General features: G+C 30.5%; 49 protein-coding genes and 1 other annotated feature (1 of these 50 running past the window's edge). Of the genes, 40 read left to right on the top strand and 9 right to left on the bottom strand.

All coding sequences use genetic code 11. The features are described 5' to 3' along the window. From L1S49_RS05020 to L1S49_RS05000, 5 genes are all read left to right on the top strand, one after another. Nucleotides 1-1,709, top strand: the 3' portion of a protein-coding gene (locus tag L1S49_RS05020; RefSeq protein ID WP_238902818.1) for a beta-glucoside-specific PTS transporter subunit IIABC. The gene continues 124 nt to the left of window position 1, outside the view; only the last 1,709 of its 1,833 coding nucleotides appear in the window; the start codon falls outside the window, past its left edge; its stop codon occupies nt 1,707-1,709. A gap of 13 nt (nt 1,710-1,722) precedes the next feature. Next, nucleotides 1,723-3,165, top strand: coding sequence for a family 1 glycosylhydrolase (locus tag L1S49_RS05015; RefSeq protein ID WP_238902817.1), 1,443 nt, complete (start codon nt 1,723-1,725; stop codon nt 3,163-3,165). A gap of 299 nt (nt 3,166-3,464) precedes the next feature. Then, nucleotides 3,465-4,295 (top strand): MerR family transcriptional regulator, encoded by an 831-nt coding sequence (locus tag L1S49_RS05010; protein WP_238902816.1) that lies wholly within the window; start codon nt 3,465-3,467, stop codon nt 4,293-4,295. A gap of 67 nt (nt 4,296-4,362) precedes the next feature. Beyond that, the gene (locus tag L1S49_RS05005; RefSeq protein ID WP_238902815.1) at nt 4,363-6,270 is read left to right on the top strand and encodes an NAD(P)/FAD-dependent oxidoreductase; all 1,908 of its coding nucleotides are present in this window, start codon (nt 4,363-4,365) and stop codon (nt 6,268-6,270) included. 519 nt (nt 6,271-6,789) lie between these two features. Next, nucleotides 6,790-7,275: an N-acetyltransferase gene (locus tag L1S49_RS05000; protein ID WP_238902814.1), complete on the top strand. Its 486-nt coding sequence runs from the start codon at nt 6,790-6,792 to the stop codon at nt 7,273-7,275. Between the two features lie 128 nt (nt 7,276-7,403). Here the strand turns inward: L1S49_RS05000 and L1S49_RS04995 are convergent, their stop codons facing one another. Next, entirely contained in the window at nt 7,404-8,156 is a 753-nt protein-coding gene (locus L1S49_RS04995; RefSeq protein ID WP_238902813.1) for an SDR family oxidoreductase, read from the bottom strand. Nucleotides 8,157-8,462: 306 nt separating this feature from the next. Between L1S49_RS04995 and L1S49_RS04990 the strand changes: the two genes are divergently transcribed. The 10 genes from L1S49_RS04990 to L1S49_RS04945 all read left to right on the top strand — a co-directional run bounded on the left by L1S49_RS04990 (nt 8,463) and on the right by L1S49_RS04945 (nt 21,218). After that, nucleotides 8,463-9,272, top strand: a complete 810-nt coding sequence (locus tag L1S49_RS04990; RefSeq protein WP_238902812.1) for a MerR family transcriptional regulator — start codon at nt 8,463-8,465, stop codon at nt 9,270-9,272. A 397-nt stretch (nt 9,273-9,669) separates the two neighbouring features. After that, nucleotides 9,670-12,315 (top strand): PRD domain-containing protein, encoded by a 2,646-nt coding sequence (locus L1S49_RS04985; protein ID WP_238902811.1) that lies wholly within the window; start codon nt 9,670-9,672, stop codon nt 12,313-12,315. A gap of 12 nt (nt 12,316-12,327) precedes the next feature. Beyond that, the gene (locus L1S49_RS04980; protein WP_238902810.1) at nt 12,328-12,645 is read left to right on the top strand and encodes a PTS lactose/cellobiose transporter subunit IIA; all 318 of its coding nucleotides are present in this window, start codon (nt 12,328-12,330) and stop codon (nt 12,643-12,645) included. Further along, a complete protein-coding gene (locus tag L1S49_RS04975; RefSeq protein WP_238902809.1) occupies nt 12,626-12,955 on the top strand; it encodes a PTS sugar transporter subunit IIB in 330 nt (109 codons plus the stop codon). The genes L1S49_RS04980 and L1S49_RS04975 overlap by 20 nt, the downstream gene beginning before the upstream one ends. A 2-nt stretch (nt 12,956-12,957) precedes the next feature. After that, nucleotides 12,958-14,298 (top strand): PTS transporter subunit EIIC, encoded by a 1,341-nt coding sequence (locus tag L1S49_RS04970; RefSeq protein ID WP_238902808.1) that lies wholly within the window; start codon nt 12,958-12,960, stop codon nt 14,296-14,298. A gap of 7 nt (nt 14,299-14,305) precedes the next feature. Further along, a complete protein-coding gene (locus L1S49_RS04965; RefSeq protein WP_238902807.1) occupies nt 14,306-15,760 on the top strand; it encodes a 6-phospho-beta-glucosidase in 1,455 nt (484 codons plus the stop codon). A gap of 184 nt (nt 15,761-15,944) precedes the next feature. After that, nucleotides 15,945-16,760, top strand: a complete 816-nt coding sequence (locus tag L1S49_RS04960) for a MurR/RpiR family transcriptional regulator (protein WP_238902806.1) — start codon at nt 15,945-15,947, stop codon at nt 16,758-16,760. A gap of 151 nt (nt 16,761-16,911) precedes the next feature. Further along, nucleotides 16,912-18,762, top strand: a complete 1,851-nt coding sequence (locus L1S49_RS04955) for a beta-glucoside-specific PTS transporter subunit IIABC (protein ID WP_238902805.1) — start codon at nt 16,912-16,914, stop codon at nt 18,760-18,762. Between the two features lie 60 nt (nt 18,763-18,822). Further along, nucleotides 18,823-20,295: a glycoside hydrolase family 1 protein gene (locus L1S49_RS04950; RefSeq protein ID WP_238902804.1), complete on the top strand. Its 1,473-nt coding sequence runs from the start codon at nt 18,823-18,825 to the stop codon at nt 20,293-20,295. Nucleotides 20,296-20,372: 77 nt separating this feature from the next. After that, complete coding sequence (locus L1S49_RS04945) at nt 20,373-21,218, top strand: EamA family transporter (protein ID WP_238902803.1); 846 nt, start codon at nt 20,373-20,375, stop codon at nt 21,216-21,218. Between the two features lie 56 nt (nt 21,219-21,274). On the opposite strand, the gene L1S49_RS04940 is transcribed toward L1S49_RS04945, so the two are convergent. After that, nucleotides 21,275-22,483, bottom strand: a complete 1,209-nt coding sequence (locus L1S49_RS04940; RefSeq protein ID WP_238902802.1) for a helix-turn-helix domain-containing protein — start codon at nt 22,481-22,483, stop codon at nt 21,275-21,277. 182 nt (nt 22,484-22,665) lie between these two features. Between L1S49_RS04940 and L1S49_RS04935 the strand changes: the two genes are divergently transcribed. Both L1S49_RS04935 and L1S49_RS04930 read left to right on the top strand, forming a co-directional pair. Further along, nucleotides 22,666-24,579, top strand: coding sequence for an FAD-dependent oxidoreductase (locus L1S49_RS04935; RefSeq protein ID WP_238902801.1), 1,914 nt, complete (start codon nt 22,666-22,668; stop codon nt 24,577-24,579). Between the two features lie 131 nt (nt 24,580-24,710). Then, nucleotides 24,711-25,595 carry an ROK family protein gene (locus L1S49_RS04930; protein ID WP_238902800.1) on the top strand — a complete coding sequence of 295 codons (885 nt, stop codon included), beginning with the start codon at nt 24,711-24,713 and terminating at the stop codon, nt 25,593-25,595. A 416-nt stretch (nt 25,596-26,011) separates the two neighbouring features. On the opposite strand, the gene L1S49_RS04925 is transcribed toward L1S49_RS04930, so the two are convergent. Then, entirely contained in the window at nt 26,012-26,758 is a 747-nt protein-coding gene (locus tag L1S49_RS04925) for an EFR1 family ferrodoxin (RefSeq protein ID WP_238902799.1), read from the bottom strand. Nucleotides 26,759-26,914: 156 nt separating this feature from the next. On the opposite strand from L1S49_RS04925, the gene L1S49_RS04920 reads away from it, so the two are divergent. Continuing rightward, the gene (locus tag L1S49_RS04920; protein ID WP_238902798.1) at nt 26,915-27,457 is read left to right on the top strand and encodes a TetR/AcrR family transcriptional regulator; all 543 of its coding nucleotides are present in this window, start codon (nt 26,915-26,917) and stop codon (nt 27,455-27,457) included. A 111-nt stretch (nt 27,458-27,568) separates the two neighbouring features. Beyond that, entirely contained in the window at nt 27,569-28,990 is a 1,422-nt protein-coding gene (locus tag L1S49_RS04915) for a glycoside hydrolase family 1 protein (RefSeq protein WP_238902797.1), read from the top strand. A gap of 46 nt (nt 28,991-29,036) precedes the next feature. Here the strand turns inward: L1S49_RS04915 and L1S49_RS04910 are convergent, their stop codons facing one another. Beyond that, the gene (locus tag L1S49_RS04910; protein WP_238902796.1) at nt 29,037-30,035 is read right to left on the bottom strand and encodes a choloylglycine hydrolase family protein; all 999 of its coding nucleotides are present in this window, start codon (nt 30,033-30,035) and stop codon (nt 29,037-29,039) included. 203 nt (nt 30,036-30,238) lie between these two features. On the opposite strand from L1S49_RS04910, the gene L1S49_RS04905 reads away from it, so the two are divergent. The 13 genes from L1S49_RS04905 to L1S49_RS04845 all read left to right on the top strand — a co-directional run bounded on the left by L1S49_RS04905 (nt 30,239) and on the right by L1S49_RS04845 (nt 41,756). Continuing rightward, entirely contained in the window at nt 30,239-31,684 is a 1,446-nt protein-coding gene (locus L1S49_RS04905; protein ID WP_238902795.1) for a glycoside hydrolase family 1 protein, read from the top strand. Nucleotides 31,685-31,871: 187 nt separating this feature from the next. Beyond that, nucleotides 31,872-32,957, top strand: a complete 1,086-nt coding sequence (gene aguA, locus L1S49_RS04900; protein WP_238902794.1) for an agmatine deiminase — start codon at nt 31,872-31,874, stop codon at nt 32,955-32,957. A 13-nt stretch (nt 32,958-32,970) separates the two neighbouring features. Then, nucleotides 32,971-33,840, top strand: a complete 870-nt coding sequence (gene aguB / locus L1S49_RS04895; protein ID WP_238902793.1) for an N-carbamoylputrescine amidase — start codon at nt 32,971-32,973, stop codon at nt 33,838-33,840. A gap of 225 nt (nt 33,841-34,065) precedes the next feature. Next, nucleotides 34,066-34,704, top strand: a complete 639-nt coding sequence (locus L1S49_RS04890; protein WP_238902792.1) for a ketohydroxyglutarate aldolase — start codon at nt 34,066-34,068, stop codon at nt 34,702-34,704. Between the two features lie 212 nt (nt 34,705-34,916). After that, nucleotides 34,917-35,399, top strand: a complete 483-nt coding sequence (locus tag L1S49_RS04885; protein WP_073022266.1) for a PTS sugar transporter subunit IIB — start codon at nt 34,917-34,919, stop codon at nt 35,397-35,399. Nucleotides 35,400-35,422: 23 nt separating this feature from the next. Next, nucleotides 35,423-36,169, top strand: coding sequence for a PTS sugar transporter subunit IIC (locus L1S49_RS04880; protein ID WP_073022267.1), 747 nt, complete (start codon nt 35,423-35,425; stop codon nt 36,167-36,169). Continuing rightward, nucleotides 36,166-37,014 (top strand): PTS system mannose/fructose/sorbose family transporter subunit IID, encoded by an 849-nt coding sequence (locus tag L1S49_RS04875; RefSeq protein WP_238902791.1) that lies wholly within the window; start codon nt 36,166-36,168, stop codon nt 37,012-37,014. Before L1S49_RS04880 ends, L1S49_RS04875 begins: the two co-directional genes overlap by 4 nt. A gap of 95 nt (nt 37,015-37,109) precedes the next feature. Beyond that, nucleotides 37,110-38,039 carry a phosphoglycerate dehydrogenase gene (locus tag L1S49_RS04870; protein WP_238902790.1) on the top strand — a complete coding sequence of 310 codons (930 nt, stop codon included), beginning with the start codon at nt 37,110-37,112 and terminating at the stop codon, nt 38,037-38,039. An 11-nt stretch (nt 38,040-38,050) separates the two neighbouring features. After that, nucleotides 38,051-38,656, top strand: coding sequence for an SIS domain-containing protein (locus L1S49_RS04865; RefSeq protein WP_238902789.1), 606 nt, complete (start codon nt 38,051-38,053; stop codon nt 38,654-38,656). Nucleotides 38,657-38,664: 8 nt separating this feature from the next. Then, on the top strand, nt 38,665-39,069 hold the full coding sequence (locus L1S49_RS04860; RefSeq protein ID WP_238902788.1) for a PTS mannose transporter subunit IIAB: 405 nt from the start codon (nt 38,665-38,667) through the stop codon (nt 39,067-39,069). Between the two features lie 49 nt (nt 39,070-39,118). Next, nucleotides 39,119-40,003, top strand: a complete 885-nt coding sequence (dapA, locus tag L1S49_RS04855) for a 4-hydroxy-tetrahydrodipicolinate synthase (protein ID WP_238902787.1) — start codon at nt 39,119-39,121, stop codon at nt 40,001-40,003. Nucleotides 40,004-40,200: 197 nt separating this feature from the next. Next, nucleotides 40,201-41,283 (top strand): helix-turn-helix domain-containing protein, encoded by a 1,083-nt coding sequence (locus tag L1S49_RS04850; protein ID WP_073022272.1) that lies wholly within the window; start codon nt 40,201-40,203, stop codon nt 41,281-41,283. Beyond that, complete coding sequence (locus L1S49_RS04845) at nt 41,280-41,756, top strand: PTS sugar transporter subunit IIB (protein WP_073022273.1); 477 nt, start codon at nt 41,280-41,282, stop codon at nt 41,754-41,756. Before L1S49_RS04850 ends, L1S49_RS04845 begins: the two co-directional genes overlap by 4 nt. Nucleotides 41,757-41,793: 37 nt before the next feature. On the opposite strand, the gene gatB is transcribed toward L1S49_RS04845, so the two are convergent. The 4 genes from gatB to aspS are packed head-to-tail and all read right to left on the bottom strand — an operon-like array spanning nt 41,794 to nt 46,337. Continuing rightward, nucleotides 41,794-43,251, bottom strand: a complete 1,458-nt coding sequence (gatB, locus tag L1S49_RS04840) for an Asp-tRNA(Asn)/Glu-tRNA(Gln) amidotransferase subunit GatB (RefSeq protein ID WP_238902786.1) — start codon at nt 43,249-43,251, stop codon at nt 41,794-41,796. Nucleotides 43,252-43,269: 18 nt separating this feature from the next. Continuing rightward, the gene (gene gatA, locus L1S49_RS04835; RefSeq protein ID WP_238902785.1) at nt 43,270-44,733 is read right to left on the bottom strand and encodes an Asp-tRNA(Asn)/Glu-tRNA(Gln) amidotransferase subunit GatA; all 1,464 of its coding nucleotides are present in this window, start codon (nt 44,731-44,733) and stop codon (nt 43,270-43,272) included. A 13-nt stretch (nt 44,734-44,746) separates the two neighbouring features. Continuing rightward, a complete protein-coding gene (gene gatC, locus L1S49_RS04830; RefSeq protein ID WP_021803238.1) occupies nt 44,747-45,034 on the bottom strand; it encodes an Asp-tRNA(Asn)/Glu-tRNA(Gln) amidotransferase subunit GatC in 288 nt (95 codons plus the stop codon). A 13-nt stretch (nt 45,035-45,047) separates the two neighbouring features. Continuing rightward, complete coding sequence (gene aspS, locus L1S49_RS04825) at nt 45,048-46,337, bottom strand: aspartate--tRNA(Asn) ligase (protein WP_238902784.1); 1,290 nt, start codon at nt 46,335-46,337, stop codon at nt 45,048-45,050. A gap of 173 nt (nt 46,338-46,510) precedes the next feature. Further along, nucleotides 46,511-46,755, bottom strand: a binding site (T-box leader). A 155-nt stretch (nt 46,756-46,910) separates the two neighbouring features. On the opposite strand from aspS, the gene L1S49_RS04820 reads away from it, so the two are divergent. The 6 genes from L1S49_RS04820 (at nt 46,911) to L1S49_RS04795 (ending at nt 52,693) form a co-directional block, all read left to right on the top strand. After that, nucleotides 46,911-47,558 (top strand): HAD family phosphatase, encoded by a 648-nt coding sequence (locus tag L1S49_RS04820; protein ID WP_238902783.1) that lies wholly within the window; start codon nt 46,911-46,913, stop codon nt 47,556-47,558. 152 nt (nt 47,559-47,710) lie between these two features. Next, on the top strand, nt 47,711-47,974 hold the full coding sequence (locus L1S49_RS04815) for a late competence development ComFB family protein (protein WP_073022278.1): 264 nt from the start codon (nt 47,711-47,713) through the stop codon (nt 47,972-47,974). Between the two features lie 33 nt (nt 47,975-48,007). After that, nucleotides 48,008-48,424, top strand: coding sequence for a thioesterase family protein (locus L1S49_RS04810; protein WP_238902782.1), 417 nt, complete (start codon nt 48,008-48,010; stop codon nt 48,422-48,424). A 154-nt stretch (nt 48,425-48,578) separates the two neighbouring features. Continuing rightward, on the top strand, nt 48,579-49,373 hold the full coding sequence (locus tag L1S49_RS04805) for a nitroreductase family protein (protein ID WP_238902781.1): 795 nt from the start codon (nt 48,579-48,581) through the stop codon (nt 49,371-49,373). Between the two features lie 147 nt (nt 49,374-49,520). Continuing rightward, the gene (locus L1S49_RS04800) at nt 49,521-51,992 is read left to right on the top strand and encodes an ABC transporter permease (RefSeq protein ID WP_238902780.1); all 2,472 of its coding nucleotides are present in this window, start codon (nt 49,521-49,523) and stop codon (nt 51,990-51,992) included. An 11-nt stretch (nt 51,993-52,003) separates the two neighbouring features. Beyond that, entirely contained in the window at nt 52,004-52,693 is a 690-nt protein-coding gene (locus L1S49_RS04795; RefSeq protein WP_181602551.1) for an ABC transporter ATP-binding protein, read from the top strand. 201 nt (nt 52,694-52,894) lie between these two features. Here L1S49_RS04795 and L1S49_RS04790 read toward each other — a convergent pair whose 3' ends face one another. Beyond that, nucleotides 52,895-53,911 carry an oxidoreductase gene (locus L1S49_RS04790; RefSeq protein ID WP_238902779.1) on the bottom strand — a complete coding sequence of 339 codons (1,017 nt, stop codon included), beginning with the start codon at nt 53,909-53,911 and terminating at the stop codon, nt 52,895-52,897. A gap of 176 nt (nt 53,912-54,087) precedes the next feature. Between L1S49_RS04790 and recQ the strand changes: the two genes are divergently transcribed. Both recQ and dusA read left to right on the top strand, forming a co-directional pair. Continuing rightward, the gene (gene recQ, locus L1S49_RS04785) at nt 54,088-56,499 is read left to right on the top strand and encodes a DNA helicase RecQ (RefSeq protein ID WP_238902778.1); all 2,412 of its coding nucleotides are present in this window, start codon (nt 54,088-54,090) and stop codon (nt 56,497-56,499) included. 16 nt (nt 56,500-56,515) lie between these two features. Then, nucleotides 56,516-57,556, top strand: a complete 1,041-nt coding sequence (gene dusA, locus L1S49_RS04780; protein WP_238902777.1) for a tRNA dihydrouridine(20/20a) synthase DusA — start codon at nt 56,516-56,518, stop codon at nt 57,554-57,556. Nucleotides 57,557-57,671 lie beyond the last annotated feature (115 nt).

Here is a 57,671-nt window from a genome sequence, read left to right as displayed (position 1 = left end):
AAGATGATGTATTGAAGAATATGGACGGTGTTGTTACAGTTATGAAATCTACTGGACAATATCAAGTAGTTATTGGAAATCATGTTCCAGAAGTATTTAAGGAAGTTTGCAAAGTTGCTAATATAGATGTTAATGCTGATAATAAAGAAAAGAAAAAGATGACTTTAAAAGAAAAATTCTTTGATATTCTTAGTGGCATTTTTGTTCCCCTAAGCAGTGTTTTAGTTGCATCTGGTATGATTAAAGGTATATTAGCAATACTATCAACTTCAGGAATATTGACAGCGGATAACGGATTATATATATTATTAAATGCTGTTGGAGATGCTATGTTCTTTTTCATCCCTATAATGGTTGGTTATACAACTGCAAAAAAATTGGGGTTAAGTATCTTTTTAGGGTTAACAATTGGTGCATTTCTTTGTTATCCAAAGATAAATGGCGCAGACTTAGTTATTTTTGGAATGGCTTTTAAAGCAACCTATACTTCAACTGTTTTACCAGCAATAGTGTTAGTTGCATTGGCTGCTCCACTAGAAAGATTCTTTAATAAAGTAGTTCCAACTGTGATTAAAAATTTCGTAACACCGATGTTAGTCTTATTAATCACACTTCCTCTTGGATATATGGTTATAGGGCCTGCAGCAAATTATCTTGCAACACTACTTTCAAGTACATTAATATCTATATATGGCATTAGTCCTATTGTCTCAGGTTTAGTAATCGGAAGTCTATATCAAGTTATGGTTATATTCGGAATTCATTCAATATTTATAGTTACCATTTACATGAATGTTCTAGGTGGTGTACCAGATCCAAGTTATGCTGCTTTAGGAGTTGCTAGTTTCGCACAAACTGGTGTTGTAATGGCAATTTGGTTAAAGACTAAAAATAAGAAATTAAAAGAAATTGCTTTACCAGCTTGGATTTCAGGGCTGTTTGGAGTAACTGAACCAGCTATTTATGGGGTTACTTTACCAAGAATTAAGCATTTTATTGTTTCTTGCGTAGCAGCTGGAATTGCAGGAGGGGTAGTTGGAGTCCTAGGATTAAAAATATATACAATTCCAGGAATGGGTATTTTCAAGATACCTGGATATATAAATCCAGAAGATTCAATAAACTCATTAATTTTGGCAATAGCTGTTTCGGTTTTAGCACTTGTATTAGGATTTATAGGTTCTATTGTATTATTTAAAGACGATGAACAAAACGATAAGGATAATACAAAAGAGGTAGACAGTAAACAAATAAAAAAAGAAACTCTATTATCACCTATGAAAGGTAATGTAATTCCTTTATCAGATATTGAAGATGATGCTTTTTCTCAAGGTTTATTAGGTAATGGAGTTGCTATTGAACCTACTGAAGGTAAAGTAGTTGCTCCTTGTAATGGAACAATAATGACTCTATTTCCAACAAAACACGCAATTGGAATAGTTTCTGATAATGGTTGCGAAGTATTAATTCATATAGGAGTAGATACAGTTAAACTTGAAGGAAAATACTTTGAATCTTATGTAAAACAAGGTGATAAAGTTAAAGCTGGAGATTTACTTGTTACATTTGAATTGGATAAAATTCACTCAGAAGGATATTCAACAAAGACTCCAGTTATTGTAACAAATTCAAAAGATTATTTAGATGTAGTATCAGTTACAGATAAAAAAGTTAATGCAAAAGATGAACTTTTATCATTATTAATTTAAGGAGCGTGTTTGTATGGGAAAGTTTCCAAAAAATTTTATGTGGGGTGGAGCGACGTCTTCTAAACAAGGGGAAGGTGCTTGGAATATTGATGGAAAAGGACCAACTCTTTTTGACCATGTAACGGCAGGAAGTCACACTAAGGCTAGAAAGTTTACAAGAAATATTGAGCAAAATGAATACTATCCTAATCATGATGGTGTAGATATGTATCATAGATATAAAGAAGATATTTCTTTATTAGCAGAAATGGGATTCAAAATTTATCGTATGTCCATTAGTTGGGCTAGAATTTTCCCAAATGGCGATGATAAAGAACCTAATAGAGCAGGAGTAGAATTTTATCGTAATGTATTTAAAGAATGTAGAAAATACAATATAGAACCTCTTGTAACTATTTATCATAATGATATACCACTTAATTTAGTAGAAAAATATGAAGGGTGGAGTAATCGTAAATTAGTTGATTTTTATGTTAATTACTGTGATGTCATTTTTAGTGAATATAAGGGTTTAGTAAAGTATTGGTTAACATTTAATGAAATTAATTTTATGACTCAGCCTGTTGGACTTTATTTTGCTGGTGCTGTAAAGGAAGAGTTTGAAATTAACTTTTCAACAATGAAATTTGATGATATTTCAAAAAATTATCAAGCGTTACATCACCAACTAATAGCAAGTGCAAAAGCTGTTTCGTTAGCACATAAAATAGATTCTAATAATAAAGTTGGATGTATGCTTGGTGGAATGGTATATTATCCAAGAACATGTTCACCTGATGATATTATTTATGCTCAGAAAAAGATGCAAATAGATAATTATTTATGTGGAGATGTACAGGTTTTTGGTCAATATCCATATTTCTCAAAGAGGTATTTTAAAGAGAATAACATAAAAATAGAAGTGGAACCTGAAGATGAAGAAACTTTAATTATGGGAAAAGTTGATTTCTATTCATTTTCATATTATGCAACTTATTGTGCAAGTGAAAATCCAGAATATCAGTTAACTGGAGGAAATATGAGTATGGGACTTAAAAATCCATACTTAGAAACAAGTGACTGGGGATGGACGATTGATGCTAAAGGGTTAAGATATTTCTTAAATGAAGTTTATGATCGATATCATATACCAATTATGGTTGTTGAAAATGGACTAGGTGCAGATGATAAAGTTGAAGAAGATGGAAGTATTCATGATGTATATAGAGTGGAATATTTAAGAAAACACATTGAACAAATGGGAGAAGCTATTGAAGATGGTGTGGATTTAATTGCATATACTATGTGGTCATGTATAGATGTTGTTAGTGCATCAACAGGTGAAATGAAGAAAAGATATGGTTTCATATATGTTGATAGAGATAGTGAAGGTAGTGGTTCTTTAGAACGTAAAAGAAAAGATTCATTTTATTGGTATAAGAAGGTTATTACTAGCAATGGTGAAGATTTAGAATAGTAGTCTGTTAAAAAGATGAAGAAGTTTGAATAAATATATCTGCTGGAACGATAGATAGATCAAGTCCAGCAGGTATTCTTCTACAAATATTAATTCATTATGGTTAAAGAAATCTTAAAAGACACTTAGTATATTAATTGCTAAGTGTCTTTTAAGATTTTGCAATATAAAGAAAACACCATATTCAAAAACGTGATTGTATATATGAAAAGTGTGATATTATACAGATGTATAAGTTAGAAAGATTAACATAGTATCATTAAAAACTCTTTAGTAACTTTAGGGTTTAGGAGGTAAATATGAGTTTAAAGATTGGAGAAGTATCAAAATTATTGGATTTACCAGTAGAAACTATTCGTTTTTACGAACAGCAAAATATTGTTAGGCCTTCAAGAATAAAAGATAGTAAATATCGTCATTACGAACCATGGGACATCTTTTACTTGGCAGAATGTATGAAATATAGAAGTATGGGTTTCTCTGTTAAGGAAATTTCACGCTTGATGTATGAGGAAAATCTTAATTTTTTAATAAAAAGGATTGAATCTAAGGAATTAAATTTAACACAAGAAATTCAATATAATACTATGAAGATAGAATATCTTGAAAACTATAGAAGGAAATTAGAAACTGTTGCGCTTAATCAAGGAAACTTTTGGTTCTGCAAGCAGCCAGAACGTAAATATATGGTCTGTACTGAGCGTAATGGAAGTCAATATCTTGATTTTGATTATAGAAACACTCTATATGCTGCTTGGATGAAAAAATACCCGTTTATAGATTCGGCTTTACATATTCCATTGGAACATTTATCAAATTTTCACACCATCGACCATGATTTTTGGTCATTTATAGTGGATGCTAGATATGTTCCTGCTCTTGGGCTGCCAATAGATGACTCTGTTAAGACTATTCCACCACAGTTATGCGTGAGCACCATTATTAATGCAGGGGAAAAGGATGAACTCTCTCTTAAGATGATTGAACCTGCTATAGAGTATGTTAATAAATCCGATTTTAGTATTAGTGGTGATATTGTGGGAAGTATATTGGTGCGTGTTCATGAAAATAGCAAGCTGTGTCGTTATATTGAAATTATGATTCCTGTAGAAAAACGTTTGATAAAGTAATTGACTCTGTAGTTACTTCAGGGTGTAAAATTAATTTGTTAAATAAATAACAGGAGGATTATGAAAAATGTCGAAAAAACTTTTTACACCTATGAAGATTAATAATTGTGAGATTCCAAACAGATTGGTTGTTACTGCAATGGTAACAAACTATTGTAATGAAGATGGTACAGCAACAGAAAGGTATATTAAATACCATGAAGAAAAAGCTAAGGGGGGCTGGGGCTTAATCATTGCTGAAGACTATGCAATCAATGAAAATGGCAAAGGATACACAAATATTCCTGGATTGTATAATGATGAACAAATTCCAGGACATAAAAAGTTAGTAGATACAGTTCATAAATATGACAGTAAAATTTTCTGCCAAGTGTATCACCCAGGACGTCAAAGTAATCATTTTGTTAATGGCGGTAAACAGCCAGTTGCACCATCACCGATTCCTTGTGCGTTTTTAAAAGAAATTCCTCATGAATTAAGTGTTGATGAAATTCATGAACTTGTATCTCAATTTGGAGATTGTGCTTTAAGAGCTAAGAAAGTTGGGTTTGACGGTGTTGAAGTTCATCTTGCACATGGATATTTACTAATGGAATTTTTATCACCACATCTAAACAAGAGAGTAGATGAGTATGGTGGATGCTTTAAAAACAGAACTCGTATCGTTAGAGAAGTTTATGAAGATGTAAGAAGCAAGGTTGGTGCTGATTTCCCAGTGACTTGTCGTATATCATCTAGAGACGGATATATGGGTGGAAGAGAGTTAATGGATACTTTAGAGTTGGCTCAATTTTTAGAAGATTTAGGATTTGATGCATTAAATGTGTCTTCCGGTATGTATGGAAGTCATAATAATTTAGATATTGATAGTTTGCAGCATGGATTTGTAGTACCATATGCTGAAAAAATTAAGGAAGTTGTAAATATTCCTGTTATAGTTGCAAATAGAATTACAGATGCTGAAGCAGCAGAAGTCATTATAAAGACTGGAAAAGCTGATTTTGTTGGTATGGGTAGAACTTCACTTGCGGATCCTCACTTACCTAATAAAGCAAAAAATGGAAAACAAGAAACTATACGTCACTGCATTAACTGCAACTTAGGATGTTATGGCGGTATTTTGGGAGAACTTGGACATGTTACATGTTTAGTAAACCCTTCTGTTGGTAGAGAATATGAATTTGACTATAACAAAGTTGAGAATCCTAAGAAAGTATATATTGCAGGTGGCGGACCAGGTGGTATGCAGGCAGCAATTACTGCAACTAAAAAGGGCCATGATGTTACATTATTTGAAGCTAAAGATTGTCTAGGTGGACAATTTTTATCAGCAGCATACCCACCAGGAAAAGGAGAGTTAACTACATTCACAAGCTGGTTAATTCAAGAAATGAAAACATTAAACGTTAAGATAAAATTAAATACACCACTTACTAAGGAAATAGTAGAGAAAGACAAGCCTGATACAGTTATTTTTGCTGCAGGTGGTAATCCTATAGTTCCTCCAATTAAAGGTTCAAATAAACCACATGTGGTAGTAGCTGAAGATGTATTACTTGGTAAAGTAGATACAGGAAATAAAGTTATCGTTATTGGTGGTGGAGAAGTTGGTGTTGAAACTGCTACTTTCATTGCAATGAAAGAAAATGGATCTGTATCTATAGTAGAAATGTTACCAAATATTCATGAAAGCTTGCGTTTAAAGAAATTATTAAATGAATATGATGTTGAAGTTAATGTAAATACAAAATTAGCTGAAATTGCAGACAATCATATTATTGTTGAACAAGGTCCATTCAAGAAAGCAATTGAAGCAGATACAGTAGTATTATCCTTAGGATATAGACCAAACAATACTTCATTAGAAGAAATAAAAGAAGTGTGTAATGATGTTAGAGTTATCGGTGGAGCAGTAAAGACTGGAAATGCTTTAGGAGCTACAAGAGATGCATTTGAAGTTGTAATGAGCTTGTAATCATACAAACTCTATCTTTATAAGTGAGCTGTTAAGATCAGTTAATTAGAAATTTGAAATAATACATATATTACAATTGCTTCAAATTCTACTGATCATCTATTTATTACCCCTTTGAGTACCTTAAATGTTAAAGAATTAGCATTTGGAGGTGCTCTTTTTATAGCAAAGCAATTTTGAGTATTAAAAGATAAAGAGGAAAATAATAATTTAAAGTTAATGTAGTTCTTATGAGATAAGAAATAGTAAAAACCAAAATCACTGTAATTACAACTGATAGAAGAGATCTTTCGTTAAGAAAGGATATGAAATGCAAGATGTAGCCATGTTCTAATGAGCAACTTGAAAAAATAGTTTGAACTTATTAAGTTAACGAAAAAGAATTTTCGAGAAATAGCTCATTAATTCCATAATAATTATAAAATGTTATAAAAATATAGTATAAATCCAAATTATAGTATAATATTAAATGATAAATTATATTTGATTTATCATTTAACTTAAGAATAGAGGTGTTTTATGGAAATAAAAATTGTAAAAGGAAGCATGAATTATATAGATGATTGTGAGAAGGCTTTGATAAATTCTGAACTTGGAAGAAGATATTTTTCAAAAGAAGGAAGTGCTCGAAAGGCATTAGAAGAAGGATTTTCTAAAGAAGAAATATACATAGCTATCGATGATAATAACAGTTGCAAGGGATTTATATGGTATATTTTGAATGGAATCTTTCACTCATTCCCCTTCCTACATATTCTTGCAGTAAGTGAAGAAAGTCGTGGACATGGAATAGGAAAAAAACTACTAAAGTTTTTTGAGGACATGTGCTTTGAAGACTATAAAAAAGTATTTTTATTAGTTGCGGACTTCACTCCAGAGGCTAAAGCATTATATGAGAGAATTGGATATATTGAAATTGCATCTATACAAAATCTATATAAAGAGGGTATCACTCAAGATTTAATGATGAAATTAAGAGATGAGAAAAATAGTAGTATAATATAATAGAATTTTTTTAATTTGTAGAAATTATTTTAGATGGTATATTGTTTATTTTAAAATTACCATAGGATAAAAGTTCCTCTGGTAATTTTAAAATAATTAGAGTTTTAGTTAATTATAGAATAAATGATTTATTTTCCAGCAACAAATCCACTATCAATTGGGATAATTGTACCATTAATAAATTCAGAATCATCTTCAAATAAAAATGATACAACCCTAGCAATTTCATGTGGTTGACCTAAACGACCTATTGGATTTGATAGGCACCATAATGCATATTCTTCTGGCTTATGTTCCTTAATTGGAAGAACAAGTTCTGTTTCAATTGTACCTGGAGCAATAGCATTTATAGTAATATTATCTTTAGCATAGTCCAAAGCAGCTGCTTTTGTTAAACCACATACAGCATGTTTGCAAGCTGTATAAAGAGCCATTCCTTTTGAAGCTACAAGACCTGAACCTGAGGCTGTATTTACTATACGTCCAAAACCATTTTCTTTCATCATATTAATTTCATGAATCATACATAACATATATGCTTTAATATTAATTCCTAAAAGTTTATCTATTTCATCTTCATTGACTTCGCCAAATGGCTTTGATAAAATACCAAATCCAGCATTATTCATTGCATAATCTAAACGACCATAAGTTTCTTTGATAAAATTAAAAGATTCAGCAATTTCTTTAGAGTCAAATAAATTACACTTTATATATATAGCATCACCACCTAATTCCTTACAATGTTCAATTACTGAGTTAGCCTTGTCATCTTGAATGTCTAATATGACAATTGTTAATCCTTTCTTTGCTAATTCAAAAACAATAGATTTTCCAATACCACTTAATCCACCTGTAACTAATGCGATTTTTCCTTTCATTTTCACGTAACCTCCTTTTACTTTATAGGAGAATGATAAACTTCGTTGTAACAACGAAGTCAAGAATAATTTTTAATTAAATTGAATAAGGAACAATGATATAATGATTTATGAGAAAGTAGTTATTAGTAATTAATGTGATATTTGAAATTAATTTTAGAATATAGGCGGTTTAAAAATATATTGATATATATAATTTCCTAGTTTTCTTATAGAGGTTGTTATAGATTTTTACATAGAACTAATCATGATGAAGATAAAAAATAATATAACTTTGAATTTAGAGTTAAGCAAGGAAGGATTAATATGAAATACACAGCAAAAAGTCTATGCGAGTTTTTAAATACTAACAGGGAAACATTAAGACATTATGAAAAGATGGGGTTAATACATCCTGAAATAGATATGAAAAATCACTATCGTTATTATAATGACTTGGATGTAGAAACAATTGCTGAATGTAGAAAATACCGTTCTCTAGATTTTTCTATTAAAGAAATTAAGAAAATAAAGAATGTTGATAAATTATCATCATATACGTCCATCATTGAAGAAAAGCAAAAATATTATGAGAAACAGTCCATTTATTATAAAAAACTGGCTATAAAGAATAAAGCTAATTTAGAAATGCTTCATTCAATTAATAATATTAAAAATCAATTTAAAATTGAAGAAATGGATGATATATATTTATCACTTGCTTTTGATAATATTAATGATTTCGATGAAAATAAAAACAAGTATGCTAATTTTGCAAGTATGCTATTGAATGATTTTGCATTTGCTGATTTTTCTATTTTAATCAATATGAAAGATTTTATTTTAAAGAAAAAGAATTATATAGGAGGAACATCATTTACTTATGATTGGGTTAAATTTTTAAATATTTCAGTAGATAATATGATGCATATTAAGAAGGAAAAAACAATAACTACTATTATTACTATTAATGAAGATTTAACATTTAACTATGAAGAGTTTAATGATATTTTAGAATACATAGAAAATAAAAATATAAAAATAAATGGTGATATTTTTATAACTCAAATAGCAAAAATTACTCATATAAATAGTAAAACTAGATACTTTAAGGTATGGGTACCTATATTAGAATAGTAATATAAAAGAATAGTAATATATATAAAGACTTAGTTTATATAATCTTATACTATGTCTTTTTTGTTGTAAATAAATACAATTTGATAAATTGAGGTAAATTAATGTATTATGATATTTAATAATATTTTATATAAAAATATAAAAAATACTAGATGTGTATAAAAAAGTACATACATATAGTGATAAAAATCATAATTTGATATACACAAACAATAAAAACAACATAAAAATGGGTATACACAGCTTTATTGTTTTCAAAAGTTCATTTTTATAAAACTTGTGTATTAAAAACAAGTGGAAAATGAGAAAATAGCTGGTTTGACTAAAACCTTGAAATGTTTAATATTATAGTTGTAAACGATAAAGCATGTACCTTAAATCAAGGGGGAAAAAGATGAAAACTTCTAAAGAAGTAATTTACGATTTGATGAAAGAACATTATTTGTCATTAAAAGAAGGTGAAGATAGCGGGTTAGAGACATCCTATATAGCTAACAAGATAGGAATGAATCGTTCCAATGTAAGTGCTATATTAAATCAATTAGTTAATGAAGAAAAGGTCACAAAAAAAGGAAGAAGACCAGTACTTTATTACATTACTTCACCAGACTCTTTTAATACTGAAAAATCTATTTTCAAAAATTTAATTGGTTTTGATGGAAGTTTGAAAAATGTAGTTCAACTTGCTAAGGCATCCATACTTTATCCAAACAATAGCTTGAATACATTAATCATAGGAGAGGCTGGTACAGGTAAAAGTTATTTAGCAGAACTTATGTATCAGTTTGCCAAGGAAAAGGAAGTATTAGACAAAGATGCACCCTTCATTAAAGTGAACTGCAGACACTATATTGAAGACATGCAGCAACTAGAACATGAACTTTACGGAAAATCAGATGATAAATTTATCAACTATTTTGATAAAGCGGCGTACGGAGTTTTATTTATTGATAATGTAGATATGATGGAAGGTAGAATTAGAAATCGTCTTAATCATTTCCTTGAAAACGGAGAATTTATCTATGATGACAATTCAGTTATTATGAAACAAAAAAATACATTGTTAATTTTGGCATGTAATAGTGAAGTAAATCCTCACATTTTGGAAGGTATTGCTTCTAAGATACCGATGAAAATTGAGTTGCCCTCTTTGAGCATGAGACCACTAGAAGAAAGATTTAACTTAATTAATCATTTTTTCACAATAGAATCCATTGAGTGTGACAAAAATTTAAAAATAAACTCCGAACTAATTACTTGCCTATTGTTATACGAGTGCACAGGAAATATAAAACAGTTAAGAAAAGATATTAAAATAGGTTGTGCTAATGCTTTTGTTAGGAATTACGGAAGTAGTGATAAGATAATAAGTTTATATTTAAGTGACTTTGAAAACTATGTTAGAAAAGGTTTTTTAAGCTATAAGAAATATCGTTTTGAAATAGAAGAAATTATTCCAAGTGACTACTCTTATATATTAAAAAAGGATTCTACAGAAATAGAAAAAAGTAGTGATAAGACAGAAAAAAACTCTATGTATGACTTTATCAACAATCAATTTAATGAATTAAAAGATAGAGGGATTGAAAAAGAAGATATAAATCTTATCATAAGTTCTCATCTGAAAAATGAGTTTGAAAAATATAATAGAAGTTTATCAAGTAAGGTAGTAAATACAGAGCAATTATCGAAGTTAGTTTCTCCTAAAATTATAAATCTTGTTTCAAGTTTTTTAGACAATTGTAAAAAGAAGTTTTCTGTAAACTATCCAACATCTATTTTATATGGATTATGTCTTCATATTAATTCTCTACAAAATAGAAATAAATCTGGTCAGCGTTTAAAAAATGAACAGATTATGGAGATTATTGAAAACTATCATGAAGAATATAGCAGTTGTTTAAAATTTGCAAGTGAGCTAGAAGAGAAACTTGATATGAAAATACCAATAGATGAGGTTGTATTATTTACTATGTTCATTATAGATGTTGGTGAAGATGAGATAAGTAAAAAACCTAATGTTTTATATATACTTCATGGAAATGGAACTGCTACTTCTATATGTAATGTTGTTAATACTTTAGTTGATGCTAAAAACACATATGGATATGATCTTTCTTTAGACAGAAATCCTTTGGAAGTTTATGAAGAATTAAAGTCATATATCCAAAAGATTGATAATGGAAAAGGCATAATTGTTATATACGATATGGGGTCTATAAAAACTCTATTAGAAACTATAATACAAGAGACTAACATAGAGATTAGAATGATTTGTATGCCAATAACCTTATTAGGACTAGATGCTTCAAGAAAATGTATGGTAGATGGTGATATTGATAATATATACCACGGTTTGATGAAAGAAGTTAATGAAATGTTTAGTAAAAAACAATGTGAGGAAGTAATCATCACTCTATGCAATACTGGTGAGGGTGGAGCCCTTCAATTGAAGGAATACATTGAAAAATATTCAAAACTAGATTTTGATGTAATTCCACTAGCAATTAGTAATAAGAAAGTTCTATTAAATGAAGTTAAAAAGATTAAAGAGCTTAAGAATATACATGCGTTTGTAGGTACTTATGATCCAAAATTATTTGGAATTCCATTTATATCTATAAGTGATGTTCTTAATGTTGATACTTCAAAGATAGATAAAATATTAGATTTTTCAATAGGAAATAGTTCTGAAATAGACTATCAACCAATTTATGAATATTTAGGTGAACAGTTAGAACATATATCAGTAAATAAAATAAAAAAAATAGTTCCTGAAGTGATAGAAGATATTAAGAGAATAGAAAAATTAAGTATTGACCAAGAATTAGGATTGTTCGTGCATATTGCTTGCTTAATTAACCGTCTTCTAGCAAATGAAAGGATAGCTGAAAATATTCATACTCATCGTTATGTTATGAAGTATGAGATGGAGTTTAAGGAGCTTCTTAAAATTTTTAAGAAGATTGAGAAGCGCTTTAAAGTGTTAATAAGTGATGATGAGATTGCACATGTACTTGCAATAATTAAGAAACTTTAAGGAGGAATAAAAATGGCAAAATTTGATACAGAAATGATAGCAATGAATATTATTGCAAACTCTGGAGAGGCTAGAAGTTTAGCATTTAGAGCTTTAGATGAAGCTAAAAAAGGCAATTATGATGAAGCAGAAATATTAATGAAATCTTCAAAAGACTCAGCATTAGAAGCACATAAAGTTCAAACAGAATTATTAGTTAGTGAAGCGGATGGAGAGAAGGCAGATATAAATGTTTTACTTATTCATTCACAAGATCACCTAATGACTAGTATTTTAGCACAAGAATTAATCAAAGAAATTATTATTTTACATGAAGAAAGTAGGAGGTAGTGATATGAAAATAATGTTAGTATGTGCCGCAGGAATATCTACCGGTATATTGATGAATAAAATGAAAAAATGGGCTGAGAAAAATGGAGAAGATTTAGAAGTTAAAGCTTATGGTGTTGGCGAGTATGACAATTACTATAAAGATTATGACTGTATTCTTGTTGGACCACAAATGTCTTATAAAACAAATGAAATTATGCAAATGGTAGGTAATATGCCAGTTGGTCAAATCAATCCTATGGATTATGCAATTGGAAACGTTGATAATATTATTAAGAGTGTCAAATTACTTATTCAGAAAGGAGAATAAAAATGGAAAAGTTAATGAGATTTGTTCAGAAAAAGCTAACGCCAGTTGCTAATTTTTTAGCAAGTGAAAGACATTTTTCTTCAATGCAAAATGGTATAATGGCAAGTTTATCAGTGATTTTAGTTTCAGCGGTATTTATGGTAATTGCTAATCCGCCAGTAACTGCTGATTTAATCAATAAAGGTGGATTTTGGTCATTATTTTCTGGATGGTATAATTTCGCACAAACATATAAAACAACAATACTGATTCCATTTAACATGACAATGGGGTTAATATCTCTTGTAACCACATTTGCTATTGCTTACAATTTAGCAAAGAGTTATAAAATGTCTGGTTTAAATGCAGGGATAGTTTCTATGAGCTTATTTTTAATGGTAGTAGCACCTTCAACTTACTACACTTTAGAAGGCGGGGCTAAAATATCAGCTCTTAGTACAACATATCTTGGTGCACAAGGAATGTTTACATCTATATTAGTTGCTATGATATCTGTTGAAATAACTCATTTTTGTATAAAACACAAGGTTACTATTAAACTGCCAGATTCAGTTCCACCATCTTTAGTAGAGACATTTGCTACAATTATTCCATTATTAATAAACATTATTGTTTTCTTTGGTAGTAATTTATTAATTAGCACAATTAATCCTGCACTATCTTTACCTTCGGCAATTGAAAAATTACTTGCAGCACCTGTATCAGCAGTTAATTCAGTTCCAGGAGCTTTATTAGTAAGTGCATTTATTCTTATATTATGGTGCTGTGGGGTTCATGGAATGATGGTAGTAATGCCAATTACAACTCCTATTACAATGGCTGCTTTTGCTGAGAATGCATCATTATTTGCAGCTGGTCAAGCACCTATATTTTTCCCAATATTTATAACACAAGCAATTACTTTGCTAGGTGGAACAGGAAATACATTAGGATTTATTATTCTATGTTTTAGAGCTAAATCTGAACAACTAAAAGCATTTGGTAAAGCTACTATTGTTCCAGGAATATTTAGAATTTCCGAACCTGTATTATTTGGAGCACCAGTTGTTTTTAATCCGATTTTAATGATTCCATTTGTTTTTGGAGGATTAATTGTAGGTGTTTTATATTGGATCGGCTGCACTTTAGGATTAATCACACCTTTCTATATTATGGTAAGCGGTACCTTCCCAATTTTCGTTAATAGTTTTATAAAGTGTCTTGACTTTAGAATAGTATTGTTTGAAATTATAATGATTCCTTTATTAATGTTGATTTGGTACCCATTCTTCAAAATTTATGATAATCAATTATTAGAAAAAGAACAGAAAAGTAAGCTTGAAGAACAGAATATTGGAGTGTGATTAAAGGATGGATAACATAAAAAACTACAAATTTCCTGATAACTTTTTGTGGGGAGGAGCAATTTCAGCAAATCAAGTTGAAGGCGCATATAATGAAGGGGGTAGAGGATTAGGGCATATTGATTTAATACCTCAAGGCAAAGAAAGATTTTCTATAATGATGGGTAATCTTGATAGTTTAGAGCCTAAAAAGAATTTATATTATCCTTCATGGAAAGGTATAGATTTTTATCATCATTATAAAGAAGATATAGCTCTACTAGGGGAGATGGGCTTTAAAACTTTTAGAATGTCTATTTCGTGGAGTAGAATATTTCCAGAAGGTGATGAAGAAACACCAAATGAAGAAGGTTTACTTTTTTATGAAAACATGTTTAGAGAATGTCATAAACATGGTATAGTGCCCTTGGTGACTATTACCCACTATGATATCCCAGTAGGATTAATAAAAAAATATGATGGCTGGGAGAATAGAAAAACAATTGAGTTTTTCAAGAAATATGCGACTACTTTATTTACTAGATATAAGAACTTAGTAACATATTGGTTAACTTTTAATGAAATCAATGCCATTGAAGCATTGCCATATAATTCGGCGGGTGTTATTTTAAAAAAAGATAAAAATAAAATTTCACAGATTTATAATGCTATTCATAATGAATTAGTTGCTAGTGCTTGGGTAACTAAGATAGCTCATGAAATAAATCCTAAAAACAAAGTTGGATGTATGCTTGCTGCAGGAGTAACTTATCCATATACTTGTTCACCAGAGGATGTTTGGCAGGCAATGTCAACTGATAGAAATAAGTATTTTTTTAGTGATGTGTTATCTAGAGGATATTATCCAAATTATAAGTTAAAGGAACTGGAAAAAAATGGATTCAATGTTCCCTTTAAAGAGGATGATAAGGAAATTTTATTAAATAATACTGTTGATTTCATTTCCTTCTCATACTACTCTTCGCATTTAATTTGTACGAATCCTAAAATAGTGAAAGAGAAAGCAGAAGTAGAAGGTAATCTATTTCCTACATTAAGAAATCCATATTTAAAGGAGAAGGAAAGCGCTTGGAAATGGCAAATCGATGCATTGGGTTTAAGAACAACTTTGAATCAATTTTATGATCGTTATCAAAAACCATTGTTTATTGCAGAAAATGGAGTAGGTGGTATAGATGCTCTAGAAGATGGAGAAGTTCATGATGAGTATCATATCCATTATTTAAGGGAACATATTAAATCAATAAAAGATGCTATAGCACTAGATGGTGTTGAAGTTTTAGGTTATACTCCATGGGGATGTATAGATTTAGTTTCAGCATCTACAGGACAGATGAAAAAACGATATGGATTTATTTATGTAGATTTAGATGATGAAGGAAAAGGAACAATGAAACGCTACAAAAAAGACAGTTTTTACTGGTATAAGGATGTAATTGCATCTAATGGAGAAAAACTGTAAAAACTAACTATAGTAGCAAATTATTAAAAATTATATTAAATATTAAAATCCAGTAGATACTAAATAGAAATTCTACTGGATTTTTTATTATGATAAATTAATATTTCTTTTAAAGTAAAGAATGATAATATATAATAGGTAAAAAAATAGATACGTTTTTTATACTAGGAGGGAAAATATTAGTATGGGTGAGTTACTAAATAGATTATTAATAATTTTGAATAACGGAAAAGAGAATTCAACATATTATCATGTGGCAAGTGTTCTATTGTCTAATTTTAGTTCATTAAGAAATATGACAATATCGGAAGTTGCAGACCTATGTTTTGTTTCAACATCTACGATTTCTAAGTTTGCTAGATATATAGGGTTTGATGACTTTCTGGAGATGAAATTAGCATCTTCTTATAAAAGTAATAAAGATACTAATGATTTAAATTATAAGGATAATATTTTAAGTTATTTGGATGAGCATACTGAAGAGGAGTATATAGACTTAATTATAGATGATTTAAGGTTAGCAAAGTCTAGTATTGATATGTCTAAGATAGATGAGTTAGTTGGGGATTTAATAAAATATGATAAAGTGGCAGCTTTTGGGCTTTTATATTCGGAATCAGCCGCTATGGATTTTCAGATGAAGCTTGCGTATAATGAAAAATACATCACTACACACATAAGTGATGTGCAGCAAACTGAGTTTATTAAAAATGCTGATAAAGATACTTTAATAATCATCTTTACTAACTCAGGAAATTATATAAAAAAGCATCAGTTAATAACAACTGGGGACATAGATAAAAATGTGTTTAGAAAAACTAAGGCAAAAATTGTTGCTATTACAGCTAATAAAGAGATGGAGGGGCATCCTTATGTTGATTTATGCATAACATTTAAGCATGCATCTAAGATACAGACCCATTCAATACTATTTCAATTAATTACTGACTATATTGTTTTTAGATATGCAAAGAGAATAAATAACAAGAAAAAAGTGTAGGTAAACTTTTTAGTATACCACACTTTTTTATTTTTGTGTTGGATTTTCTAGAAATCGAAAAAGTAAGTTGGATAATTTCGTAGTGCTATAATCATATTACATCGATGTAAACGGTATTTAAAGTTATTATTTATTCTAGGAGGATAAAAATATGGCAAAGAAAAATTATGAAAAGCTTGCTAAAGAAGTAGTTACTAAAGTTGGTGGTGTTGATAACATTAATAGCTTATTTCATTGTGTAACAAGATTAAGATTTAAGTTAAAGGATGCATCGAAAGCAGATAAGGAAGCAATTAAAAAGATACCAGGGGTAATGACAGTAGTTGAAGGAAATGGTCAATTCCAAGTTGTTATTGGAACTGATGTTGAAGATGCTTTTAACACAGTATTGAGATTATATCCTCAAATCAAAAATGAATCTAGTTCAAATGATGTAGAGGAAAAACCTTCAGGGAATGTATTAACTCGTATGTTTAATACAATGTCAGCCATTTTTAATCCAATAATATTAGCTCTTGCTGGAGCAGGTATGATTAAAGCTCTTCTTGTTGTTTTAACAACTTATGGATTTATGGATAATACAGGTGGGACTTATAAGATTTTAAGTGCTGGGGGTAACAGCGTATTTTACTTTTTACCATTCTTTTTAGCATACAGTTCAGCAAAGACTTTTAAAGTAAATCCATTTATTTCACTTGCTATAGTTGGTTCACTAATGGAACCTAACTTCACTGGACTTATGAAAGCAAACGGTGATATGACAAGTTTTTCTGGTATTCCAGTCGTACTAATGGGGTATTCAGGATCAGTTATACCTGCAATATTAACTATTTGGGTATATTCATATGTAGAGAGAATTTTAAAGAAATTTATTCCTAAGAGTATTGAGATTTTTGCTTTAGCTTTAGTTGCTATATTAATAATGGTACCACTTGCAGTAATAGTAATTGGACCAATAGGCGTTACACTAGGAAACGGAATGGGATTCGTAATCAATACTTTAAGTGATAAGAGTGGATTGCTAGCAGGCTTAGTTATAGGAGCAGGATGGACATTCTTAGTTATGACTGGTATTCACTGGGGAGTTGTTCCTATAATGGTAAATAACATTGCAAATCTTGGATATGATGTTATTAGACCAATGATTGCAGCAGCTACTTTTGCAAGTGCAGGTGTTGCTTTAGGTGTACTTCTTCGTTCCCAAAATAAAGAAACAAGAGCTCTTGCAGCATCATCTATGGTTCCAGCATTATTAGGTGGAGTTACAGAACCTATTGTATATGGTTTAGGGGTAAGATTTAGAAAACCATTAATTTCAATGGTAGTTGCCGGTGGAATAGCTGGTGGATTTATGGGAATGTTAAAAACTAAAGCAATTGTATATGTATTCCCTGCATTAACTACATTACCAGCTTTTTTCGGAGATACTTTTAAGTTCTATTTAATGGGTATAACTATGGCATTTGTAATCTCAGCAGCAATTACTTATATTCTAGGAATTGACGAAGGTAAAGCAGAAGCAAAGTCTGGGGATACAGATAAAAACAATTTAGAAATAGCATCATGTGTTGAAGGTGAAATGATTAATATAGAAGATTCTAAAGACCCAGTATTTTCAGGAAAAGCAATGTGGGAAGGGATTGCATTTATACCTCAAAGTGGAATTATAACCTCACCAATAGATGGAACTATAGAAGTAGCTTTTCCTACTGGACATGCTGTAGGTATTAAATCAAGTAATGGTGTAGAAATACTAATACACGTTGGTATAAATACGGTTGAATTAAATGGACAATATTTTGAAATGCTTGTTAATCAAGGTGATACAGTAAAAAAAGGTCAACAATTAATTAAGTTCGAGCTAGATGCCATAATCAAAAAAGGATATGATACAACAACTATGATGGTGGTAACTAATAGTGCAGAGTTTAGTTCAATAAATATAGATGAATATAGACATGTAAGTAGCAGCGATAGAGTTATGAGTGTAACAAGAGGTTAGAAGTAAAAAAATATAGTTAAATTTATAGTTTAAATTAATTAAGATATGGAGGAATTTTTTATGACTAAAAAGACATTATTTCCAGAAGGATTTTTATGGGGAGGCGCAATTGCTGCAAATCAAGCAGAAGGAGCTTGGAATGTTGATGGAAAAGGGATGTCAGTAGCTGATGTTGCTATGTATAAGCCTGATATTGATATTAAGGACTATGTTAAACAATGGCATATAGGATCAGAGGATATAGAAAACGCTATGAAAGCTGAGGATGATCTTTATTATCCTAAACGTAGAGGTATTGATTTCTATAATAAATATAAAGAAGATATAGCATTATTTAAAGAAATGGGATTTAAAACTCTACGTGTATCTATAGGATGGGCTAGAATATTCCCTAATGGTACTGAAGAAGAACCAAATGAAAAAGGACTACAGTTTTATGAAGATCTTTTTAAGGAATTAAGAGCAAATGATATTGAGCCATTAGTCACTTTATCTCATTATGAAATGCCGTTATACTTAGTAAATAATTATGATGGGTGGGTATCTCGTGAGTTAGTTGATATGTTTGTGAAGTATGCTAAAGTATGTTTTAATCGTTATAAAGATTTAGTTAAATACTGGCTAACATTTAATGAAATAGATAGTGTATTCCGTCATGCATTTACAACAGTAGGTGTTGTGGAAGACAAATATTCTAGCAAGAAAGAGGCAGAACAAGCGATTCATCAAGCACTTCATCATCAGTTTGTGGCAGCAGCTTTAGCTACTAAATATTGTCATGAAATAATACCGAATTCACAAGTTGGATGTATGGTTACAAAGACATTAACTTATGCAGAAACATGTAATCCAGATGATGTTATATTAGCTCAGAGAGATAACAGAAATAATTTTGTTTATACAGATGTACAGGTTTTAGGAGAGTATCCAAGACATCTACTACATTATTTAAAGAAAAATAATATAGAAGTAAAAATGCTTGAAGGAGATAAAGAAATCTTAAAACAATATACATCAGATTTTATTTCATTCAGTTATTACATGTCAATGGTACAAAGTATAAATGCAGATCAACGTGAAAAAGTAGGTGGAAACCTAGTTACAGGAGTTAAAAATCCATATCTTCCTATAAGTGAGTGGGGATGGCAAGTAGATCCAAAGGGATTACGTATTTCATTAATTGATTTATATGATCGTTATCGTAAGCCATTATGGATTGTTGAAAATGGAATTGGTTCTTATGATAAGGTTGAAGATGATGGTTCTATCAATGATGATTACCGTATTGAATACTTTAGAAATCATTTTGAGCAAATTGGACTTGCTATTGATGAGGGGGTAGAATGTATGGGATATACCTCATGGGCGTGTATTGATATTGTAAGTGCATCAACATCTCAAATGAGTAAGCGTTATGGCTTCATTTATGTAGATGCAGATGATTTAGGAAATGGAACCTATAAAAGAAGTAAAAAGAAAAGCTTTGATTGGTACAAGAAAGTTATTAGCACTAATGGGGCTGACTTAGAGTAGTTTTAATAGTCATGGTCATTAATTTTAATGATCATGACTTAATTATATATAATTTATAAATAGGGGGATTTTTATATATGAACGGAATGATATTGATTTTATGTTTAATTTGGGGCTTTAATTTTGTAGTTATGAAATCAGCAAATGGTGCATTTCCGCCAGTTTTATTTGCGGGATTTAGATTTTTTGTTGGTGCAGCTGTGCTTTTTTTTGTTGTATATTTAAAAAAGATTCCTTTACCAACTAAAAAGAATTTAAAGTGGTTTATTTTATGTGGGATACTACAGACAACATATTTTAATTTAGCGATACAGATATCTTTAAATCATATTAGTGCTGGGATTGTATCAGTTCTTACATATAGTATGCCATTATTTTTTTGTATACTAGCACACTTTTTTATTCCAGAAGAACAGCTAACTATTAGAAAGTTGATAGGAATTATTGTAGGTATTATAGGATTATTTTTTGCACTAAACATCACTCAATTGGATGGGAGTGTATGGGCACTAGTTCTTGCATTAACATCTGCAATTGCTTGGGCAATATCTAATATCATAATTAAAAAGAAACTACAAGATTGTGATAAGATTCAATTCACTGCTTGGCAAATGGCAATAGGAGCAGCTGCATTATTTTTATATTCTTTTTGCTTTGAAAATGGACAATCACAGTGGAGTGTAATGTCAATAGGATACATATTATTTTCAGGAATTATAGCATCTGCATTAGCTTTTGTACTATGGTGTGATATTTTAACTAAAGTTAAAGCAAGTAAAGCATCTATATCTTTATTATTAGTACCTATAGTTGGAATTATATCTAGTTATTTATTTTTACATGAGAGTTTAAAAATATCTACGTTAATAGGAGTTTTATTTGTACTTTTAGGAATTTGGATTGTTAATAGTGGTAAGGATTAGAACGCTTGGATTCATAGATAAAAAATAAGCAATGGATATTATATATTATCCACTGCTTATTTTTTATTTGTTCTATGTTCTGAATTTCTATATGTTTGAGGTGTTACTCCTAGTTTCTTTTTGAAAGCATTTTGAAAATGACTTTGACTTGAAAAACATAACAAACTACTAATTTCACTTATACTTTTATTTGAATATTTTAATAAGTTTTCACTTTCTTCAAGTTTGCAGCTTTGAATATACTTACCTAAGGTCATTCCAAACTCACTTTTAAATCTATGGGAAAGATAAGATCTATTGAAATGAAGATACTTAGCTACATCAGAAACATTAATGTCCTTATAGACGTTTTCATTAACATACTTTGAGACCTCATAGAATAATTTATTTGCCACAATAGGTATCTTAAATTTTGCTACACGATTAGCATAATCATAAGTTGCTTGAATTAAAAGCGAATCAACAGCGCTTGCATCACTTAATGGTTCAATTTGCTGTAGATAAATATCAGATAATCTATAAGCACTATTAGGGGGGAAACCTCCTCTTATTGCAGCTCGTGTAATTAGAGATATACCAGTTATAAAATTGTTCTTTTTATGCCTTAAATAATTGCTAGATGTTGTTCCAGTATCATAATTAGCATAGGATATATTTTTATAAAACATGTCTAACTTTTTTATATTACCAGCTTCTATATAATCGTATAATTCCTTCTCAATTTCGTAGTTAGTATTTACAAGATTTTCGTCTATTGATGAAAATACTTTTTCATAATATTTAGAGTTAATATCATTGTTTAATAATGGATTTGAAATATGTATTATATCAGTAGGTGAAATTTGTGTGTTATTTGTCATGTAATTGATAAGCAAAAGATCATTAATAAAATCATCTAAATCCCTTGTAGGGATATTGTAAAGAAAATTATTAAAGGATTCTTTTTTTGAATCTTCAATAAGAAAATCTTTATGCATAATAAATAAAGTATCTTTAGTATAGGGTAGAGGATTTATGGGGCCTATAATAATACTAATTCCACTATTTTTTACTTTAACACACCCATAATAGGAGAAAGCGGAAATTTCTATATAAGAAACAACTTGATATATATTCCACAATCTTGATAGATATTCTGATGCAGGCAATGTATCATTTTTTTGCTTAGGAAAATGAGCAATTAAGTCTCTGGTATCGTTGTAAATATAAATTGGAAAATGCATAGAATTATATAAATACTCACAAAGCTTTATAATATCAACCATTTTTAACTCCCTCCATTAATTGCAACAAATCTACAATTAGGACAACTATAATGCAATACAAAGATGCTTATGTATTTTAAAATGTAAATAAGTATTTGTTAAATATTTATCTAATAAATAATGTGTAACAAATATATTATATTACTAACTTTAGAAAAAACAAATAAAGGAGAAGAGTTTAAATGTTTAAAAGTGTGTTAAGCCCTCACAAAATCGGTAAGTTAGAGTTACAAAATCGTTTTGTTATGCCAGGAATGGGAGTTAATGAAAATGGAACTGTAGATGATGTTACTGTTGCATGGTACTCAGAACGTGCTAAAGGAGGATTTGGATTAATTATAACTGAATTTTTTGCAGTTGATTCTCTTGGAAAAGCTGTTCCTGGGGAGGTTGTTCTTGATAATGATGATATAATACCAATGTTATCTAAATTGCCAGAAGGTGTTCATAATTACGGAACTAAGATATTTATGCAGATACATCATGCAGGTCGCGAAACCAATAGCTATGTTATAAATGGACAACCGGTTTCTGCTTCCCCAATACCATGTCCTGTTAATCGTGAACTTCCAAGGGAATTAACTACTGAAGAGGTTTATGAACTTATAGAAAAATTCGGAGATGCTGCGTTAAGAGCAAAGAAAGCTGGCTTTGATGGTATTGAAATTCATGCTGGGCATGGGTATTTACCAACTCAATTTATGTCTGCTTATGTAAATAGACGTACAGATGAATTTGGTGGAGATATAACAGGTCGTGCTAAGTTTGGTGTTGATATTGTTAAAAATATAAAGAAAAAGTGTGGGGATGATTTCCCAATTTGTATGAGATTGAGTGGAGATGAGCTTGTTGATAGTGGAAGAAGATTAAATGAAACTGCTATCTTAGCTAAGTTATTAGAAGAAGCTGGTGTTGATGCATTTAATGTTTCAACAGGAGTATATGCAACTCCACAGTTTATGGTTGCTCCATATCCAGCGGATTTAGGATTTAATATTTCTGCCGCAGAAGTAATAAAAAAGGCAGTTAATATTCCTATTATTTCAGTTGGTAGACTTAATGATCCTATCCTTATGGATGCTGCTATTGAAGATGGACTTTGTGATTTTGTGGCATTAGGAAGAACAAGTATAGCAGATGCTGAATTCCCTAATAAAGTGAAAGAAGGAATTATTGATGAGATTTCTCCTTGTGTAGGATGTAATACTCGATGCCAAGGAAATAGTAGTTTTGAAGGGATATCATGTGCATTTAATCCACTTTCAGGACATGAAACAACTATGAAGATTAAAAAATCAGATTCACCTAAAAATGTTGTTATAGTTGGTGGCGGTGTTGGAGGATTAGAAACAGCATGGTTATCAGCAGCTTGTGGACATAAAGTTACTTTATTAGAAAAGACTGATAAACTCGGTGGTCAAATTGTCTATGGATGTGTTCCTCCTAAGAAGGGAGAACTATCTCGTGCAGTAAAATATTATATAACTATGTGTAAAAAATATGGAGTGGATATTAAGTTGAACTTTGAGGCAACTAAAGAAAATATCAAGGAACTTAATCCAGATGCAGTTGTTTTAGCTACAGGTGCAAAGCCAATACAACCTAATATTAAAAATGATGGCATTCCTGTTGTTCAAGCATTAGATATACTAGGGGGAAAAGTACAGGCTGGCAATCGTGTGCTTGTGATTGGTGGAGGCTTAGTAGGATTAGAAACTGCTGAATTCTTAGCTTCACAATTAAGACAATCAACAGTAGTAGAAATGATGGATGAAGTAGGTAAAGAAATTGGACATAGCGTTAAGTTCTTCTTACTTAAGGCAATAAAAGAAAATAATATAGAAATAATAACTGGAGCAAAAGTTGAGAAGTTTACTACTGATGGTGCAATATGTACTAAAAATAATGAAGAGTTAACACTATCTGGTTATGACATGGTAGTACTTGCAATGGGAACTAAGTCTTATAACCCACTAGAAGAAGAGCTAAAAGATCAAGTTAAGGAATTATATTTAATTGGAGATGCAGTTAATGGAAAAGTAAAGAGTATTGCTGAGGCTGTTGATGCTGCTGCTAATGTGGCGTTAAATTTATAATATGAATATTATTTGATGTTATGGTTCAGTCAAGTTAATAGAATAGCATAAAATCTTTGTGGAATTTTACGTTCACGGGTATAATTTTATTATATCTGTGGACGTATTTTTTTATACAAGGGGGAGAATTTATGAACAAAATATTAGTTATGGACATTGGTGGGTCAGCTATAAAGATTGTTGTTATGGAAAATGATGAAATAATATATAGAGATAAGGCGCCTACTTATACAAAATCTTTAGATGAGTTTACAGCTACAATAGATAAGATTGTTAATGAGGTAAAGCCAGCAGGAATAGCGATAAGTATACCTGGGATAGTTAACTCTAAAACTGGACTTATGAAACATGGAGGATCTTTAAGTTTTATTAAAGACTTTAATATGAAAACTTTCTTGCAAGAAAGATATAAGGTGAAGATAGCTATAGAAAATGATGGTAAGTGTGCTGCACTTGGAGAGTTATATAAGGGGAAACTTCAAGGCTGTGAAGATGGTGTAGTAATAGTTATTGGAACAGGAATTGGTGGAGGAATAATTGCTAATGGAAAACTATTAAAAGGAGAGCATTTATCCGCAGGAGAGTTCTCATTTGTAAGAACTAATGATGAAAACCCAGAAAACTTCAGAAATGCATGGGGTGCTAAGGGAAGCAGTGTAGGTCTTGTTAAAAGGGTGAAGTTAGCTAAGGGAATCGAAGGTGAATTTGATGGAATTGACTTATTTAAGTTAATTGAAGAAGAGGATGAAATTGCTGTAGAGGCTTTTAATAGCTTTTGTAAAAAAATTGCTGTACAAATAGTAAATATTCAAGTTATTTTAGACCCTAAGAAGATTATTATTGGTGGTGGAATTAGTGCTCAAAAAATTCTAACTGAAAAGATACAAGCTATTGCAACTGAGTTAAATACAATACCAGGAATGTATACTCCGGAGATTATAGTAGAGCAAAGTGAATTAGGTAATGATGCTAATATTTATGGAGCGTATTATAACTATATACAAGAGGAACTTTGATATTGGGAGGTGATGAAAATTCATTTGGATTTTCATCACTTTTCTATTTTCAAAATATGAGAATCAATTGACTTAGAGCTAACTTCAACATTTAGGATATATTTTACATGAACGCAAATTTTAATTGGATAGTAGAAGAAATTCTTTGTTTCTAGGAGAATAGTATCATAGATCTATAATTAAAGTTATATAAATAAGGTGAGGATATTTTAACTAGGGAGCGAAGAGTATGAAGTCAGTACTTTTTAAATTAGTAAAGCATTTACTACAAAGTTTATTAATGTTAGCTATGTGTGTGGTACTAATGTTACTGTATCTTTTTATGTAAAGGGGGGTGAGGAGTAATCTCCCTTTTTTATTACACAATCGTAAAACCTCCAATCCATAGAATTAAATATGGATTGGAGGTTTTTATATTATTTACACTCTAAATAATATCTTGGTTTACCTTGAGTTTTGTTTTTATATTCAATTGCTAATGTTGGACAACCTGAGATACATGCCATGCAATGGGTACAGTTATTTTGCCAACTAGGTTTATTTTCTTTCATTTCTATATTATTAAGAGGGCATAATTGAACACATTTTTTACAGCCTATACATTTTTCAGTTGTATAAAATCCCTTTGATTTAACAAAGAATTTGTAGAAAACTGTATTTACAATACCACTTTTTAATGATGGTTTTGTAGTACGGACAGGAAAAGGTATTTCATCACGAATATCTTCTGCAATCTTAAGTATTTTTGGCATACTTTTTTGAATTATTTTCTCTGCTGTAACTTTATCTGGAGCGTTGTACATAGCTATATAGTTCTCAGGCATAACGATATCTGCAAATCCCTGTAATTCAAACCCTTTTACCGTGCATAACTGTTTTATATATCCTAGTGCATTAGATGTAGATAGTCCACAGGTTAGGATAAAATATACTTTATTGCTGCCTGAAAAATCAACTGATTTTATGAAATCTTCTACTACTTTGGGTATTCTCCAGGCATAAGTAGGGCATACAAAGACAAAGGGTTTGCCTTGTGAGACAAGTTGTTTTTGGTTTCCTTGTTTCAAAAGCTTATTTATAGAAACAATATCATCATTTGTTTTTTCTGCAAGTATTTTTGCTACATATTGACTGTTTCCAGTTCCACTAAAAAATAGAATCATACTAATCACCTCAACTTATATGATTTATAAACATGTATTGACTATTGAACATGTGTCTATTATACTTTATGATAATATTTGTCTCAATCGGCAATTTATCAATAAGTGTTTATATATGAACATTTATTGATAAATTGTACAGGAAAGGGTGCACTCATGGAAGATAGACGATCAATAAAAACGAAGCGAGCTATTCGTAATGCTTTTTTAGAACTTTTAAAAGAGAAAAGTATTAATAGAATTAGCGTTGTTGAAATATCAAAACTTGCAGATCTAGGGAGAGGAACATTCTATCTGCATTATAAGGATGTTTATGAATTAATGGAACACCTTGAGAATGAGTTAATTCATAATCTTGAGATTTTGTATGATACTTCTTACCCCTGTGGTAATTCTTCAAATATGCTAAAGTTCACGGGAACAGTAACTGATTATATGGAAGAAAATCGAGAAAGTTTTCTTATACTTACAAGAATAGAAAATGGCGGAAGGATACTTGAAAAGATAAAATATTTTTTTAATCAAAAATTAATTTCAAGTGAGGTAGATACTATTACTGAATTAGATAAGGCAGAAGTTCTTTTTATTGTTTCTGGAGCGTTTGGTGTTCTTGAGGCATGGTTAAAAGAAGGAATGAAAATGCCTAGTAAATCAGTATCAGAAATGCTTAATCATGTACTTACAAAGTTTGAGTGTTAATATTTAAAGGAATATTTTTCACTTTTTGAAAATAAATCTTGTCCATTTGTATTAAAATAGAGACATAATCAAATATTATTAGATAGAAAATGAAATCTAAGGAGGATTTGTATGTCTAATTTAAAAAATAAAGATTTTCCAAAAGACTTTTTATGGGGAGCATCAACATCAGCTTATCAAGTAGAAGGTGCAAGTTTAGAATATGGAAAAGGACCATCTGTTCAAGACGTAAAAGTAATACCAGAAGGAACAGCAGATTTTAAGGTTGCTAGTGATCAATATCATCATTATAAAGAAGATATTGCACTAATGGCTGAAATGGGTTTTAAAACTTATAGATTTTCCATAGCATGGTCTCGTATAATTCCTAAGGGAGTTGGAGAAGTAAATCCACAAGGAATAGAATACTATAATAATGTAATAAACGAATGTTTAAAATATAATATAGAACCTTTAGTTACAATGTATCATTTTGACTTACCAGCAGCTCTTGATGAAAATGGTGGTTGGTCTAACCCAGATACTGCAGAAGCATTTGTGTATTTTGCAAAAGTTATGTATGAGAACTTTGGAGATAGAGTTAAGTATTGGTTAACTATAAATGAGCAAAATGTTATGATTCTTATGGGTAATGTTATAGGAACTCTTAATGTTAAAGGCATTGATAATGTTCAAAAGGCTTTATATCAACAAAATCATTATATGATGTTAGCACAAGCAAAAGCTATGATTTTATGTCATGAAATGCTTCCACATGCTAAGATAGGTCCAGCACCAAACATATCATCAGTATATCCAAACTCAAATAAACCAGAAGATATAGCAGCTGCTAATACTTTAAGTGCTATAAGAAACTGGATGTATTTAGATATGGCTGTTTATGGAGTTTACAATGCTAGAGTATGGAGCATACTTGAAACTATGGATGCAACTCCTGAAATTCAAGAAGGGGATATGGAAATCCTAAAAAGTGCTAAACCAGACTTTATAGCTTTTAATTACTATAGTACTGCAACAGCTGAATATTATCCAGTAGAGGAAGCTACAGCTGAAGGAAAGGTTGACCAACAAACAGCCTTCTCTTTACCAGGAGTATTCCGTGGAGTTAAAAACCCTAATCTTCCAAAAACAGAGTTTGGTTGGGAAATTGATCCAATTGGTTTCCGTAATACATTAAATGAAGTTTATTCACGTTACCATCTACCAATAATAATCACAGAAAATGGTTTAGGTGCTTACGATAAATTAGAAGAAGATGGAACAATTAAAGATGATTACCGTATTAAATATTTACAAGACCATATAGAGCAAATGCAATTAGCTATTAATGATGGAGTAGATATGATGGGCTATTGTCCATGGTCAGCAGTTGACTTAATATCAACTCATGAAGGTTTTGATAAGAGATATGGATTTATCTATGTAAATAGAGGGAACTTTGATCTTAAAGATTTAAAGAGAATACCTAAGAAGTCATTCTACTGGTATAAAAAAGTTATAGCTTCTAATGGAAAAGATTTAACTAATAAATAATAATATTAAAGGTGCTAACACTTAAACCGTGTTTAGCACCTTTATTTTATATACTTTCAAATTTACTTGGTCTTATAAGTTTGCCAAGAGAGAAGGGGGATTTGCTTTTTTTATTGTTATCAAAGAGGCTAGCTTTTATTATCTGATTGTTTTCGTAGGTTTTGAAGTAATATTCACAGGTTTTGGTGTTCATAAAGGATATATATTTTGTGAAATCATAAGTATTTTTATCTGTTATTACAGTTCCTTTTGGAAGTGCAACGCTGTCTAATATATGAAAACATGTTGATATCACTTCTAAAGGATTTTCAGGAATTTCTAAATGTGTTTTTTGATAAGCTGTTTTTACAAATCTCTCAGGAGAAGTATAACCTCCAGGCAACATAGATGCTCCTGATGAATGACCAAAAGGTCGTAGTATTATATTACCCCAATATGTTTCGCTAGTTTGTCTAGGTGATAGGGTTGTATAATTTCTTAAATTAGTCATATGCCATGAGAAATCAGGGCTATTTGCCAAAACCCCAATAGGATTTTCAAATATAGTTAGTCCAATCTCCGTTTTTTCTATTACAACACATTTACCGCTTCTATCAGTTGCTATCCAATGTAGAGGAGCTGCTATTTCAGTTATAGGATCTTCAAACCCTACTATAGATACGTCCCTAAGTATTTCGTAAAGTTCATCTACAGACTTTGCTCTTCCTAATATATAATGAAGAAAACTCATAGAGGCTACAATGTCGTTCTCTTTTTTTGTATAAAGCATGGGTAAATCATAATTAGCATAACCAGGAAAATATAATGCAGCTGCCGCAAAGCCTTTTTCATTTACGCCATCAAAAAAATCTAAAAGCCCATCTACTTCCTGACCAATAGCAATAAAACTGTAATAATCCCTAAATGTACTGGTGTTTAATATATTCTTCCAAGTATAGTTTTTAGGAACAATATAGATTTCTGGATCAATTATATAAGAGAAGTCCATGTTACGACCTAAATAGTTTTCATTCTGTTTAGATTGTAGAGTTATTGCTGTACACATAAAACCTCCTTTCAAAAATTCGAATGCTTATAATTTAATCATATTCAATTCTAGATGGTGATGTTAAAAAGAATTTTCTATCTTTTACTAATTGTTTTTTGTGTTTTGAAATTTCCTTTCATATTTTGAAATTAATTAAACTATGTAAAGGATATAATAATATTAATAAGATTTTATTTGAAAAATTTAAGGAGGATTAAATCATGAAAATGAAAGAAGGATTCCTATGGGGAGGAGCTACGGCTGCAAACCAATTTGAAGGTGGATGGAAAGAAGGCGGAAAAGGGCCAAGTACATCTGATATGATGACTGGAGGAACACATACAACTCCTAGACGTATTACTCCTGTTATTGAAGAAGGAACATATTATCCAAGTCATGAAGCTATAGATTTTTATCATCATTATAAAGAAGATATTAAAATGTTTGGAGAAATGGGCTTTAAAACATTTCGTATGTCCATAAACTGGACAAGAATTTTTCCTAATGGAGATGAACTTGAACCAAATGAAGAGGGATTAAAATTCTATGATAATGTTTTTGATGAATTGTTAAAGCAAGGAATAGAGCCTTTAGTAACTATATCTCACTATGAAACTCCTTATGGACTTACTAAAAAATACAATGGATGGGCTTCAAGAGAAGTAATAGATTGTTATGTTAGATATTGCGATACTATATTTAAAAGATATAAAGATAAGGTTAAATATTGGCTTACATTTAATGAAATAAACATATTAACAATGCCTATGGGAGCTTTTATGGGCGGTGGAATACTTCTTAATGGAGACGATAATAGCGAATTATCTAATGGAATAAAGGATAATCCTAACGTAAGATTCCAAGCACTTCATCATCAATTTATTGCTAGTGCAAAGGTTGTAAAATTAGCACATGAAATAAATCCTAATTTTAAAGTAGGATGTATGATTGCTTACATGACTCTTTACCCATTTACATGTAATCCAGACGATATATTACTTGCTCAAGAAAAAGATCAGCTTCAAAATATGTTATGTGGAGATGTTCAAGTAAGAGGATATTATCCTGGCTTTGCGAAAAAGTTCTTTAAGGAAAATGGAATTAACATAAAAATGGAAGATGGAGACGATAAAATACTTAAAGAAGGTTGTGTAGATTTTTATTCATTTAGTTATTATATGTCTAACTGTGTAAGTGCTGATCCAGTTAAACAAGAAGAAGCTAAAGGTAACTTAATGGGAGGAATTAAAAATCCATATTTAAAAGCTTCTGATTGGGGATGGCAAATTGATCCTAAAGGATTAAACTGGACTTTAAATCATATTTATGATAGATATCAAATACCAGTTATGGTGGTTGAAAATGGGCTAGGTGCCGTAGACGTTGTAGAAGAAGATGGATCAATAAATGATGATTACAGAATAGAATATTTAAAAGATCATATAATTGAAATGGAAAAGGCTGTGGAAAACGGTGTTGACCTTATGGGCTATACTATGTGGGGATGTATAGACTTGGTAAGTGCATCTACAGGAGAAATGAAAAAGAGATACGGCTTTATATATGTTGATAAAGACAATGATGGTAATGGAGATTTAGGAAGAAAACCTAAAAAATCTTTCTACTGGTATAAAAAAGTTATAGAGACAAATGGTGAAGAATTATAAAATAATATTTTAATGTAAGCTGCAAGAATTATTACACAATGATTCTTGCAACTTTTTAGTTTAAATTTAATAATTTTATTAGTATAATAGATTATAAATCAAAATAGGGAAATACTAATTTATATAAAATTGTATTTAAAGAGTAAGATAAGTATCTTATTCTTTTTCTTTGAAATGGAGGACAAATATGTTAAATTCAACGCCAAAAAATGATGGATTTTGGATGCCAGGAGAATTTGAAGAACAAGAAAAATGTTATATGCTTTGGCCAGAAAGAGGAGATATATGGCATCATAATGCTGAAAATGCTCAAAGAACCTTTGCAGAGGTAGCAAATGCCATAGGCAGATTTCAAGAGATAGTTGTTGGTGTATCAAAAGAATACTATGATAAAGCAATAACATTATTGGATAAAAATGTACAGGTAGTAAAGATGTCTCATGACGACTCATGGGCTAGAGATGTTGGACCAACTTTTGTTAAAAATGATAAGGGTGAAGTTAGAGGAGTGGACTGGAAGTTTAATGCATGGGGAGGACTTGCTGGAGGACTTTATTCTTCATGGGATAATGATGATAAGGTTGCTAAGGAAATATTAGAGTTTTCTTCAAAAGAAAGATATAGAACTGAAAACTTTATTTTGGAAGGTGGCTCTATACATGTTGATGGAGAAGGAACTCTTCTTACGACAAAGCAATGTCTACTTAATAAAAATAGAAACCCTGATTTAACCCAAAGACAGATTGAAAATTACTTAATTGAGTATTTGAATGTAGAAAAGATTATATGGCTTGAAGAGGGTTTATTTAATGATGAAACTGATGGTCATATAGATAATATTTGTTGCTTTGCAAGACCAGGAGAGGTTATACTATCATGGACTGATGATGAAAAGAGTCCAAACTATAAAATTTGTAGAGATGCTTATGAAGTATTAACTAAGGAGAAAGATGCTAAAGGTAGAAGTTTAGTAGTGCATAAATTAATACTTCCACAACCTATATATTTTACTAATGAAGAAAAAGAAGGGCTCATACATTTAGAGGGTACTAGAGAAATAGAATTAGATGACCCACTACCAGCTTCCTATGTTAACTTCTTAATATGTAATAAAGCTATTATAATGCCTGTTTTCAACGATGAAAAGGATGAATTAGCTATCAAGACTTTAGAAAAAATATTCCCAGAAAGAGAGATAGTGCCTGTCTATTCTAGGGAAATTATATTAGGTGGGGGAAATATCCACTGTATAACACAACAACAACCTAAATAAAGGGAGGATAAAGATGAGAAATGTAATAGTTGGAGCTACTCAGATGAAATGTACAGATGTTGTAGCGGATAACATAAAAAACGGAGAAAGATTAGTAAGAGAAGCAGTAAAAAAAGGTGCTAATATTGTACTTTTACAAGAACTTTTTGAAAATCTATATTTTTGCCAAAAGCAAGTTGAAGATTATTTTAAGCTTGCCAAAACTCTTGAAGACAGTGATGCTGTAAATCACTTTAAAAAGTTAGCTAAAGAGCTTCAAGTAGTATTACCTATAAGTTTCTTTGAAAAGAAAAACAACATGTACTATAACTCTTTAGTGGTTATAGATGCTGATGGAGAGGTTTTAGGAACTTATAGAAAAACTCATATTCCAGATGGACCAGGATATAATGAGAAGTTCTATTTTTCACCAGGGGATACAGGTTTTAAAGTATTTAAAACAAAATATGGTACTATAGGTATAGGCATATGTTGGGATCAATGGTTCCCAGAAACAGCTCGTAGTTTAGCATTAATGGGAGCAGAACTTATATTTTATCCAACAGCCATAGGTTCAGAACCATCAAAACCAGAATATGACTCTAGAGATCACTGGCAAAGAGTTATGCAAGGACATTCTGCTGCTAATATAGTTCCAGTTATAGCTTCGAATAGAATTGGAACTGAACATATACAAGATTCACAAATAACTTTTTACGGTTCATCTTTTATAACAAATGAATTTGGAGAAAAAGTTGTGGAAGCTAATCGAGAAGAAGAGACAGTTTTAACTGCAACTTTTGACTTGGATAAAATAGCTGAAGAAAGAAGCTTCTGGGGAATATTTAGAGATAGAAGACCATCCTTATATGGTACAATATCAACTAAGGATGGAAGTTTATAATATTTAGATAAATTATAGTGTATGGATACTAATATCTATACACTATATTCTTTTAAGAAGACTCTTTATTTTCATATTGTTTTAGTTAACAAATAAGATTGATAGTAGTAGATAAAAGTATTTAAAATTCGTTTAATATCACAAAATAATAAAATATAATTGGTTTGCTGTACCATTGTGAATTTAGATGGAACCTATAAAATAATAGGTAAGAGGTGAATTATAATGAAAAAAATGGATATTCTAAATCAAATGTATGAATCAGTTGCATTAGCTATTGTTAGAGCTGAGACTATTGAAAGAGCTTGTGAGATAGCTGATGGATGTATAAAAGGCGGAGTTCCAGTTATGGAAATGAGCTTTACATTAAATAATGCTGGAGATATTATTGAAGGTTTAGTTAAAAAGTATGGAGATGATTTGTGTGTAGGTGCGGGAACAGTTTTAGATCCTGAAACAGCTAGACATGCTATATTAAAAGGAGCCAAGTTTATTATTGCACCAAATTACTGCCCAGAAACAGCAAAGGTATGCAATAGATATCAGATTCCATATGCCCCTGGATGTACTTCTCTTACTGAGGCTATTGATGCATTAAGTATGGGGGCATCTTTTGTAAAGGCATTTCCAATCTCAGACTTCTATGGATCAAAGTTAGTTAAAGTATTTAAAACACCTATTCCTAATATGCCTATTCTAGCTAGTGGAGGAATTACTTTAGACAATCTCCCTGTATGGTTAGAAAATGGCGTTGATCTTTGTGGGTTTGGTGGATTATTAACACAAGGGACATCAGAGCAGATCGCAGAAAATGCATCTAAAATTAAATCTATAATTACAGAATATCGTAATAAGAATAATTAATAAATGAATCTTGAAAATTCCTTCTAACAGTTATGTTAGGGGGAATTTTTAGTTTATATAGTTATTCTTTAAACTAGTCTTTTAGAACAAAGATATAGATTTTAACTTTGGTACTTTGAATGAAAATGAGCTCTCCTTTTTGTGGTTGTCGAACATTTATTTATAGAAAACGATTGTATTATAATAAACTCATACAAGAAAGGAGGGCTATTATGAGTATAGCTTTAACAAGAATAGACTTTAGATTAATTCATGGACAGGTAATCACTAGGTGGTTAACTCAGTGTCAAATCAATGAAATCGTTACTATAGATACGGCATTAAGCCATGACGATTTTATGCAAGATGTGTTTAAGATGGCTGCACCAAAAGGAGTAAAGATTAGAATTTTATCAGTTGAGGATGCAGTAAAAGCTCAACAAAATAGTGAGTTTGAAAAAAATAGAGTAATGGTTTTGTTTAAAAGTGTACAAGAACTAGATAATGCTATAAGAGCAGGTTTAGATCTAAAGGAAGTGCAAATAGGAGGACTAGGAGGAGGAGCTGGTAGAAAAGCTGTCCATAATGCAGTTACATTAGACCAAAAAGATGCTAATACATTATTAGACCTTGAAAAAATGGGAATCAATATTTATTTTCAGACTACTCCTGATTACCCATCGGAGGCATTACAAAAGGTTATTACAAGACTTTAATTAAAAAAGAGGGGGAAAAATAAATGATTATTAAAGCTGCATTAGTAGGTTTGCTTTATTGGATTTCAATGGGAAGAGCTCAATACTTCTTCTCATATGCATTCCGTAAACCAATTATTTTAGGTGTTTTCATTGGATTAGTTTTTGGAGATGTTCAAACAGGACTTATATATGGTGCTACAATCCAATTAATGTACATGGGTGGTATAGAAGCTGGAGGAAATATTCCAAATGACTTAGGACTAGCTTCTTGTATTGCAATTCCAGCCGCAATTATTAATAACTTAGATCCAGCTGCAGCAATAGCAATTGCTGTTCCATTTGGAGTTTTAGGTGTTTTAATTAACAACCTTCGTCGTACAATTAATTCTTTTTATAATACTAAGGCCGATGCATTTGTAGAAGCTGGAGAGTATGACAAACTATCTACTTTCTCATTTTTATTACCATGGTTAACAAATGGAGTTCTTTATTTTACACCAGTGTTTATTGCTACTCTTTATGGCCCAAGCGTAATACAAGCATTTATTCAAGCAATACCAACTTGGTTTATGAACGGACTTGCAAATGCTGGAGCAATGTTACCAGCACTAGGATTTGCTTTGACATTAGTAGTTATGGGTAAGAAGCAATACATACCATTTTTCGTATTAGGTTTCTTCATACATGCTATTTCAGGATTTTCTATGCTAACAGGGGCAATTATTGCTTTATGTATAGCACTAATAGTTTCTTTATTTAAACAAAATGAGGAAGGAGAATTAATATGAGTCAAGCAGTTGAGAATACAGTAGAACAAAAAACAATAGTTACCAAAATGGATTTATTCAAAGCTTGGTGGAAATGGAATTTAGCAGTTGAAGTTCCTGTAAGTTTTGATAGAATGCAAGCATTAGCTTTTGGGTATTCATTAAATAAGATACTAAGAAAAGTTTATAAAGATGACCCAGAGGAACTTAAGGAAGCTATGAAACGTCATACATCAATGTTTAATACTAACTGTGACTGGGGAAGCCTTATTCATGGAATAGTTATTTCTCTTGAAGAGCAAAGAGCTTTAGGCAATGAAAATATTACTCCAGATATGATTCAATCATTAAAGATAGGTCTTATGGGACCATTAGCAGGAATTGGTGATAGCGTTGACCAAGGAATAGTTGCTACGATTCCACTTGCTATATTTGTTCCTATGGCACTTAATGGCTCGGTTATTGCAGCTTTTATACCAGCACTTATTTATTTAGCATGGTCATATGGATATTCATGGTTTCTAATAAATAAAGGCTATAAGTTAGGAAAAAATGCAGTTCTTGAAATTCTACATTCAGGGAAGATAAAAAAAGTTATTGATATTGCTAGTATAGTTGGCTTATTTATGATTGGGTGTTTATCTTCATCATATGTTTCATTTAAAACAATTTGGACATTTACAAGCAGTTCAGCAGCAGAAGTATCTTTACAAAGTATTTTAGATGGTATGGTTCCAAAGTTATTACCATTTACTTTAGTTCTAGGAATGTATTTCTATATTACTAAAAGAGGACCAAGATACTTACGTATAATTGTTTTTACTATGATAATGGCTTTAATTTTAACATTCTTTGGAATTATATAGTTTTAGATACATAAAGCAAATTCATGACTATATATGAATTTGCTTTGTGTTTAAGCATGCATATATGACGTTAAGTTAGAAAGGTAGTGGAAGGTATGAAAGTTTTAATTACTCCTAGAGGGTTTGCCAATTATGGATTAGATAAGGTTAGGTATATGGAATCTAAGGGGTTAGAGGTTCATTATAATAATACTGGAAAGGCATACACAAAAGAAGAATTTTATAATTTAGCTTCCGATGCAGATGCAATTATTGTTGGTGTAGACATAATTGATAAAGAATTAATTGATAAGTGTCCCAATTTAAAGGTTGTATGTAAATTTGGAGTTGGAACAGATAACATAGATGTAGATTATGCAAAAGAAAAAGGTATTTTCGTTGGAAGAACAGTTGGATCTAATTCTAAAGCAGTAGCAGAACATGTAGTAGCATTAATGTTTGCAGATGCTAAAAATCTATATAATACAGCTAAAGAAGTTAAAGATCATAAATGGAACAAACCTACAGGACAAGAAATCAGCGGTAAGACATTAGGTATTATTGGATTTGGAATGATCGGAAAGCACATTGCAAACTTTGCGAATGGGTTAGGTATGAAAGTATATGCCTATGATGCTTTTGAAATTACAGATGAAACTGCTAAAGAATTTAATGTAGAAAAGAAATCTTTTGAAGAAATTATTGCTGAAAGTGACTATGTATCTTTACATGTACCTCTTTTAGAATCTACTAAGAATATGCTTTCTACAGAAGAATTTAAGAAAATGAAAAGTAATGCTTGTTTAATTAATGCAGCAAGGGGCGGAATTGTTGATGAAGAGGCTTTATATGAAGCTTTAATTAACAAGGAAATTCGTTCAGCTTACTTTGATGTATATAGTACTGAGCCGCCTACAGAAGATGATAAATTACTTGCTTTAGATAATTTCGTCTTAACACCTCATACAGCGGCAAGAACAATAGAATCAGAAAAAAGAACTTGTGAAATGTCGACTGAAATTATACTACAAAATTTATTAGGTTAGTTGGTGAGAGAATGTATAGTGAAATACAAGAGTTTTTAACTAATATTAAAAAAGAGTTTGGTGAGAACCTAGATAACATTGATATAGAAAGTGTAGAAAAAGCTGCTGAAATAATATTAGAAAGTGAGAAAGTTGGAGGGCGTGTTCATGTTACAGGAATAGGCAAACCATCATATGTAGCTGGATATATTGCTTCTTTACTATCTAGTACAGGGACAAGTGCTTACGAATTACATGGTACAGAAGCTGTTCATGGTTCAAGTGGTCAGGTTAAGGCTGGAGATGTTGTTATTGCTATATCTAATAGTGGAGAAACTGTGGAGCTAAAGTCAACTATAGAGACTCTAGTTATGAATGGAGCTCGTATTATTAGTTGTACAGGAAACGGTGCATCATGGTTAGCTAAACATTCAGAAGTGTGTTTAGTAGCTCATGTAAATATAGAAGGTGATAGCTTAAACAAACCACCACGTGCATCTATTTTATCGGAGCTATTGATTCTTCAGTGTTTAAGTATAGTATTACAAAAAGAAAAAAAGTTAGATTTGGATAAGTACCTAAAGTGGCATCCAGGTGGAAGTCTTGGTAAAAGTATAAGAGAAATGGAAAGAGAGTAGGAGTTTTTATGGCAAATTTAAATATTATAATTGGGACTCATGGAAGATTTGGTGAAGAAATCATTAAATCAGCAGAAATGATAGTTGGTAAAATGGAGAATGTTAGAGCAGTATCCTTATTACCTGAAATGTCTTTTGAAGAATTTATGCAGCAAGTTAAAGATATATTAGCTGAATTAGAAGGAGAGACAATAGCCTTAGTAGATTTATATGGAGGAACACCATGTAATGTACTTACTGCTTTGACTAGATCATATAATCATAATGTTATAACTGGTTTAAACTTACCTATGTTAATAGATCTCTATATTAATACATCAAATGCTGAAGAGATAGATGTGAAACAAGCAGTTGAGAATTGTATAAATAACTTAAAAGAAAGTGGAGTTCATACTAATAGTATGCTTGATTAGTTTCTACATTTTATAGAGTAAAATATGTTTAAAATTTAGGAGGAAAGTTATGTTTGAAGGAATTATTACACCAATTGTTACACCATTTAATCGTGATAAAGAACAATCAATTAATTATAAAGCTACTGAGGACTTAATAAACCATTTAATAGAAAAAGGCGTTAATGGAATCTTTATTTTAGGAAGTAATGGTGAGTTTCACGTTATTGATGAAGAAGAGAAGGTTGAATTTGCTAAGAAGGTAATAGAAATAGTTAATCATAGAGTTCCTGTTTTTGTAGGTACAGGTGCATGTTCAACAAAAGAAACTATACGTTTATCTAAAAAGATGGAGGAAATAGGAGCAGACGCTCTTTCAGTTATAAGTCCATATTTTATAAAACCTAGCGATGAAGAATTATATAATCATTTTAAGGATGTTGCTGATTCCGTAAAAATTCCAATTGTATTATATAACATTCCTAAATTAACAGGAGGCAATATTTCAAAAGAGGTAGCTGGACGTTTAGCAGAGATAGATAATATTAAAGCTATTAAAGATAGTAGTGGAGAACTGGAAAATTTAAAAGGATATATTGAAGCTGGTAGGGGCAAAGAGTTCAATGTATTAGTAGGGTCAGATTCTAAGATTTCAGAAGGTTATAGTTTAGGAGCTACTGGAGCAATAGCAGGTACTAGCAATGTTATAACAGAAGTTTTAGTGAAGCTTGATAAAGCACTTAAAACAAATGCTGTTGATGAAGCTAAAAAATTTCAAGCAGATATTGATGTTTTAAGAGATGTTTTAAAATTAGGAACAGTTCCATCAATAATGAAGAGATCAGTAGAGCTAGCTAAGATTGCAGAAGTGGGACCTGCAAGAAAACCTGTTAGAGAAGTAAATCAAGAAGTTGATGAAAAAATTAAAGAAATGCTAAATTATTATAAATTATAGATTGTTAATTGATTCAGATTTTAATAGTGGATGTTATATTAAAATCTGAATCAGTTTAACTTATTTAGTTTGCAGGCTGGCATCATGTAGAAGATTAGAGCTAATAATGGATTATGAAAGTTCATAAAAACTAATTACTTCAATTTTATATACATGTGCTAAAATATTAATTAACCAGAATAAGAAAGGCAAAAAATATGATGTTAGTTGATATTTTTAAAGAATTTATTAATGTTGTACAGGAAAATAAAAAATACACTATAGGACTATTAAATGAAGAAGGAATAGTTGTATCTTGTAGTAGAGAAAAGTTTGTAGGTGAGTGTTTTAATGTAGATAGTTCTGATATTAATAATGTGTTTTATGCAATAAAAATTAAGCGGGAAAGTTATGGATATATCTGGGTAAGAGGTGAAGATGAGAATCTTAAGATGATAAGTAGCCTTTTACTTGATTCTTTGACAACTCGTTTAATGTATGAGATAAATAATAGTTCTTTGAAGCAAAAGGTTACCAAAGACGACGAATTAATTAAGTTTCTATTAAATGAAGAGCAATTTGATTTAAATAATATTTTAGATTTAATTAATAGACTTGGAATTGATGAAAATAAAACTAGAGCTGCTATTTATATAATTAATCAAAAAGGACACAACCTAGAAGAAATTATGCGTTTGAAATTAAGAGCTGATAGCAAACAAATGATATACTCATTGCTTAATAAGAGGAGTTTACTGTTATTTAAAGATATGCCAAGTGGATTGGATAACACTGAAGCTAAAAGATTCTTTAAAAAGTATATTAGAAGTTTACAAGATTGGGGACTACAAGGCTGCTATTATATAGTAGGATCTGCCCAAGATAAATTGAAACAGTATAGTGTAAGTTATAAAAATTGTTTATGGCTTGAAAAGAATATAAATTATGAGGTAGATGAACCAATATTTTTTACAGATTATTTATTTGAATATTTTGTTTCGAAAATTCATTTAGATGATGTAAGAAATATTTTTGATTTTTATAATGATAGAGGAAAAGGGATAGACATTGACGAATTTACTAATATTGCAAATAAATTACTTATAAATGATTACAATATTACTCAAACTGCAGATGATTTATTTTTACATAAGAATACTTTAATTTATAAACTTAAGAAGTATGAGCAAATCTTTAATATTGATATTAGGGGAGATTTTAAAGGAAAGTTCTTAATGGTATTAATTGCCAATACATTAAGAGAATATCAAAGACAGAAACAGGTTGGTGAAAAAATATGAGCACAAAAATTAAGCTTGCACGTATTGATAAAAGATTATTGCATGCCACAGTGGCTTTAAATTGGAGTCAATTTTTAAATGCTAATTATGTGGTAATAGTGGATCCAAGTTATAGCAATGACCCTTTCATTATTAAAGTAATGAAGCTATGTCTTCCAGAGCCAATGAAAGTTAAAATTTTTTCTACAAAAGAACTGGTAGATTTTATAGAGAAAGATAGTAGTACAAAACGTAATTTAATGGTTATATTTAAGGATTTAGAGGTTGCTAAAGAAGCTGTAGAGGCAGGATTTAAAGTAAATGAAATTCAAATTCCTTATCCAGCAAGTCGCATAGTTATAAAGAAGCTTTCTGACTTTTTTTCTGCTAAAGAGATAAAGTATATACGCTTTATTCAGGAAAAAGGTATTAAACTTTTTTTCCAAACTTCTCCTATGGATAACAAGGAGTACTCTGTATTTAGAAAAGAATAAAAATAAGGTTGATGCGTATAGGCACCAACCTTATTTTTTAGGAACATCTTTCTTTTAGTTTCTCATCTAAAAGCTCTTTTGCAAGTTTAGGATTTGCTTTACCCTTTGAAGCTTTCATTATTTGTCCCATTAAGAATCCAGCTGCTTGAGGTTTTCCAGAGGAGAAATCAGCTATGGATTGTGGGTTGTTATCCAAAACTTCTATTATTAATTGTTCAAGTTCTGAACTATCACTTATTTGAGAAAGTCCTTTAGCTTTTACTATTTCATCTGGAGAAGCACCAGTTTTGAACATTTCTTCAAATACTTCTTTACCAACTGTTGTACTTATAGTTCCAGCTTCAATTATTTTGATAAGATCAAATAGTGCTTTAGGATCTAAAGATATAGAAGTAATTCCTTCAGAAGAATCTCCATCAACCTCTTTTAGAAGTCTTAACATATCTCCAAGTACCCAGTTAGCTACAGATTTAGGGTTAGCACCTAAGGAAACAGTTTCCTCATAGAAAGAAGATAGAACCTTATCATCTATTATGATCCCAACTTCTTTCTCTGATAGTCCATAGCTTTTAATAAATCTTTCTTTTTTAACTCTTGGCATTTCGGGAAGAGTTGCTTTTATACTTTCTATTTGTTCTTCCTGGATTATTATTGGAACTAGATCTGGTTCAGGGAAGTATCTGTAATCATGAGCATCTTCTTTACTTCTCATAGGAATAGTTTTTCCTTTTCCATTATCCCATCTTCTAGTTTCTTGTTTTATTTTATATTCTTCGCCATAGGTGTAAAGCTCTCTTTGACGTTTTTCTTCTTTTTCTAATGCTTTTTGAAGTTCTTTAAAAGAGTTGATGTTTTTAATTTCAACTTTAGTGTTTAGAACATCTTCTCCAAATCTTCTTATAGAAATGTTAGCATCACATCTTATTGAACCTTGCTCCATTCTACAGTCTGATACATCAGCATATTGGAGAATAGACCTTAGTGTTCTTAAGAAAGTTACAGCTTCTTCTGGTGAGCGCATATCTGGTTCAGATACTATTTCAATAAGCGGAACCCCTACACGGTTATAGTCAATTAGAGAGATACCATCATCATCAAGGTGAACTAGTTTACCTGCATCTTCTTCTATATGAATTCTGTTTAATCTAACGGTTTTAGTTTTTCCACCAACTTCAATATCAACATGACCACCGCTGCATATAGGTAAGTCAAATTGAGAAGTTTGGAAAGCCTTTGGAAGGTCAGGGTAGAAGTAGTTTTTTCTATCCATTTTATTTAGTTTATTAATTTCACAGTTTAATGAAGTCCCTGCTTTTATTGCGTAGTTTACCACTTCTTCATTAAGTACAGGAAGAGTTCCAGGTAATCCTAAGCATATAGGGCAAGTATTTTTATTAGGCTCTGCACCAAACTCAGTAGAGCAGGAGCAGAATATTTTAGATTTTGTTTTTAGTTCGGCATGTATTTCAAGACCTATGACTGTTTCAAAACTCATAATATATCCTTCCTTTCTTTATTGCACTGGTGCTAGAGTAGATACTTTTAGTTCTTGCTCTAAAGCATAAGCTGCTTTTAATATTTTTTCTTCACCAAAATGAGGTCCAAGTATTTGAAGTCCTATCGGTAATCCTTCTTTGCTTAAAGCACAAGGAATTGAAATTGCAGGAATACCAGCAAGGTTTGCATTAACTGTGTAGATATCAGCAAGATACATTGATAATGGATCTTCAGATTTTTCCCCACATTTAAAAGCAACAGTAGGAGTAGTAGGACTTAAGATTACATCATATTCATCAAAAGCTTTCTTAAACTCTTCTTTAATTTTCTTTTTTAGTTTGTGAGCTCTGTTGTAGTAAGCATCATAGTATCCAGAAGATAAAGCGTAAGTTCCAAGCATTATTCTTCTTTTAACCTCTTTACCAAAAGCTTCAGTTCTACTTTTAACCATTAAATCATCAATGTTTGAAAATTCTTCAGGTCTGTAACCGTATCTTACGCCATCAAATCTAGCTAAGTTAGAACTAGCTTCAGCAGAAGAGATTATATAGTATGCAGACAGTCCTTCTTCAGTTATAGGAAGAGATATCTCACTAACTTCAGCTCCAAGATCCTTTAATACTTGTATAGATTGTTTTATTGAATCACTGATTTCTTCATCAAGACTGCTTTGGAAAAATTCCTTAGGAACTCCTATCTTCATTCCTTTAACACCATCAGCTAAGGTGCTTAAATAATCGCCTTTTATTTCACCTTTATAAGAAGTTGAATCAAGAGAATCTTCTCCCTGAATAACTTCTAAAGTTAAAGCTGCATCTGTAACAGATTTAGAGAATGGGCCTATTTGATCTAAAGAAGAACCAAAAGCTATAAGACCAAATCTTGATACTATTCCATAGGTTGGTTTAAAGCCTACAACACCACAAAATGCAGCTGGTTGTCTTATAGAGCCGCCAGTATCTGATCCCAAAGAAATAGGAGATAAACCAGCAGCAACAACAGCAGCAGAACCACCAGATGAACCACCAGGAACTCTAGTTAAATCCCATGGATTTTTTGTTGTCTTAAAGGAAGAGTTTTCTGTAGAAGAACCCATAGCGAATTCATCCATATTAGTTTTACCTATTATTATTGCATCTTCTTTAAGAAGCTTTTTTATAACTGTAGCCTCATAAGGAGGAACAAAGTCTCCAAGCATTTTTGATGCACAAGTAGTTAAAGTACCATCAGTACAAATATTATCTTTTATAGCTATAGGAACTCCAGCAAGTCTTCCTACAGGTTCACCAGCTGCAATTTTTTTATCAATTTCCTTAGCTCTTTCTAAAGCTTCCTCTTCACAAAGTGTTATATAAGCTTGAACCTTAGGTTCAACGTCTTTTATTCTATCAAATAGAGCTGTTACTACTTCAACAGCAGTAAAGCGTCTAGCTATAATACTTTCTCTAATTTCATTTGCTTGTAATAATTCAATTTGCATTTATATTCACCACCTATTCTATAATCTTCGGAACCATTATCGCAGTATCTCTCATAGATTTTGTATTAGAGAATAACTTCTTTTTATCCTCAAATACTGCCATTTCATCTTTTCTTAGTACTGGTTTTAAATCTTCAGAAAAAATATTCAAATCAATATCACTTAAATCAAATTTGTCTATAGTTTCGAAATGAGTTAAGATGCTTTCAAATTCTCCTGCAAGCTTTTCAGCTTCTTCTTCTGTAAATTTAAGCTTAGCTAGTTTTGAAATATATTCTACATTTTCAACAGTAACTTTCATTTTTACAATCCTCCTATGGTTCTAATCTTTTTAAATCTCTTGGTAGAAGAGTAGCTTCTCTTATATTTTCTAAATCTAATATTTTTAAAGTAAGTCTTTCAAGTCCTATAGCAAAACCGCCGTGAGGTGGCATTCCATATTTAAAACTATCTAGATAGAAGCCAAAATCCTCTGGGTTTAAACCAAACTTTCTAATGTTTGCGGCTAACATATCATAGTCATGTATTCTTTGACCACCAGTTGTAATTTCTAGACCTTTATATATTAAATCAAAGCTTTTTGTAAGTTCAGGTCTTTCACTATCAGGCATTGCATACATAGGTCTCTTTGATACTGGGTATTCAGTAAGGAAAACAAAATCACAATCGTAAGTTTCTTTTATATACTTTGAAAGAATAACTTCTCCTTCAGCATCTATATTTCCTACTGGGGATTTCTTGTTATATTTCTCTAATAAGATCTCTTGAGCTTTAGCTAATGGTATTCTAGGAATTTCTAACTTATCAGGAAGTTCAATTCCATACAGTTGAAGTTCTTTTGGACATTTTTCTTTAAGGGTTTTAAATAAGTAGTTTAAGAAACCTTCTTCTAAGTCCATAACTTCATATTCATCTTCTATAAAGCCCATTTCAACATCTAAGCTCACGTATTCGCTTAAATGTCTCCAAGTTCCGTGAAGTTCAGCTCTATATGCATGACCTACTTCAAAAACTCTTTCAAATCCAGCTCCAACCATCATTTGCTTGTAAAACTGTGGACTTTGTGATAAAAATGCACGTTTGTTAAAGTAGTTAACAGTGAACATTTCAGATCCACCCTCAGTACTAGATGAGATTATCTTAGGTGTATGAATTTCAGAGAATCTTAAGTCCTTTAAGTAAGTTCTAAAAGCATCACCAATTTCTTCTTGAATTTTAAATACAGCTCTTGTTTTAGGTGATCTTAAACTTAAACTTCTGTAATCCAATTGTTTCTCTAATGAAGCCTTTTGTTTGTAGCTGTTTACTTCAAAAGGTAATTTATCATAAAATGCTTTTCCAATTACAGTGATTCCTTTAGATATAAGTTCTACACCACCAGGTGCCTTTTCATTATCAACTTTATCCCCAATTGCCTCAACACTCATTTCAAGTCTTAAATCTTTAATTTCATCTTTATCAACAACTAGTTGAATTATTCCAGTTTTATCTCTTAAATGAAGAAATGTTATCTTACCAAGGTCGTGAATTTTATGAACCCACCCTTTAACTAAGACACTTTCTTCAGTTGTTTCTTTTACATCGCATACATAAGTTCTTTTCATTTTCTAATAGCCTCCTATAACTTTTAATACTTATTGCATATTTTTATAAACAAAAAAACCGCCCCCTATACCATAAATTGGTATAGGGACGGTTAAAATTCCGCGGTGCCACCCTAGTTAGCATAGTAAATTTAGAAGCCGTAAGAATAAAAAAAACCGTCCTTATACTTACGTATAGGAACGGATTATCCGCGGTACCACCCTAAATTAGCTAATGCTCACTCATATTGATACAAAAACTCTAACTTGTTTTTATATCTAGTCATTTTAACGGTTGACTACCGGCTAAGTCTACTCTTTACATTTCGGTTAGCATCTCAAAGGTGTTCTTCGATACACACATCATACTGGGCTTTCACCATCCCCAAGCTCGCTAAAAATCAAGTTATGTATTTACTCTCCTCGTCATAGATTAAGAGTTAAATATTGTTTTTCTTATTATATTATTATATAAATAAAAAATCAATAGTATTTTTAAAAAAAGTTTAACATCTTATTTTGAAAATAATTAAATAGGGTTTATGTTATAATGATTAAAAGCAATTTACTAAGGTTTTAGCAAGGAGTGTACAAATGAATGGAGTAAAACTAGCAATATTTGATATGGATGGGCTGATGTTTGATACAGAAATGCTTACCAAAAGAGCATGGATGGAAATAGGAAGAACCTATAATTATGATATAACTTTAGATTTTTTACTTGGACTTTTAGGAATGAATAAAACTTCAATATCAAATAGATTTAAAAGTATACACGGAGAAGACTTTCCATTTGATAAGCTATATGTAGAACAAGGAAATGTTGTTAATAGGATAATAGAAGAGGAAGGACTTGGAGTAAAAGAGGGACTTATAGAACTTCTTGACTTTCTAGATGAAAAAGGCATAAAGAAAGCTGTAGCAACATCTAGCAGTAGAGAAAGAGCTGAAAGATTATTATCTATAGCTGGTATATTGGATAGATTTGATAGAGTAATATGTGGGGATGAAGTAACAAAAGGAAAACCAGACCCAGAGATATTTTTAACGGTATGCAAGAAGTTAGATGTTGAACCTAAGGAAGCTATTGTTTTCGAAGATTCAGAAAGAGGATTAGAAGCAGCAGTTGCTGGAGGTATAAAGTGTGTAATAATACCAGATTTAGTTGAGCCTTCTGAAAAACATGTAGGGTTAGCTTATGCTAAACTTAAGAATTTATTAGAAGTTATTAATTTAAAATAACATCTAAAAACCTTTATAAACTAATAATTTATAGAGGTTTTTTATAAACATATTCCAAATTAAGTGTATAAAGTACATACAATCTTTTACGAATATATGATATGTATAGTATAATATATAATATTGTATATTTTAATATGTGGAGGCCAATAATGCTTAAAAATTGTATGGAAGATATGGTTAATGATATGTTACCAGATTTATTAGAGAAGTATGAAGGAATATGCACTTGTGAAAAGTGTATTCAAGATATAAAAGCAATAGCTTTAAATAATCTGCAACCTTTGTATGGAGTAACTGAAAAAGGAATATTATATATAAAAGCGAATCAATTAGGAACTCAATTTAAAATAGATATTGCAAATCAATTAATAAAAGCCATAGATAAAGTATCTTTAAACATAAAGCACGTGTAGAAAAACTGAAGATAGTTTTGGAGGAAACATATTATGTACATAAATAAAACATCTTTTAAAGTAAGATATGTGGAAACAGATAAGATGGGGATTGTTCACCACTCTAACTATTATCCTTGGTTTGAGATAGGTAGAGGAGAGTTTATAAAAGAAACAGATATATCCTATAAGGATATGGAAGAACAAGGAATTCTTATGCCTTTAGCTGAAAGTTATTGTAAATACATAATTCCCGCAAAATATGAGGATCTTGTTACAATAGAAACGTGGATAGAAACACTAAGCCCAGTAAAAGTTATTTTTAACTATAAGGTCATAAGAGAAGAGGATGGAGTACTTTTAGCAAAAGGGAGTACTACTCATGCCTTTGTTAATAGTGATTTTAAGATAATAAATATTAAAAAGTTAAATAACTCAATTTGGGATAAAATAAGTGCATTAACCATATAAAAGACTACACTATTCTTAAAAAAGATAGTGTAGTCTTTTTATTTAAGTTAAATTATAGTAAAAAAGTTTATTATAAATTCACTGGATGTAATTTCTATGTTTAAGTTATAATAATCTATAAAGTGAAATTTGATTTGTACAGGAGTGATACTTAATGAATATAGAAAATGCAATTTATAGAAGGAAATCAGTAAGAAAGTACAAAAATAGTAGTATTTCAGAAGAAGACTTTGATTTCATCAATAAACTAATAAAAGATGTTCCAAGATTATATCCAAAGATAGAAATGAATATTGAACTTATTAAAGATGGTAAAAAGATTCAAGATATAAGTAAGGGTATAGTGGGAAGTTATGGGAAAATAGAAGCTCCTCATTATTTAGTAATTACCTCAGAGGAGAAGAGTGGATATCTAGAAAATATAGGATATACACTTGAGGAAATAGTTTTAGAACTAGCTGATAGAGGGATAGGAACTTGTTGGATAGGTGGATTTATTAAGAAAAATCTATTAAAAGATGTAATGACTATAAAAGAAAATCACAAGCCTGTAATAGTAATTTCTTTTGGTTATCCTGAAAATGAACAGGAATTAGATGTTAAAGAGTCAAGCTCTTTTAAAAGAAAAAAACTTGAGGAAGTTATATATGAACCTTTTGAAGATAAATGGGTGAAAATATTTGATAAAGTTAGAGTAGCTCCATCGGCGGTTAATCTTCAACCTTGGGTATTTACTATGGAAGGCGACACTAAAATAGAGGCCTTTGCTAAAACTGGTAACTTAATCACTAAAAAACTTATGCATTTTAGTGATTTGGATGTAGGAATAGCAATAAAACATTTGGAACTTGCATGCAAAGAAGAAAACATAAAAACTATTTATACAAAAACTCCACATGATTTAAAGGGGTTAAAATATATTTTAACAATAGAATTAGAAAATATTTAATGAAAATAAGAGCAGAGAGATCTGTTCTTATTTTTTTGTGTAAATCTTACCAAACTCTTAAGATTTACTAAGTCTAACCTTAATAGTGATTAATTTTAAGGAAAATATGGTAATGTAATAAATAAGATGAAACAAAGGGGGCAAATTATGAAGATATTTTTAAAATACGTACTAAAGAGCATGTTAGAAAAAAAAGCAAGATTCTTTCTTTTGCTAATAGCTATAGTACTTAGCACAGGATTATTTGTAGGAAGCATGGGAGCAGTAGATGCAGCTATAGACAGTTTTGTAAAACCACAGCTAGAACAACTTGAAAATAAAGATGTATATGTATCAGCTAAAGACGGGGCAATGGCCTTTGACTTAGAGGGGTTAAAGTTAGATGGATTAAAAGATATAGTACCTGAAATAAGAGGTAGTTTTATATATGATACGGATGATATGCAGACTATACAAGTAATAGGGCGAGAAGAAAAGTATATAAATAAAGATGTATTTATAGATGGAAATGAGTTAAAGGACTTTAATGGTGAGAAGTGTATAATCTCAAAAAGGGTTAGTGAAGAGTTTGATCTTAAAGTTGGAGATAAGCTAAATACACTACTTAATGGAGAGAAGGTTAGCTTAGTAATATCAAAAATTTCAGCTAATCAAGGAGTTTTTTATGGAGATACAAAAGAGAACTTTCAGATGATAGTTCCCTATAAATATTTAGTTGAAAAGTTTGATATGAAAGATAAATATAATGTTGCATTTGCGAATAAAACAGAAGCAAATATAAAGGATTCAATAGAAAAATTTAATGATGCTAATACTAACTTTATAGCTAAAGAACTTTATAATGAAGATGCTGTAAAGAGTCAAGTTGCACAAATAAACAACATGCTTTACATGATGTTATTAGTAGTTGTATTTATGAGCAGTATTATAATATATAGTTCTTTTAAATTAACAGTAGCAGAGAGAATGCCTATTATAGGAACGTTTTTAAGTCAAGGTGCAACTAGGGGGACTATAAGAAGAATATTATACTTAGAAAGTTTGTGTTATGGAATTTTAGGAGGGGTAATAGGTAATGGATTAGGAATCGGAATATTATACCTAATAAATTACGTTATATCTCCTTTAAAAGAGTATGGAATACTACAACAACCTAACATAAATATTAGATATTTAATATGTGGACTAGTATTTTCAATATTACTATCTGTTGCATCAGCTATAGTACCGATTATAAAGACCAATAAGCTTCAAGTTAAGGAAGTTATATTAAATACCTCAGATAGCTCAGAACAAATAGGGATAGGTAAATTTGTAGCAGGCATAGTGCTTCTACTAGGAGTGATTATTGTAAACTCACTTAAAACTAAATGGTTAATAAATATAAGCCCAGTATTATTTATATTAGCAATAATTGCAGTAATACTAATTTATCCTAAGGTTGTAGAGTTTATATCAAAAAATATATTTTCTAAGCTTAGAGATACTAATCCTATAAATGCGCTAGCCCTAAATAACATGAGTACATCTAAAGTTTTGCTTGGAAATATTAACTTAATGAATATAGCAATTATATCTATTATAATGATAAATTCTTTAAGTATTAGTATAAAAGATGTAGTAGTAGAGGCTTATGAAAAATTAAACTATGGGATAGAAATAAATGTTCCTGAAAGTGGTGCATTTGATCTTAAGGAAAAAGTATTAGATATACTTAAGGAAGAACCTAATGTTGTTCAAAGTTCAATACAAAGACAGCAATATGCTGGTGGAGAGATTGATGGCAATAATTATTCTGTTATGGGAATAGAGCCAGATAAATATTTGGATTTTGATAATTATCTAAACTGGGATAAAGAAGAATATAAAAAATTTAAAAATGGTAGTTTAAATGATGTTATTATAACTGAAAAGATAGCAGAAAAAGTAAAATTGAAAAAAGGCGATAGCTTTGATATGAAAGTTGGAACTACCAATAAAAGCTATAATGTAGTAGGGATTATAGATGGTAAATTATATAATGGTGGATCGGTTGTTTTTATAAATTATAAGGGTCTACCAAAAGAATATGTAGATAGTGCGTCTATACAATTTTATTTAAATACTACAGGACGTTCAGCAGATGTAAAAGAAAATATCAACAAAAAAATAAGAGCCCTTGGAGTCAGTGTTTTAACATTTGAAGAAACAAAAGCAAGAAATGTTGAAAATAACAAACAACTTACAGATATATTGAGTATATTCTCATTTATGTCAGTTGTTATAGGAGCTTTTGGAGTTTTAAATAATATAGGAATAAGTTTTATTCAGAGAAAAAAAGACTTAGCGGTTTTGAGTTCAGTAGGTATGAGTAAATTCCAAAGAAATAAAATGCTTATAATAGAGTCTGTTCTTACGGTAGTATGGTCAATAATTATTGTAACACCATTCTCTTATCTTGGTATGTCAATAATGAGTAAGATAAGTAAGTTATTAGGCTTTGATATGGAAGTTGTATTTAATATAAAATTTGTGCCTGTAATTTTCTTAGTGTCACTGGCAATAGTTTTAATAGCTACAATACCAGTATTATTTAAAAGTAAAAAACTATCCATTATAGAAGAATTAAAATATGAGTAGGAGGAAAAGAAATGAGAGCAATAGAAGTATTTGATTTAAATAAAAATTTCAAGGTAGGGAAAGAAGAAATAAATGTTCTTAAGGATTTAAACTTTTCTGTGGATAAGGGAGAATTTCTTTCTATAATGGGGCCATCAGGTTGTGGGAAATCTACACTTTTATATCTATTAGGAGGATTAGATAAACCTTCAAGTGGTATAGTAAATGTTAATGGAAAAGACTTAAGTAAATTAAGTGAAAAGCAAAAAAGTATAATGAAAAGAAGAGAGCTTGGATTTGTATTTCAGTTTTATAATTTAGTTCCTAACCTTTCTGTAGAAGATAATATTTTACTTCCAATAATTTTAGATGGAGGAAAGATAAAAGATTATTCACGTAAGCTTACTGAAATATTAGATAGAATAGAGATGAGTCATAAAAGAAAAGTGACACCTAGAGAATTGTCTGGTGGGCAACAACAAAGAGTTGCAATAGCTAGAGCATTAGTATTTGAACCAGATATAATATTAGCAGATGAACCTATAGGAAACTTAGATTCAAAGACAGGTACGGAAATAATGAGACTGTTTAAAAATATAAATAAAGATTTAGGAAAAACAATAATACAAGTTACCCATTCACAAGAATCAGCAGCTTATGGAACATCAATATTAAAATTGAGAGATGGAGAAATTGTAGTTAGAGAAGAAGTTGCATCGTAGCATTTTAATTTGGTTTAATTATTTTGCGGATTGTAATAGATGTAAGTTTAAATAAAACTTTATAAAGTTTAATGAAAAAGCAGCATTAAGCTGCTTTTTTATTTTATATAATATATTCTTATTGTTGTATACCTAAGTACATAGATACTTGAGTACCTGAGTACTCAGGTACTCAAGTATTCAACTATTAAATTAGATAAACTATTTTAAATCTTTTACGCCTGTTTCTAAAATTTCCATTTGCAATAAAGTTTGTTCATCAGTAATAGTTTTTTCTTTTCCATTTATAATAGCTTCGTATAAATCATCATAAACTCTTCCATAATCACCATTAACTGATTCAACTTTTTCTTCATGAGTTACGCCTTCATCATCTATATAAGTTAGAGTCCCGTAGTGTTCAAGAGTATCAATACCAAAATCTTTATTATCAGGCATATGGAATAGTTTTAAGTGTTCTTCTTGGCGATCTTTAGTTTGTTTAACGAAACATCCTTTTTTACCATATACAACAAAACTTGGTCTTTCTTTTAATCTAAAGTAACTAGATTTAACGGACACCTTTAAAATTCCATAATATAAATCTAAATCAAAATAATCGTTCATTCTTCCTGAACCTAATAATTGTCTAACATCATAATGAATGTCGTCAGGTTTTCCAAAATAGCTTATTACTTGATCTAAAGTATGGCAGCCATGTCCATATAAATAAGAAAAGTGAGGAATAAAATTAGTTACCGATTCAGGGACTTCAGGACGATAATAATCATAATGCATTTCAACTTCTAATAAATCTCCAAGTTTGCCTTCCTCAATAACTTTTTGAACTGTTAAGAAATCACTGTCAAAACGTCTATTTTGATACGCTTGAACAATTAATCCTTTTTCCTTTGCAAGTTCAAATATTTCTTTAGCTTGAGCTGATGTTTCCATAAATGGTTTTTCAACTAAGCAATGTTTATTATGTTCTAATACTATTTTTGCATATTCATAATGGGTGTCATGAAGCGTACAGACTACTATTAGTTGGATTTCCTCGTCATTTAATAATTCATCTAGGTTTGAGGTATAATTCACACCATCAATTCTAGCCCAGCTTTCATTTTTAGGATTTCTTTGATAAATTGTTTTAACTCTTATATTTTCTCTCTGTAAAACGAATGGTAGATGATATCTGTTAGTACTTTTACCATTTCCTATATAACCAATTGTAAGCATAAGAACCTCCTCAAAATATGATATACTTTATTCTAACATAAATTTAGTGTGAAGGTATTTGAGATAAAGTAGAGTAATTTGAAGAAAAAAGCTCTAAAGTGGTATAATTAAATGAAATATACTACTGAATTATGTTAATAATTATGATAATAAAGATTTTGTTGAGGTGTTTAAAGTTGATTGATAAAGCTTTGGAATTATTAGAAAGATATTTTGGATATAAGAATTTTAGAAGAGGACAAGAAGATATTATTAAAAATATAGTTAATAATAATGATGTATTAGCCATCATGCCTACAGGGGGAGGTAAGTCTATATGTTATCAAATTCCTGCACTTATGCTGGAAGGAATGACAGTAGTAATTTCTCCACTGATTTCTTTAATGAAGGATCAGGTTGATACTATTAAGGAAATGGGAATAGAGGCAGCTTATATAAACAGCTCATTGTCAACTAATGAGTTTAAAGAAGTATTAGATGGAATAAGAAGTGATAGATTTAAAATTATATATGTGGCTCCAGAACGACTTGAATCTTATGAATTTTTATCTATACTTGGGGAAAAAAATATATCACAAGTAGCTATTGATGAAGCGCACTGTGTTTCTCAATGGGGACATGATTTTAGAACAAGCTACAGAAAGATACCTTTTTTTATTAATAGCTTAAGGAATAGACCTATAATAACTGCTTTTACAGCAACAGCCACAAATGAAGTAAGGGAAGATATCATTAATATTTTATCTCTTAAGACTCCAAAAGTATTTATATCAGGCTTTGATAGAGAAAACCTTAAGATAACTATAGTAAAATCAGGTAGTAAAAAGGACTATCTTTTAGATTACATAAATAATCATAAAGAAGATTCAGGTATAATATATGCAGCTACCCGTAAAGAAGTAGATGCGGCTTATACATTACTTTTGAAGAAGGGTTTTTCTGTAGGAAAATATCATGCAGGTTTATCTGATAATGAAAGAGAAAAAAATCAAGAGGATTTTATCTACGATAGAGTAAATATAATGGTGGCTACAAATGCTTTTGGTATGGGAATAGATAAATCTAATATTAGATACGTTATTCATTACAATATGCCTAAAAATATAGAAAGCTACTATCAAGAAATAGGTAGGGCAGGTAGAGATGGTTTAGATAGTGAATGTGTATTGTTATTTACTCCTGGAGATGTGCAAACTCAAAAGTATCTAATTGAAATGAGTATAGAAAACCCTGAGAGAAAAAGTAATCAATATAAAATGCTTCAATATATGGTTGATATGATTCACTCTAATGATTGCTATAGAAGATTTATACTTAACTATTTTGGAGATGAGTATCCTAAGGATTGTAACAATTGTAGTAATTGTGAAAGTGAAGGAGAAATAGTTGATAGAACCTTAGATGCTCAGAAGGTTTTATCCTGCATATATAGAATGAAGAGAAGCTTTGGTTCTACAATGATTGTAGATGTACTTAGGGCATCGAAGAATAAGAAACTTCAAGAGTTTAAGTTCAATGAATTATCTACCTATGGAATAATGAAGGAGTTCTCCAAAGACGATTTGAAGAATTTTATAAACACTCTTATTTCTCATGGATATATGGATATGGTAGAGGGAACTTACCCAGTTATTAGATTAAATGATAGGTCTATAAAAGTATTAAAGGGAGAAGATCAGGTTAAATTCAAAGAAATCAAGGTGGAAAGAGTATTTAAGCTTGACGATTCATTATATGAAGAACTTAGAACTTTAAGAAGAGAGATTTCGGAGAGAGAGGGAGTTCCTCCTTACATAATATTCCCTGATGTAACATTAAAGGATATGTCTATAAAACATCCAGTTAATAAAGAGCAAATGCTTTTAATATCTGGAGTAGGTGAGGTTAAGTATAATAAATATGGTGAGGAATTTGAAAAGCTAATACTAAAATATTTAGAGAAAAATAGAGCTATTTTAGATGATGAGGTGTGTTATGTTTCAACTGATGAAAGATTATTAGAAGAACTAATAAAGGTTAGAAATGCTATAGCTAAAAAAGAAAATCAACTTCCTCAAGCTGTAATAGCTAAAAACACATTAAAAGAAATAAGTGGAAGGTATCCTAGAGATACAGATAACTTAAAGGATATAACAGGTCTTGGACCTAAGAAAATAGAAAGATATTCAGAGAAGATATTAGAAGTAGTGAATAACTATGTATTAGAAAATGGTATTGAAGTTAAGTGGAGAGATAAAAAGAGAAGTAAGCTGATAATAGATGGTGAGCATAGAAAACAGGATGAAATTGCCATAGATATGCTTAAGGAAGGAAAGGAACTTCAATATATTTCCCAGGAATTAGAGGTTTCAATATCTACCGTGTTAGGTTATGTTACTGACTATTTAGAGTCAGGAAGAGAACTAAACTTTAACTTAGATATAAGAGGGTTATACACAGAAGAGGAGAGAGCTTTAATTATAAATGAGTGCAGAAGCTCGGGTTACAGCTCTATAAGTTCAATAAAGAGAAAACTTCCTGATAACATAAAATATGAGAGTATAAGGGCAGTTATTTTGGATGAATACTATCTTAAAGACAAGGTTTAATGGAAGGAATGGGATTATGAATATAGATTCAAAGATACTTACGCCTAAGGTGAGTATAGCGCCTATGGTGGACAGAACAGATAGACACTTTAGATATTTTGCTAGAATTATTACTAAAAAAGCTTTGTTATATACAGAAATGGTAACAGCACAAGCTATAATAAATGGAAAAAGAGATAGGTTATTAGATTTTAATCCATTTGAGAAGCCTATTTCCTTACAGATTGCAGGTTCTACTCCAGAAGATGTATATAATGCGGTTAAGATAGCTGAAGATTGGGATTATGATGAAATAAACTTAAATGCAGGTTGTCCTTCTGATAGAGTTGCGGGAAATGAGATGGGAGCATGCCTTATGGCTTATCCTGAACTTGTACGAGATATGATTAAAGCTATGAAAGAAGCTACTAAGAAACCTGTAACACTAAAACATAGAATAGGAATTGAAGGGAAAAATATATTACCAGCTAGTTTTGAGAGAACTTTGTTAGATAGATATGAAGACATGATAGGATTTATAAATAAGGTTGAAGAAGCTAATCCAGATAGATATACAATACATGCAAGGATAGCTATTTTGGAGGGGTTAAGTCCAAAAGAGAACAGAGAAATACCTCCATTAAGATATGAAGAGGTATATAAAGTTAAAGAAGAAAAACCTAATCTACAAGTAGAAATTAATGGCGGAATAAAAACTATAGAAGAAATAGAAAAACATTTAAATTATGTAGATGGTGTTATGATAGGAAGAGCTGCTTATGATAATCCTATTATTCTTAGAGAAGTAGATAAATTCTTTAAAGGTGGCGGGATTAATAACATATCAAGAAGAGAAATAATAGAAGAATTTATTCCTTATATTGAAGACCTTGAGAAGAATGGAGAAAATCCTCATGTAGCCTTAACTCATACTTTAGGACTATTTTTAGGTGCTAAAGGGTCAAAATTATGGAAGCAGATAGTTTCACCAGCTAGTTCTAAGAATATAAAAAGATCCGAATTACTTAAAGAAGGGATAAAAAACTTACCAGAGGAATCTCTTGATAGTAGAATTTAAATTAGTTTTGGGAAGGTGCTTAAGCAATGTCATTAAGTTAGTCATTGAACATATTTGATAATTTATGCAGAGGATATCTACCGGAATATAAGATACCCTCTGCACTTCTTTTCTT

It is taken from the genome of Clostridium sp. YIM B02506 (assembly GCF_022324845.1).
In the GTDB taxonomy this organism is placed as follows: domain Bacteria; phylum Bacillota; class Clostridia; order Clostridiales; family Clostridiaceae; genus Clostridium_T; species Clostridium_T intestinale.
The sequence above is the reverse complement of the archived record's forward strand: the minus strand, read 5'-3'. Positions and strand labels throughout refer to the sequence as shown.

Bases quoted from the DNA above. Each gene is read 5' to 3' on its own strand.
- L1S49_RS05015 (WP_238902817.1), top strand. From the start codon at position 1,723: ATGGGAAAGTTTCCAAAAAATTTTATGTGGGGTGGAGCGACGTCTTCT.
- L1S49_RS05010 (WP_238902816.1), top strand. From the start codon at position 3,465: ATGAGTTTAAAGATTGGAGAAGTATCAAAATTATTGGATTTACCAGTA.
- L1S49_RS05005 (WP_238902815.1), top strand. From the start codon at position 4,363: ATGTCGAAAAAACTTTTTACACCTATGAAGATTAATAATTGTGAGATT.
- L1S49_RS05000 (WP_238902814.1), top strand. From the start codon at position 6,790: ATGGAAATAAAAATTGTAAAAGGAAGCATGAATTATATAGATGATTGT.
- L1S49_RS04995 (WP_238902813.1), bottom strand. From the start codon at position 8,156: ATGAAAGGAAAAATCGCATTAGTTACAGGTGGATTAAGTGGTATTGGA.
- L1S49_RS04990 (WP_238902812.1), top strand. From the start codon at position 8,463: ATGAAATACACAGCAAAAAGTCTATGCGAGTTTTTAAATACTAACAGG.
- L1S49_RS04985 (WP_238902811.1), top strand. From the start codon at position 9,670: ATGAAAACTTCTAAAGAAGTAATTTACGATTTGATGAAAGAACATTAT.
- L1S49_RS04980 (WP_238902810.1), top strand. From the start codon at position 12,328: ATGGCAAAATTTGATACAGAAATGATAGCAATGAATATTATTGCAAAC.
- L1S49_RS04975 (WP_238902809.1), top strand. From the start codon at position 12,626: ATGAAGAAAGTAGGAGGTAGTGATATGAAAATAATGTTAGTATGTGCC.
- L1S49_RS04970 (WP_238902808.1), top strand. From the start codon at position 12,958: ATGGAAAAGTTAATGAGATTTGTTCAGAAAAAGCTAACGCCAGTTGCT.
- L1S49_RS04965 (WP_238902807.1), top strand. From the start codon at position 14,306: ATGGATAACATAAAAAACTACAAATTTCCTGATAACTTTTTGTGGGGA.
- L1S49_RS04960 (WP_238902806.1), top strand. From the start codon at position 15,945: ATGGGTGAGTTACTAAATAGATTATTAATAATTTTGAATAACGGAAAA.
- L1S49_RS04955 (WP_238902805.1), top strand. From the start codon at position 16,912: ATGGCAAAGAAAAATTATGAAAAGCTTGCTAAAGAAGTAGTTACTAAA.
- L1S49_RS04950 (WP_238902804.1), top strand. From the start codon at position 18,823: ATGACTAAAAAGACATTATTTCCAGAAGGATTTTTATGGGGAGGCGCA.
- L1S49_RS04945 (WP_238902803.1), top strand. From the start codon at position 20,373: ATGAACGGAATGATATTGATTTTATGTTTAATTTGGGGCTTTAATTTT.
- L1S49_RS04940 (WP_238902802.1), bottom strand. From the start codon at position 22,483: ATGGTTGATATTATAAAGCTTTGTGAGTATTTATATAATTCTATGCAT.
- L1S49_RS04935 (WP_238902801.1), top strand. From the start codon at position 22,666: ATGTTTAAAAGTGTGTTAAGCCCTCACAAAATCGGTAAGTTAGAGTTA.
- L1S49_RS04930 (WP_238902800.1), top strand. From the start codon at position 24,711: ATGAACAAAATATTAGTTATGGACATTGGTGGGTCAGCTATAAAGATT.
- L1S49_RS04925 (WP_238902799.1), bottom strand. From the start codon at position 26,758: ATGATTCTATTTTTTAGTGGAACTGGAAACAGTCAATATGTAGCAAAA.
- L1S49_RS04920 (WP_238902798.1), top strand. From the start codon at position 26,915: ATGGAAGATAGACGATCAATAAAAACGAAGCGAGCTATTCGTAATGCT.
- L1S49_RS04915 (WP_238902797.1), top strand. From the start codon at position 27,569: ATGTCTAATTTAAAAAATAAAGATTTTCCAAAAGACTTTTTATGGGGA.
- L1S49_RS04910 (WP_238902796.1), bottom strand. From the start codon at position 30,035: ATGTGTACAGCAATAACTCTACAATCTAAACAGAATGAAAACTATTTA.
- L1S49_RS04905 (WP_238902795.1), top strand. From the start codon at position 30,239: ATGAAAATGAAAGAAGGATTCCTATGGGGAGGAGCTACGGCTGCAAAC.
- aguA (WP_238902794.1), top strand. From the start codon at position 31,872: ATGTTAAATTCAACGCCAAAAAATGATGGATTTTGGATGCCAGGAGAA.
- aguB (WP_238902793.1), top strand. From the start codon at position 32,971: ATGAGAAATGTAATAGTTGGAGCTACTCAGATGAAATGTACAGATGTT.
- L1S49_RS04890 (WP_238902792.1), top strand. From the start codon at position 34,066: ATGAAAAAAATGGATATTCTAAATCAAATGTATGAATCAGTTGCATTA.
- L1S49_RS04885 (WP_073022266.1), top strand. From the start codon at position 34,917: ATGAGTATAGCTTTAACAAGAATAGACTTTAGATTAATTCATGGACAG.
- L1S49_RS04880 (WP_073022267.1), top strand. From the start codon at position 35,423: ATGATTATTAAAGCTGCATTAGTAGGTTTGCTTTATTGGATTTCAATG.
- L1S49_RS04875 (WP_238902791.1), top strand. From the start codon at position 36,166: ATGAGTCAAGCAGTTGAGAATACAGTAGAACAAAAAACAATAGTTACC.
- L1S49_RS04870 (WP_238902790.1), top strand. From the start codon at position 37,110: ATGAAAGTTTTAATTACTCCTAGAGGGTTTGCCAATTATGGATTAGAT.
- L1S49_RS04865 (WP_238902789.1), top strand. From the start codon at position 38,051: ATGTATAGTGAAATACAAGAGTTTTTAACTAATATTAAAAAAGAGTTT.
- L1S49_RS04860 (WP_238902788.1), top strand. From the start codon at position 38,665: ATGGCAAATTTAAATATTATAATTGGGACTCATGGAAGATTTGGTGAA.
- dapA (WP_238902787.1), top strand. From the start codon at position 39,119: ATGTTTGAAGGAATTATTACACCAATTGTTACACCATTTAATCGTGAT.
- L1S49_RS04850 (WP_073022272.1), top strand. From the start codon at position 40,201: ATGATGTTAGTTGATATTTTTAAAGAATTTATTAATGTTGTACAGGAA.
- L1S49_RS04845 (WP_073022273.1), top strand. From the start codon at position 41,280: ATGAGCACAAAAATTAAGCTTGCACGTATTGATAAAAGATTATTGCAT.
- gatB (WP_238902786.1), bottom strand. From the start codon at position 43,251: ATGAGTTTTGAAACAGTCATAGGTCTTGAAATACATGCCGAACTAAAA.
- gatA (WP_238902785.1), bottom strand. From the start codon at position 44,733: ATGCAAATTGAATTATTACAAGCAAATGAAATTAGAGAAAGTATTATA.
- gatC (WP_021803238.1), bottom strand. From the start codon at position 45,034: ATGAAAGTTACTGTTGAAAATGTAGAATATATTTCAAAACTAGCTAAG.
- aspS (WP_238902784.1), bottom strand. From the start codon at position 46,337: ATGAAAAGAACTTATGTATGCGATGTAAAAGAAACAACTGAAGAAAGT.
- L1S49_RS04820 (WP_238902783.1), top strand. From the start codon at position 46,911: ATGAATGGAGTAAAACTAGCAATATTTGATATGGATGGGCTGATGTTT.
- L1S49_RS04815 (WP_073022278.1), top strand. From the start codon at position 47,711: ATGCTTAAAAATTGTATGGAAGATATGGTTAATGATATGTTACCAGAT.
- L1S49_RS04810 (WP_238902782.1), top strand. From the start codon at position 48,008: ATGTACATAAATAAAACATCTTTTAAAGTAAGATATGTGGAAACAGAT.
- L1S49_RS04805 (WP_238902781.1), top strand. From the start codon at position 48,579: ATGAATATAGAAAATGCAATTTATAGAAGGAAATCAGTAAGAAAGTAC.
- L1S49_RS04800 (WP_238902780.1), top strand. From the start codon at position 49,521: ATGAAGATATTTTTAAAATACGTACTAAAGAGCATGTTAGAAAAAAAA.
- L1S49_RS04795 (WP_181602551.1), top strand. From the start codon at position 52,004: ATGAGAGCAATAGAAGTATTTGATTTAAATAAAAATTTCAAGGTAGGG.
- L1S49_RS04790 (WP_238902779.1), bottom strand. From the start codon at position 53,911: ATGCTTACAATTGGTTATATAGGAAATGGTAAAAGTACTAACAGATAT.
- dusA (WP_238902777.1), top strand. From the start codon at position 56,516: ATGAATATAGATTCAAAGATACTTACGCCTAAGGTGAGTATAGCGCCT.